General features: G+C 37.2%; 45 protein-coding genes and 2 pseudogenes (1 of these 47 running past the window's edge). 11 read left to right on the forward strand and 36 right to left on the reverse strand.

Annotation, left to right across the window (positions count from 1 at the left end):
• The coding region (locus AC1Z3T_RS02780) for a 4Fe-4S dicluster domain-containing protein (protein ID WP_483396455.1) at positions 1-187 on the forward strand (187 nt) is incomplete at its 5' end.
• A gap of 145 nt (positions 188-332) precedes the next feature.
• Here the strand turns inward: AC1Z3T_RS02780 and AC1Z3T_RS02785 are convergent.
• The 7 genes from AC1Z3T_RS02785 to AC1Z3T_RS02815 form a co-directional block, all read right to left on the reverse strand.
• Positions 333-1,505: a hypothetical protein gene (locus AC1Z3T_RS02785; RefSeq protein WP_100885246.1), complete on the reverse strand. Its 1,173-nt coding sequence runs from the start codon at positions 1,503-1,505 to the stop codon at positions 333-335.
• Between the two features lie 113 nt (positions 1,506-1,618).
• Positions 1,619-3,100: an alanine/glycine:cation symporter family protein gene (locus AC1Z3T_RS02790; RefSeq protein ID WP_100885247.1), complete on the reverse strand. Its 1,482-nt coding sequence runs from the start codon at positions 3,098-3,100 to the stop codon at positions 1,619-1,621.
• Positions 3,101-3,729: 629 nt separating this feature from the next.
• Entirely contained in the window at positions 3,730-4,443 is a 714-nt protein-coding gene (locus AC1Z3T_RS02795; protein ID WP_042088799.1) for a GntR family transcriptional regulator, read from the reverse strand.
• Between the two features lie 34 nt (positions 4,444-4,477).
• Positions 4,478-5,503, reverse strand: coding sequence for a proline racemase family protein (locus tag AC1Z3T_RS02800; protein ID WP_100885248.1), 1,026 nt, complete (start codon positions 5,501-5,503; stop codon positions 4,478-4,480).
• Between the two features lie 11 nt (positions 5,504-5,514).
• The gene (locus AC1Z3T_RS02805) at positions 5,515-6,993 is read right to left on the reverse strand and encodes an aldehyde dehydrogenase family protein (RefSeq protein WP_100885249.1); all 1,479 of its coding nucleotides are present in this window, start codon (positions 6,991-6,993) and stop codon (positions 5,515-5,517) included.
• 21 nt (positions 6,994-7,014) lie between these two features.
• Complete coding sequence (locus tag AC1Z3T_RS02810; RefSeq protein WP_100885250.1) at positions 7,015-8,268, reverse strand: NAD(P)/FAD-dependent oxidoreductase; 1,254 nt, start codon at positions 8,266-8,268, stop codon at positions 7,015-7,017.
• A gap of 125 nt (positions 8,269-8,393) precedes the next feature.
• Positions 8,394-9,266, reverse strand: coding sequence for a dihydrodipicolinate synthase family protein (locus AC1Z3T_RS02815; protein ID WP_100885251.1), 873 nt, complete (start codon positions 9,264-9,266; stop codon positions 8,394-8,396).
• Positions 9,267-9,660: 394 nt separating this feature from the next.
• Here AC1Z3T_RS02815 and AC1Z3T_RS02820 point away from each other — a divergent pair, with 394 nt between their 5' ends.
• From AC1Z3T_RS02820 to AC1Z3T_RS02830, 3 genes are all read left to right on the forward strand, one after another.
• A complete protein-coding gene (locus AC1Z3T_RS02820) occupies positions 9,661-10,416 on the forward strand; it encodes an SDR family NAD(P)-dependent oxidoreductase (protein WP_100885252.1) in 756 nt (251 codons plus the stop codon).
• 9 nt (positions 10,417-10,425) lie between these two features.
• The gene (locus AC1Z3T_RS02825; RefSeq protein WP_100885253.1) at positions 10,426-11,187 is read left to right on the forward strand and encodes an SDR family NAD(P)-dependent oxidoreductase; all 762 of its coding nucleotides are present in this window, start codon (positions 10,426-10,428) and stop codon (positions 11,185-11,187) included.
• 589 nt (positions 11,188-11,776) lie between these two features.
• The gene (locus AC1Z3T_RS02830; protein ID WP_483396456.1) at positions 11,777-13,960 is read left to right on the forward strand and encodes a TonB-dependent siderophore receptor; all 2,184 of its coding nucleotides are present in this window, start codon (positions 11,777-11,779) and stop codon (positions 13,958-13,960) included.
• Positions 13,961-14,116: 156 nt separating this feature from the next.
• On the opposite strand, the gene AC1Z3T_RS02835 is transcribed toward AC1Z3T_RS02830, so the two are convergent.
• From AC1Z3T_RS02835 to AC1Z3T_RS02850, 4 genes and pseudogenes are all read right to left on the reverse strand, one after another.
• The gene (locus AC1Z3T_RS02835; protein ID WP_228153711.1) at positions 14,117-15,007 is read right to left on the reverse strand and encodes a LysR family transcriptional regulator; all 891 of its coding nucleotides are present in this window, start codon (positions 15,005-15,007) and stop codon (positions 14,117-14,119) included.
• Positions 15,008-15,060: 53 nt separating this feature from the next.
• Positions 15,061-16,421 (reverse strand): annotated as a pseudogene (locus AC1Z3T_RS02840) (aromatic acid/H+ symport family MFS transporter).
• A gap of 46 nt (positions 16,422-16,467) precedes the next feature.
• Positions 16,468-17,754, reverse strand: coding sequence for a salicylate 1-monooxygenase (salA, locus tag AC1Z3T_RS02845; protein WP_100885256.1), 1,287 nt, complete (start codon positions 17,752-17,754; stop codon positions 16,468-16,470).
• Between the two features lie 350 nt (positions 17,755-18,104).
• The gene (locus AC1Z3T_RS02850) at positions 18,105-20,297 is read right to left on the reverse strand and encodes a TonB-dependent siderophore receptor (protein WP_100885257.1); all 2,193 of its coding nucleotides are present in this window, start codon (positions 20,295-20,297) and stop codon (positions 18,105-18,107) included.
• Between the two features lie 849 nt (positions 20,298-21,146).
• On the opposite strand from AC1Z3T_RS02850, the gene AC1Z3T_RS02855 reads away from it, so the two are divergent.
• A complete protein-coding gene (locus AC1Z3T_RS02855; RefSeq protein ID WP_227560787.1) occupies positions 21,147-22,022 on the forward strand; it encodes a DUF6685 family protein in 876 nt (291 codons plus the stop codon).
• Positions 22,023-22,091: 69 nt separating this feature from the next.
• Here the strand turns inward: AC1Z3T_RS02855 and AC1Z3T_RS02860 are convergent, their stop codons facing one another.
• Positions 22,092-22,895 (reverse strand): helix-turn-helix transcriptional regulator, encoded by an 804-nt coding sequence (locus tag AC1Z3T_RS02860; protein WP_100885258.1) that lies wholly within the window; start codon positions 22,893-22,895, stop codon positions 22,092-22,094.
• 77 nt (positions 22,896-22,972) lie between these two features.
• The gene (locus AC1Z3T_RS02865) at positions 22,973-23,515 is read right to left on the reverse strand and encodes a YbhB/YbcL family Raf kinase inhibitor-like protein (protein WP_004830722.1); all 543 of its coding nucleotides are present in this window, start codon (positions 23,513-23,515) and stop codon (positions 22,973-22,975) included.
• A gap of 342 nt (positions 23,516-23,857) precedes the next feature.
• Here AC1Z3T_RS02865 and AC1Z3T_RS02870 point away from each other — a divergent pair.
• Positions 23,858-24,037 (forward strand): annotated as a pseudogene (locus AC1Z3T_RS02870) (alpha/beta hydrolase); the annotation flags it as partial.
• A gap of 149 nt (positions 24,038-24,186) precedes the next feature.
• Here the strand turns inward: AC1Z3T_RS02870 and AC1Z3T_RS02875 are convergent.
• From AC1Z3T_RS02875 to AC1Z3T_RS02910, 8 genes are all read right to left on the reverse strand, one after another.
• Entirely contained in the window at positions 24,187-25,428 is a 1,242-nt protein-coding gene (locus tag AC1Z3T_RS02875; RefSeq protein WP_100885259.1) for an acetamidase/formamidase family protein, read from the reverse strand.
• A gap of 220 nt (positions 25,429-25,648) precedes the next feature.
• Positions 25,649-26,986: an MFS transporter gene (locus AC1Z3T_RS02880; protein WP_009586912.1), complete on the reverse strand. Its 1,338-nt coding sequence runs from the start codon at positions 26,984-26,986 to the stop codon at positions 25,649-25,651.
• A gap of 149 nt (positions 26,987-27,135) precedes the next feature.
• Positions 27,136-28,161, reverse strand: coding sequence for an enoyl-CoA hydratase/isomerase family protein (locus AC1Z3T_RS02885; RefSeq protein ID WP_419319571.1), 1,026 nt, complete (start codon positions 28,159-28,161; stop codon positions 27,136-27,138).
• Between the two features lie 15 nt (positions 28,162-28,176).
• Entirely contained in the window at positions 28,177-28,950 is a 774-nt protein-coding gene (locus AC1Z3T_RS02890) for an enoyl-CoA hydratase (protein ID WP_100885261.1), read from the reverse strand.
• A gap of 45 nt (positions 28,951-28,995) precedes the next feature.
• A complete protein-coding gene (locus AC1Z3T_RS02895; RefSeq protein WP_100885262.1) occupies positions 28,996-30,123 on the reverse strand; it encodes an acyl-CoA dehydrogenase family protein in 1,128 nt (375 codons plus the stop codon).
• Positions 30,124-30,186: 63 nt separating this feature from the next.
• Positions 30,187-31,848 (reverse strand): AMP-binding protein, encoded by a 1,662-nt coding sequence (locus AC1Z3T_RS02900; RefSeq protein WP_100885263.1) that lies wholly within the window; start codon positions 31,846-31,848, stop codon positions 30,187-30,189.
• Positions 31,849-31,942: 94 nt separating this feature from the next.
• Positions 31,943-32,833 (reverse strand): 3-hydroxyisobutyrate dehydrogenase, encoded by an 891-nt coding sequence (gene mmsB / locus AC1Z3T_RS02905; protein WP_100885264.1) that lies wholly within the window; start codon positions 32,831-32,833, stop codon positions 31,943-31,945.
• A 15-nt stretch (positions 32,834-32,848) separates the two neighbouring features.
• Positions 32,849-34,366, reverse strand: coding sequence for a CoA-acylating methylmalonate-semialdehyde dehydrogenase (locus tag AC1Z3T_RS02910; protein WP_100885265.1), 1,518 nt, complete (start codon positions 34,364-34,366; stop codon positions 32,849-32,851).
• A 166-nt stretch (positions 34,367-34,532) separates the two neighbouring features.
• Here AC1Z3T_RS02910 and AC1Z3T_RS02915 point away from each other — a divergent pair, with 166 nt between their 5' ends.
• Positions 34,533-35,414, forward strand: coding sequence for a LysR family transcriptional regulator (locus tag AC1Z3T_RS02915; protein ID WP_100885266.1), 882 nt, complete (start codon positions 34,533-34,535; stop codon positions 35,412-35,414).
• A 175-nt stretch (positions 35,415-35,589) separates the two neighbouring features.
• On the opposite strand, the gene AC1Z3T_RS02920 is transcribed toward AC1Z3T_RS02915, so the two are convergent.
• From AC1Z3T_RS02920 to AC1Z3T_RS02935, 4 genes are all read right to left on the reverse strand, one after another.
• Positions 35,590-37,494 (reverse strand): lipase family alpha/beta hydrolase, encoded by a 1,905-nt coding sequence (locus AC1Z3T_RS02920; protein ID WP_100885267.1) that lies wholly within the window; start codon positions 37,492-37,494, stop codon positions 35,590-35,592.
• A 2-nt stretch (positions 37,495-37,496) separates the two neighbouring features.
• Positions 37,497-38,504, reverse strand: coding sequence for a T6SS immunity protein Tli4 family protein (locus AC1Z3T_RS02925; RefSeq protein WP_100885268.1), 1,008 nt, complete (start codon positions 38,502-38,504; stop codon positions 37,497-37,499).
• A 53-nt stretch (positions 38,505-38,557) separates the two neighbouring features.
• A complete protein-coding gene (locus AC1Z3T_RS02930; RefSeq protein ID WP_100885269.1) occupies positions 38,558-39,559 on the reverse strand; it encodes a T6SS immunity protein Tli4 family protein in 1,002 nt (333 codons plus the stop codon).
• A gap of 262 nt (positions 39,560-39,821) precedes the next feature.
• Positions 39,822-42,026: an OsmC domain/YcaO domain-containing protein gene (locus tag AC1Z3T_RS02935; RefSeq protein WP_100885270.1), complete on the reverse strand. Its 2,205-nt coding sequence runs from the start codon at positions 42,024-42,026 to the stop codon at positions 39,822-39,824.
• Positions 42,027-42,650: 624 nt separating this feature from the next.
• Between AC1Z3T_RS02935 and yddG the strand changes: the two genes are divergently transcribed.
• Positions 42,651-43,577 (forward strand): aromatic amino acid DMT transporter YddG, encoded by a 927-nt coding sequence (gene yddG, locus AC1Z3T_RS02940; protein ID WP_100885271.1) that lies wholly within the window; start codon positions 42,651-42,653, stop codon positions 43,575-43,577.
• 193 nt (positions 43,578-43,770) lie between these two features.
• Here yddG and AC1Z3T_RS02945 read toward each other — a convergent pair whose 3' ends face one another.
• Complete coding sequence (locus tag AC1Z3T_RS02945; RefSeq protein WP_046760710.1) at positions 43,771-44,826, reverse strand: aromatic ring-hydroxylating oxygenase subunit alpha; 1,056 nt, start codon at positions 44,824-44,826, stop codon at positions 43,771-43,773.
• Positions 44,827-45,115: 289 nt separating this feature from the next.
• Between AC1Z3T_RS02945 and AC1Z3T_RS02950 the strand changes: the two genes are divergently transcribed.
• The gene (locus AC1Z3T_RS02950) at positions 45,116-46,048 is read left to right on the forward strand and encodes a LysR family transcriptional regulator (protein WP_100885272.1); all 933 of its coding nucleotides are present in this window, start codon (positions 45,116-45,118) and stop codon (positions 46,046-46,048) included.
• Positions 46,049-46,221: 173 nt separating this feature from the next.
• Here AC1Z3T_RS02950 and hpxO read toward each other — a convergent pair whose 3' ends face one another.
• Positions 46,222-47,379 (reverse strand): FAD-dependent urate hydroxylase HpxO, encoded by a 1,158-nt coding sequence (gene hpxO, locus AC1Z3T_RS02955; RefSeq protein ID WP_009586874.1) that lies wholly within the window; start codon positions 47,377-47,379, stop codon positions 46,222-46,224.
• 212 nt (positions 47,380-47,591) lie between these two features.
• On the opposite strand from hpxO, the gene alc reads away from it, so the two are divergent.
• Positions 47,592-48,599, forward strand: a complete 1,008-nt coding sequence (alc, locus tag AC1Z3T_RS02960) for an allantoicase (RefSeq protein WP_100885273.1) — start codon at positions 47,592-47,594, stop codon at positions 48,597-48,599.
• A gap of 4 nt (positions 48,600-48,603) precedes the next feature.
• Positions 48,604-49,098, forward strand: coding sequence for an ureidoglycolate lyase (locus AC1Z3T_RS02965; protein ID WP_026040376.1), 495 nt, complete (start codon positions 48,604-48,606; stop codon positions 49,096-49,098).
• Positions 49,099-49,247: 149 nt separating this feature from the next.
• Here AC1Z3T_RS02965 and AC1Z3T_RS02970 read toward each other — a convergent pair whose 3' ends face one another.
• The 9 genes from AC1Z3T_RS02970 to tssI all read right to left on the reverse strand — a co-directional run.
• The gene (locus AC1Z3T_RS02970) at positions 49,248-49,970 is read right to left on the reverse strand and encodes an outer membrane protein OmpK (protein ID WP_100886292.1); all 723 of its coding nucleotides are present in this window, start codon (positions 49,968-49,970) and stop codon (positions 49,248-49,250) included.
• A gap of 145 nt (positions 49,971-50,115) precedes the next feature.
• Entirely contained in the window at positions 50,116-50,436 is a 321-nt protein-coding gene (gene uraH, locus AC1Z3T_RS02975; RefSeq protein WP_005031656.1) for a hydroxyisourate hydrolase, read from the reverse strand.
• A gap of 24 nt (positions 50,437-50,460) precedes the next feature.
• Complete coding sequence (gene uraD, locus AC1Z3T_RS02980; protein WP_005031658.1) at positions 50,461-50,967, reverse strand: 2-oxo-4-hydroxy-4-carboxy-5-ureidoimidazoline decarboxylase; 507 nt, start codon at positions 50,965-50,967, stop codon at positions 50,461-50,463.
• Positions 50,968-51,033: 66 nt separating this feature from the next.
• Positions 51,034-52,017, reverse strand: a complete 984-nt coding sequence (gene puuE, locus AC1Z3T_RS02985; protein WP_100885274.1) for an allantoinase PuuE — start codon at positions 52,015-52,017, stop codon at positions 51,034-51,036.
• Positions 52,018-52,097: 80 nt separating this feature from the next.
• On the reverse strand, positions 52,098-53,144 hold the full coding sequence (locus AC1Z3T_RS02990; protein WP_483396457.1) for a hypothetical protein: 1,047 nt from the start codon (positions 53,142-53,144) through the stop codon (positions 52,098-52,100).
• A gap of 26 nt (positions 53,145-53,170) precedes the next feature.
• Complete coding sequence (locus AC1Z3T_RS02995; RefSeq protein WP_058967666.1) at positions 53,171-53,752, reverse strand: histidine phosphatase family protein; 582 nt, start codon at positions 53,750-53,752, stop codon at positions 53,171-53,173.
• 80 nt (positions 53,753-53,832) lie between these two features.
• Positions 53,833-54,426 carry a lysozyme gene (locus AC1Z3T_RS03000; protein ID WP_004830691.1) on the reverse strand — a complete coding sequence of 198 codons (594 nt, stop codon included), beginning with the start codon at positions 54,424-54,426 and terminating at the stop codon, positions 53,833-53,835.
• A 138-nt stretch (positions 54,427-54,564) separates the two neighbouring features.
• Entirely contained in the window at positions 54,565-55,380 is an 816-nt protein-coding gene (locus AC1Z3T_RS03005; protein ID WP_004830690.1) for a DUF7738 domain-containing protein, read from the reverse strand.
• A protein-coding gene (tssI, locus tag AC1Z3T_RS03010) for a type VI secretion system tip protein TssI/VgrG (protein ID WP_483396458.1) crosses the window boundary here: on the reverse strand, positions 55,380-57,671 show its final stretch. The gene runs 2,922 nt beyond the window's last position; the window shows 2,292 of its 5,214 coding nt (coding positions 2,923-5,214); its start codon lies off the right edge, out of view — the gene reads right to left on this strand; it ends in the stop codon at positions 55,380-55,382. Before tssI ends, AC1Z3T_RS03005 begins: the two co-directional genes overlap by 1 nt.

Here is a 57,671-nt window from a genome sequence, read left to right on the forward strand (position 1 = left end):
ACCTGCTCAGCGTTACTGCCCTGCTGGTGTGTATGAAATCATGGAAAATGATGATGGTTCTAAGCGCTTCCAGATTAATGCAGCAAACTGCGTTCACTGTAAGACGTGTGATATTAAAGACCCTTCTCAGAACATCACATGGGTAACACCGGAAGGTGGTGGTGGACCAAACTATCCAAATATGTAATTGGGATGGCTGGTCTAGAGCTTTAGGGTTCTTTTATCCCAATTTGTTGAGTGCATAAGCGCTTCATTTTTAATTATTTAGGTAAGCTTAGTTCCCGAGGGAGCTAAGCTTGAAATGAATCTAATTCGAATTGAGTCCTCGTTTTTTAAAAATTATAGAACAATAAAATATTTAACAAACCTCTCCATCCGAGATCATCTCCTTGAGCAAAAGAATTTGGATTGCCACCAATAAATGGATCATTTTTACTTAATAAATATTCAGCTGCTACAGAAAAATGACCTTTATCTGCTTGGATACCAAAGATATTTCTGTTCGATCTTTCAAATTCACGAGGTTGTTTTTGCAGTGCACTATAAGTGAGATAAGGTGTGAGTGACCAACCATAAAGCACATCTTTCATCGGATAATTTACATCAAAAGTATAGAAACTTGCTTCATTGGCTAAATTGTAGGAACTATCAAAAGACCCGACCACTGCATAATCTCTCCCTAAACTGTCCAGATGAGTCACCTTGTTTCTACCGAGAGTTAATGTGACATTGGCATTTTTATAATTGATTTTACTAAACGCAGACCATGCATTGCGGTGTCCAGTCTGTGAATCATTTTTATTTTCAATGTCAGAATACCAATACGAAGATCCTAATTTTAAATTTAGAGCAGGTTGATTCGATAAAGGAATTTCTTTTATCAAACGTGCAAGAAGCATGTTTTTTTCTTTTACATAGGGCTGATTTTTCTGATCTGGTTTAACATAATTCGCTGAATAATGGGCTGAATCTAAACTTTTACCTGTATAATTCCCTGCATCACGGGTAAAAAATGCCCCGTCAAATTTGGTTGTCGAATTGATATTTGAAGAATAGCGAATACCAAGATTATGCACATCTTCTAAGCCTGCATTAATGACCATTCCTCCAAACCAACTGGTTGACCACCCCCGACCCGGACCAAATGGAATTTCCTGAATACCAAAGGTTATCGTATTGTCTTCACTTAACTTATAGCCGAGATTTGCATCTACTAGAGACGAGAAATCACATAATCTGTCGAATTGATAACAACGATATTCTAGCGCGCCGAAAATATTTTTAGCCTCATATTTGATGGCTAATTTTGCGGCATCAAATTTCAAATTATGTTCACGATCATCTGTGTAATCTTTATCCATGATGTTTGCTCTCAGCCATCCTGAAATAGTCACTTCGCCCAAATCCGAATGTGCATCGCCAAAACGTAAATTCTCAGCGAAAAGGTCGAGTGAAAATGTAGATAAAGCACCACCAAGAAAAATATAAATTTTCCATTTTAACATTTTAAAAATCCTTTAATATCAGTGCTAGGCTCTAAATATATTGCTTTTAAATGAACATAGCGTTTGATTGAAACTGTTTTTGTTTTTCGCCTATGCAATGCATCGCGACTTTTTTATTGCTTTTGATTTGCAGCCAAAGATGTTGCCTGAGCTTTTTTCAAATCTGCGTATTCTTCCCAATAGGTCGCATTTTTAATGTCGACTTTTCTTGGGTCAAAGACAGGGTCTTTTCCTGACTTACGTTGAATATCATAGTCTTTTAATACTTTAAGCAATGGCTTAGTTAATAAGATCAAAGCAATTAGATTTACATATGCCATACTTCCGAAAGTAATATCGCCCAACGCCCACATCGTTTCAGTGCTTGCAATACTGCCCATAAATAGGGCTGCTAAACTTGCAATTTTTGCAATGGTTTTAAAGATCGGATATTTATTCTGACGATCAAAATATGCAATACCAGACTCAGCGACATAGTAATATGTCATCAGTGTTGTAAAGGCAAAAACTAAAATCGCTAAAGAAATTAACCACGCTCCCCCTTGCTGAAAGACTGTCTGTAATGCCAGAGAAGTCCATTCTGCACCAGCAGGAATCCCTGGAACATATTCGACTAAGGGGGCGCTACTGCCTGGAGGGAAAACGTTATACATTCCTGTAATGAGGATCATTAAACCTGAACTGGTTAAAATCAATGCTGTCTCGAAGAAAATTGAAAATGCCTGAATTAGACCTTGTTTGACTGGATGAGAGGTCATGGCAGCAGCAGATGCAAAAGTAGATTCACCCGCGCCAGCTGCACTTGCAAAGACAGCGCGACGAACTCCCCAATTTACAGCTTGTCCAATAATGGCGCCAAATACAGCATCCATACCCAGTGCGCTTTTTATGATTAAAACAAAAGTTTCAGGAATTTTGTCATAGTGAAAAATCAAAAGAATAACGGTTGCCAATACATACATTGCAGACATTGTTGGGACAATCTTCTCAGCAGCGCGAGCTATGCGTTTGACACCACCCCAAATGATTAAGCCAATGCCTAAAGTGACAACAATTCCTGAAACATAAGGTGGTATTTGAAAGGTAGCTTTAAATGTCGTCGCAATGGTATTCATTTGAATACCAGGCATCATCAATGTATAAGAGATAATAAGTACCCCAGCTGCAACAGCTGCGAATGGTTTAAGCTTTAAGCCACGATCTATATAAAAATGCACACCACCATAGTATTGATCACCTTCTTTGAATTTGTAGAGCTGGGCAATGGTCGATTCACAAAATGCTAATGCACCAGCAAGAAAGCCCATCACAATCATCCAAAAGATTGCGCCAGGACCGCCCATGCCAACTGCTAAGGCAACGCCTGCAATATTACCAACACCAATACGACCGGCTAATGCCATAAAAAGTGCTTGTCGTGGGGAAATTCCTGAATGATCTTCTTTCTTCTCACGAATCACATGAAACATTTCACGAAAATATCGGAATTGCACTCCTCGTGTGATCAGCGTGAAATATAGCCCTACGCCGAGTGCGAGATATACCAATGTATTACTCCATAGATAGCCTACTATGGTATTTATCAGTTGTTCCATAACTGTTACCTCATCCTTTCTATTTTTTATAAATTAAATAGGTTTTGTTTTTTCAAGATGCAGAAATCCCTACATAATTTATGTATATTGATTTGTTTTACAGGTCGTGATATTGATGTTTTTTGAATATCTGACGTGTAAATCGCTAAATGTTTATAATCAGTGTTCTATTGCGAATTAATTTATTGTATTGCGTGTTTTTTAATTCTGTTTGCAAAATGAATATTCAAATCAGCGTATGTTAGACTTTCATGTCCTTACATTCAGAATTTCCTTTGTTACGACCATCTAAATACAATAAATTCTGTTTCATAGTTATTCCTTTCAAGATTGATACAAGCATTCAATAAACACATTATTTGGACTAAATCCATGGCTTGAAACTCAGCATAGATTTAGCGGCTTTAGATGCTTATACACAGTTTATTTTATAGTCAAAATAAATATTGTGTACAATATTGCATACATTAAAAATATATTCATATCTCTACATTGTCAACAATAAAAGTCACAAAACGACCAATAAATCTTTTAAATAAGATGATGATTTAAAAATAAAAAAAGCCCAAAAAATCATAAAAATGACTTTCTAAGGCTTATTAAAAAATAAACTCAAAATTGTATTTTGTTTAATTTGATACACTAATTTGATCGATTAAATTTTCTTTCATATGCTCCATAAAACGATCTCTAAATAATAAAGTATGGTGATGTGCTTCCTGTTCTGCTTTGTCCATATCTTTATTGGTAATTGCTGCAATTAGCTCTATATGATCTCTTTCCAAATGACTGTAATTTTCTGATTTGGCTAAATGATCAAAGTGTAGATAAAACAGCCTTTGTCCTTCTTCCAATAAACGCTCATAATATTCTATTAAAAATGGATTTCTCCCAGCACGAGCAATGTCCATATGAAGTTGCTTATTTTGTTCAAGCATGAGGCGATAGTCACCATCACGAGCAGCCTGAACATAAATTGCGTCAGTTTGTTTAATGTTTTCAATATCTTCGATCGTACAATTTGCTGCTGCCAATCGAGATACTGCGCGTTGTAATAAATCTAAGGCGCTGATGTATTTAGAAAAGTCCTGAAGGTTGAATGGTCGAACTATGGTGGTTCGATTCGCCAACGTCATGGCTAAACCTTCAGCAACTAAACGCGCCAGCGCATCACGTACAGGTGAACGGGAAACTGCAAAGCGTTCAGCCAAAGAAATTTCATCCAACTGAGTATTTGGTTTCAACTGTAAAGTTAAAATCTCCTCGCGGAGTTGATCATAAACATATTTCCCGTTGTGCCTTTTTTTCGATCCATCCGTTTCTTTTTTTACTACACTATTCATAGGCTCGATCTTACCCAATTTTAAATTCAACCTATTATATAATACCTTGCCCCCATGTATCACTTACCATAAAACCTTCTGCTAAAGGATCTGTTGGATCAACAGCCAATTGATGAAAGCCAAATAGCCATGCGCGACCTGTAACGTTTGGGATAATGGCTGGATATTCCCCAATTGTAGTATTTCTGACATATTTCACTTTAAACTGTCCACCAATAATGGATTGTGAAATTAATTCATCACCCAGTCGCACAAGCCCTCTTTTCACCATCGTTGCTAAATTAGCGGAGCTACCTGTACCACAGGGTGAACGATCAACTCTTCCAGGGGGTAAAGTTGTACAGGTCTGAACAGTTTTCTCATCTAAGCGATTTCGGAACATCACATAGGTAATTTCATTGATATCCGGATATATCGGATGTTGCACTTTAAAATTGTTATTCATCAACTTTCTCAGTGTTATGCCCAATAGCGCAAGTTTGTGCGCATTTTCAGGAGAAATCGTCAAATTGACTTGATCAACATCAATGAGCGCATAATAAACACCACCAAAAGCAATATCGAATTGAATTTTTCCCAACCCATCAACCTCGATTTCAGCATCCAATTGTTCAACGAATGCTGGCATCATCTCTAAGCTAACGCTTTCACAGCGCCCATTTTTACAAGAAGCCTTTGCAGTCACAAGTCCAGCAGCAGTATCTAAAACAACAGAGGTAATTGGTTCTTGCATACTGATGATACCCATTTCCAATAATGCGGTCGTGACACAAATACAGTTACTCCCAGACATAGGATGTGTTTTGTCTGCTTGAAAAATCGCAAAAGCAGCATCTGCATGAGCGACTGTGGGTGGGAGTAATAAATTGACTGAAATCTGTAAACATCCACGCGGTTCTTGAATGACAAAACGTCTTAAGCTGTCATCCACTTCATTGAGATAGTTTACTTTTTCTGCCATTGTTAGACCCGGAATATTGAGTACACCACCCGTAATCACTTTCCCTACTTCGCCTTCACAATGCACATCGACAAGTTGTATCATTTTTTGCCAACGCATAATTCATTTCCTTATTCAATATACCAAGCCCACGGTTCAGTGCTGTCATAGCGTGTAATTTGTTTCACTTCTAAATAGTTTTCTAATCCCCAGACACCAAGTTCACGTCCGATCCCACTTTGTTTATAGCCACCCCAAGGTGCTTCGCTAAATGTGGGTTGAGAACAGTTGATCCAAACGATGCCAGCTCTGAGTTTTCGTGCGACGCGATCACAACGAAGCAAATCTTTCGACATGACGGCGCCAGCTAAGCCAAATATCGAATCATTTGCAGATCGAATCGCTTCGTCCTCAGTAAGAAATGAACGAATGCAAACCACTGGACCAAAAATCTCTTGTGTCCATAAAGCATGATTTTCAGGTACATCAATAAAAATAGTAGGTTCGATGAAATAACCGCTTGAATGTGAATCAGGTCTTTTCCCTCCAGTTAAGAGATGAATGTTATCGTCTACTCCTTGCTGAATGGCATCTATAACATGTTGATATTGCTTCTTATTGACCAATGGTCCTAGTTTGATTCCTGTTTCAAAGCCATTGCCAATCTTTATCTTTTTAGTTTCCACTACTAAACGTTTTAATAATTTTGGATAAATTTCATCTTGAACTAAAACACGAGAGGTCGCTGAACAGACTTGTCCTTGATTCCAAAAAATACCAAACATGATCCATTCTACAGCTGCCTCTATATCACTATCTTCAAAAACAATAAATGCAGATTTTCCACCCAGTTCTAAACTTATATTTTTAATATTTGTAGCAGCAGTACGCATAATTTGCTTGCCCACTGGCACGCTTCCCGTAAAGGCAATCTTATCAATTTTGGGGTGTTCCGTGAGGTATGGACCAATTTCATGCCCATAGCCCGTTAATATATTGAGAACTCCTTTCGGCAATCCTACTTTTTCAACAATACGACCAAGTTCAATTGCTGTGAGTGATGTCACTTCAGAGGGTTTTAAAATCACAGTACAGCCTGCTGCCAATGCTGGAGCAATTTTCCACGCTGCCATCAATAATGGATAATTCCATGGAATGATTGCGCACACTACACCTACAGGTTCTTTGACCGTTACACAACTAAAACGCTCATCACTCAGCGCTATTTCTGTTTGTGCATGCTCATCAAATTGCTCTGCTAAATTTGCATAAAACTCAAAACAGCCTGCTGCGTCAGCGATGTCCCACTCTGCTTCTGGATAAGGTTTACCATTATCTCTGACTTCAAGTGTCGCGATTCTTTTTAAATCTTGGTGTATTTCTTGGGCGATTAATCTCAGATATTGTGCTCTTTGTTTGCCAGACAATTGTGACCAATCAGTGTGATCAAATGCTTCTCTTGCAGCTTTTACAGCCAGTTCAGCGTCACTTATTGAAGCACGAGCAATCCGTGCAATTTCCTCTTCAGTACTTGGATCTATACTGCTAAAAGTTTCGCCCTTGAGCGGTTTAACCCATTGCCCATTGATAAAAAGTTGATCGTAATACATATCTTTTTTCCTAAAGTTCAATTATGAAAATCGGGTTGCTTTAAATGGTTCTAAGTTAAAGGTTGATGACTGTTGTAATAATAAGTCTGTCACTAAACGCCCTGTTGTTGCCGCTAATGTTAAACCCAATTGACCATGACCAAAAGCCAAAGCAACATTTGAAAAACGTGGACTGATATCAATGATGGGTTTGGTGTCAGGCAAAAAAGGTCGATAGCCAACACCATATTCAACGCCCTCTAAACCTAATTCAGGGACAAGCTGTTTTGCCTTATTTAAAATAATCTCAGCACGTTTCATATTTGGTTTAGATCCACTCGCTGCAAATTCAATGGTTCCACCAATTTGTAAGCCTCTGGTCATTGGAGAAAAGCAAAAACCACCAGAGGCATAAATAATCGAGTGCTTAATTTCTACTTTTGGTTGTGGTAATACCACTTGATAACCAGCAATACCGAGCAGTGGCGGATTTACACCCAATTGTCTGGAAAACACGCGAGAACCAACTCCAGCAGCGATGACAACATAGTCAGTATCTAAAATTTGTGTATTACTGAGGTTAACTTGCTTGATTAGATGATTATTTTCTTTTAATTCAGTCGCTTCAGCTTGAATTCTTTGACCTCCTTTGGCAATAAAGCAATTGCTTAGCGCAACAATAAATCCTTTGGTATCTTTAACAGCAGTCCAGTCATTAAACAAAAGTCCATGTTTAAACTTTCCAGCAAAAGTAGGCTCCAAATCTGTAATTTCTTTTTCGTTTAAAATTTGATGTTTAAAACCAAAATGTTGTCTCAGTTCCAAATATTCTTTTTCATGTTCAATGTCTTGTACATCATCAAAAAACTCAAGCACTGGTCGATGACCTAATAGATTTTGATCAGCACAATCCTTTAAAAGCACAGCATAATCGTCATAAACATGCTGAGTCAATGATGCGAGTGAACTGGCAATTTCTTCAATTCTAGATGTTCGAGCACAGCTTAAAAATTGTAAAAACCAAGGGATAATTTGTGGAAACGCAGATGGGCTAAGTGCAAGAGGACCTTGTTGGTCAAGTAACCAGTACGGAATTTTTTTCAAAATACCTTTTTTTGAAAGTGGAATAATTTCACTGACTGCCATTTGCCCACAGCTCCATTTGGCTGTACTTTCGCCTGCCTCAGATGGATCGATAACCGTCACATTAAGCCCTTTCTTTTGTAAAAAAAGTGCGCAGCATATGCCTACGATTCCACCACCAATCACCACTGCTGTTTTGGTATTTTCTTTCATAGATCACATTCCATTGATGAGTATGAAACTTCTTATATATCCAGAAGCTATAAGTATTTCATTTTTTTATTTGAAGTACATTCCAATACTATTTTGATTGAAGCTATTCGATTTGGTTTAGAGATTTATTTTATCTGATCAAATGCGTGTTTAAATTCCGCCTTTTCAGTATCTGTTAATGGTAATAATGGCATTCGGGCATTTCCCACTTCAAATCCAGCCAGCTCACAACCATATTTTACTTTTTGAATAAATTTTCCTGATTCCATGAGGGACATAATCGGGAACAATTGTCGCATAACATCTTGAGCTCCACGAATATCACCAGTGTTGTATTTATTCATCATTGTCGTGACTTTATCAGGAAAACAATTTGCTGGACCACAAATCCAACTCGAAGCACCCCACAAGAAAAAGTCTAAAGCTTGGTCATCAGAACCACATGAAAGTTGATAGTGATCTTTATATTTTTCACCAATTTCAATCGCACGTAGCAAATTACCACTACTTTCTTTAATACCTATAACACGTGGATGGTCTTTAAATGCCTCTAGTACCAGATAACCAATCTCTACATTGGTCCGTATCGGATAGTTATATAAAATCAAATTAATTTGAGGGAAAGTCTCTAAAATTGTATTGTAATGGGCAATCAATTCTTCTTGTGATGGTAAAGCATAATATGGCGGTGCAATCAGTAAGTTGGTATATCCCATCTCCACTGCCTGTTGAACCTGTTCTAATACTTCACGTGTACATGAGCCATTCGCGCCTGCGATCAGAACACCTTTATCTTTTACGGTTTCTTTGACAACTTTTAAGATTTGACGACGTTCATGATTAGTCAGTGCATAATACTCACCTGTTGAGCCTAGTATGACAAAACCTTGCACCCCTGCATCTAATTGATATTCGAGCATATCAACCAAGATTTTATAATTGACTTGGTTGGTTTCATCAAATGGGGTGATCAGTGCAGGAAGGATACCTTTTAGCATATTAAAATTCTCCAATAAAAATATTTTCGTCCCATTCATTCAAATTTTCACTGAACAATAATTCTATATATCAATGGTTAAGTTGAAATTATTGCTGAATGATTTTAAACCACAATTAATTGTGTACAATATTGCATACATAAAACATTATATTTAATTATTTGAGATGTCAATGCTTAGAAAAAACTCAAAGACAAAGAAAATATTTAATATTTTTCATATATTTATACTTATTTTTATTATCATTTTAGAAAATATCTGTCTTTTATTTTTTAAATTTTTTTAGCATGACTAAAAATTTCGATGGATTGACAGTTGAGTAAAGTCAATATACATTGCATGCAATAATGTATACATAATTATAATTTATTGGTGCTTATCAAGGAAAAAAGAAATGACCCAGTTTAATCATAAGACAGTGCTTGTGACTGGTGCAGGTGGAGGTATAGGCTCTGCGACTGCACAGCGTTTCGCACAAATGGGTGCAACAGTGATTGTGGCAGATATTATTAATACGGCTGCTGAGAAAACTGCTCAAGCAATCAATCTTCAAGGAGGAAAAGCTGAAGTTGTAGCTTTTGATTTAACCTCAAAAGATGCTTGCCAACAAGCCATTGAAAAAATTGAAAAACGTTACCAACATATTGATATATTGGTGAATAATGCTGGTGTCATGCGTAGAGGTGAATTACTTCATCTCAGCGAAAAGGATTGGCTTTTAAGTCTGGATGTTAATCTCAACGCCTTATTTTATTTATGCCAAGCAGCATTACCTAAAATGATCGCATCTGGTGGGGGATCTATTGTGAATACTGCATCCCAATGGGGAGTCACCCCTGCTTCTGGTCATATTGCTTATAATGTCAGTAAAGCTGCGGTAGTTGCTTTTACCAAAAGTCTTGCACGAGATTATGCGCCACAAAAAATACGTGTTAATGCGGTTTGTCCTGGTGAAATACATACACCTATGCTGGAAAAAGGGATTGCAGAGAAAGGTAAAACGATTAGCGATTTGGAAAAGTTAATCCCATTCGGTCGTATAGGTCGATCAGAAGAAGTCGCTGCATTAATCACCTTTCTCGCATCTTCTGATGCCGAATTCATTTGTGGTGCATGTGTTGAAATCACTGGTGCTCAAGCTGTGACATAGGATAAAACCATGAACAAGAATTTAGGATTAATTCAAGATTTGCAAGATAAGGTCATTTTTGTCACTGGAAGTTCACGCGGCATTGGTTTGGAGACTGCACGACTTTTATTACAAAGAGGTGCAAAAGTTATTATGCATGCACGTAGTTCTGTGATGTTTTTTAACGATATGGCAAATCAATTTGGCAATAATGTGTCTTGGGTTACTGGCGATTTGAGTAATTTGAATTGTATAGAACAAATTTGGCAAAACGTTCTTGAATGTTATGGACATGTTGATGTTTTAGTCAACAATGCAGGAGCTTGGCTAGCCTCAGAGATTACGACGACAAAAACATGGCAAGAAGGTTGGGCAAATAATATTGCTATCAATCTTACAGCGCCAGCAGCGTTATGCAGGCTGGCATTGCTGCATTTTAAGCTACGTCATGGAGGGATCATTATAAATATAACCAGTCGTTCAGCCCATCGTGGAGATGATGCAAATCATTTAGCTTATGGTGCGGCAAAAGGTGGTTTACTGGCTTTAACAAAAGGAATTGCGCGTGGCTACGGGCATCACAATATTCTTGCTTATGCGATTGCACCTGGATGGGTTGCAACGGATTTAGCTAAAGGGGAAATTGAAGATACTGTGCTAAAAAATTTGCCCTTAGGTGAAATTACGCCTGCGAGTGATGTTGCCGAAATGATTGCTTTCCTTGCAACAGGACGCTCCCGTCATAGTACTGGTGCGACAATTGACATCACAGGTGCAGATTATGTCCGTTAAAAATTTAATAGAATAAGCGAACATAAATTCAATAAAATTAATTGTGTATCTAATTCGTAGATGAGTTTATTCAGCCTTATAAACTTATTGATAAGGCTGAACTAAGATCATCAACTGAATTAAACTGACCGAGAGTAATACCATGTTTGTGTTAAAACCTTATTACAGTTCATCATTGGCTCTTTACACGATATGAACAGACCAAATCACCTAATTAAATCCATGTTAAAAATAAGACTGTGTAGGGATATTACAATATTTTCAATCATTTAGTGTTTATTTTTTAACAAAAATTCTGCTTTTTCATTTATAAATATAAAAAAATAAATTCGTTATTTGCCCCATTCAAGACAGAATGAAACAAACTGAATATCTTTGATAAAAGCGTGACTTATCAATAAATAACTGACTTTATAATTCACATATAAATAATAAGGATAATGATTCATATAATTTAATGAGAATCATTATTGATAATTAATATTTCACATGTTAACTTTTGTAACGCTTTAATCTGAGTCATAGAGCTTGAAGCAAAAGGAAGACAGAAAATCTGATCGCGCGCATTTTTTATTATGGAATTAATCTTATGTACAACCCCTCTCCCATGCGACATGCATTCAAAGTACATCCTCTTGTACTTTCTATGGCTTTAACTATTCCGACACTTGTTTATGCTGAAGAAAATACCGAAACAGCCGCTTTACCGACCATCAAGGTAGAAGCAGAAAGCCTGCACCCTTCGGTCACAGAAGGCACTCAAAGTTATACTGCAAAAAGTACAAGTACAGCCACTAAATTGAATTTGTCGCTTCGTGAAACACCTCAATCAGTCAAAGTCTTAACACGAGAATACTTAGATGACCGAAATATCGATTCATTTCAGGATTTAATGAATACAATTACAGGTGTCTCCACTTCTCGTACCGATGAACGTCAATCCGTTTATGCACGTGGCTTTCAGGTGGATTACTACTTAATCGACGGGATGCCGAGTACCACTAACTTAGGGGCTGGTGACCTTGATTTGAATATTTACGATCGCGTTGAAGTGATTAAAGGGGCAAATGGACTGACTACAGGTGCTGGTAACCCTGCAATGGGGCTCAATATGGTACGTAAACATGCCAATGCCAAAGAGTTGACAGGTAATCTGAGTACATCATTTGGATCTTGGGATTCATGGAGTAGTTCTGCGGACATTTCAACTCCGCTCAATGAAGATGGCTCACTGCGTGGACGTATGTTTGTCAAACATTCAGATGAAAAGTCATTTATGGATGATTATGAAAAAGAACGTAATGTATTTTACGGTGCGATTGATTATGACTTAACTGATAAAACCAGTATGTCACTGGGAGCAACCTATCAAGAGTTACAACGCGATGGGATTCGCTGGGGAGGTACTCCAGCATTTTATACGGATGGAAGTCGCACTAACTTTGACCGAAGCTTAACGGTAAGTGCGCCTTGGACTTTTTGGGATGTTAATACCACGGCTGTATTTGCCAATTTAAAGCAAAATTTATTCAACGATGTGAATTTAAATGTGGCGTATACCTTCCGTAAAGAAGACGCAAATACCCAGCTGCTTTATACGGGTGGAAAAGTCGATAAAGCAACCAATACCAGCCCTTTAAAAAATTCAGATGGTAGTGACAATGTTTCAGTCTATGGCTCTGAAACAAGAAATGAAGAAAACAATATTGATCTTTTCATCAATGCACCTTTTACATTGTTCAATCGCCCACAAGAAATTATTATCGGTGGCTCATGGAACAAAAATGAAAAAACCAAGGATATTTTTGGTGGCTCAAATGTCAATAAAGAGATAGAAAAATATTTAGGTGGACCACTTAATTATAACAATATGGCACAGCCCCTACTCCGATCAGTAGTATTAAATGGAGTCAATGTACTGAATGAAACCACCCAAAGCTCAGCATATATTTCTGGTAAATTTCAAATTCTTGATCCTTTAAAAGTGATTGCAGGGACGCGTTTATCAAATTGGAAATATGAATCTGCAAATGGTGTAGGCAACCGTGAATTTAACAATGAGGTAACACCTTATATTGGTGCTATTTATGATTTTGCCAAAGATCACTCTGTTTATGTCAGCTATACAGACATTTTTAAACCACAAAGCCGTAAAGATGTGAATGATCAATACTTAGACCCAGCACAAGGTAAGAACTACGAAGCTGGTTTAAAAAGTGAATGGTTTGGGGGGCGTCTAAATACCGCTTTATCACTATTTCGAATTCAACAATCGAATTTTGCTGAAGCAATAACAGGACAATTTATTGTACGTAATGGTCAGCTTACAAATGAACAAGCTTATCGTGGTGTAGATGGCGTTGAAAGCAAAGGTTTTGAGTTCGAAGCAGATGGTGAAATTAATGATCATTGGGGAATAAACTTTGGTATTGCTAATTTTGAAGCAAAAGATGCCAAAGGCGTCAAAGTAAACACTACAAATTCACGAACGACATCTAATCTATTTGTAAAATATAAATTAGATCAGTGGAGCGCTGGACTTGGCTTAAATTACAAAAGCAAATACTACACTGGCACTGGAAGCACACGTATAGATCAAGATGCTTTTGTACTTGCGGGTGCAATGCTGGGCTATCAAGTCGATAAAAATATTAAACTTCAGTTGAATGTTGAAAATATTTTTGACAAAAAATATTATGAAGGTATTGGTGCTAATTCTATGAACTGGGGAACACCAAGAAATGCAACGCTGAGTATTCGTTATAATTTCTAATCCCACTCATATTTAATTTTCTTTTTAAAAACCTTCTAATCGTTTAGAGGGTTTTTTATCATTTTAAATGACTTAATAGTTATGTATGGACTCTTTAAAAGCCACTATAAATCAATTTATTGAAAACCCCATTCAGTAAATCATCTGATCTGTGCTTTAGAGTGATTGAAAAAGTTGTTGTAGCGTTTGAATAAACCAAGTTCGCGCATCCAAATCATCTCGATGATTGTACCAATTTACGCTGACATTAAAGGGTTTGACTGAAAATGGTAATTCAAAACTATTAACATCACTATTTCGCTCATACACTTTTGCAGCACGTGAAGGCAAAGTCACCAATAATTCAGAACTGTTTACCACATCTTGCAATACACTAAAATGAGGGAGTTCTAGCATAATTTTTCTTTTTAACCCCAATTCTTTAAGCTTTTGATCAATTTCAATATGCCCTGTCGAAGATTTAATAGCCGCATGTTTTTCTTGTAAATATTGTTCTAAACTCAGTTGCTCTCTAACCCGTGGATGGTTTTTGTCAGCAATGCACATATAGCGTTCTTCAAATAAGTTGCGAGATTCTATTTTTGGCATGACGGTATAGCTGCTATTAAATACAGCCGCATCTAAAAAACCCTCAACTAGCCATTCCTCGACTTTATCAGACTGAATTTCTTCAATTTCTATTTTAATAAATGGTGCTTCTTGTGCCAGATGTTGAATCAATGATGGTAAAAGGCAAAATTCTCCTAAGTCTGATAGCCCTAAACGAAAGGCTCGCGTTGATGTTTTGGGATCAAATCGTTGTGAAGCGATAATTGCCATTTCAATATCAGAAATCGCCTGCCTAAAACTGGGATATAAACTTTGCGCAAGTTTGGTGGGTTTTACGCCAAATTTATCTCGCTCAAAGAGTGGATCGTTTAAAGATTTTCGTAAACGGTTCAAATTATAGGTGACTGAAGGCTGACTCAAATTCAGTCGTTCTGCCGCATGACTGATATTTTTAGTTTCAAAAATAATGACAAACACTTTGATAAGACTTAGATCAATCAATTTTAATCTCTCGATTCAATGAGGAAGGTTTTACCTTCCCCAATCTAGCTTTAGACTTGTACTGTTTTAACCGCTAATTTTGTGTTTTTCAAACGCAGATGAATCATTGAAATACTCACCACAGCAATCATACATGGGATTGAAAGCGCGATGAAATTATAATGAATCGGTAAATTTAAGCTTAATAACCAACCACATAAGATGGGTCCTAAAATCGCCCCCAAACGCCCTACACCCAATGCCATTCCTAAGCCCGTTGCACGGATATTTGATGAATAAAATTGTGACATATAAGCCAATAATAATATTTGCCCACCAATGGAAGCTGCACCAGCAACAGCGATACAAAAATAAAGAATAATCGTTGGTAAGTGAAAACTGAGTAATATAAATGCAGCAGCCCCACTTAAAAATAGCGTACATAATACTTTGACCAAATTGAATCGATCCGCTAAATAGCCTCCGCAGATTGCGCCAAGCATTCCGCCGATGTTTAAGGCGAGCAGAAAAACCAAACTGGTCGACAGATCATAACCTGCTTCTAGCATTAATTTCGGTAACCAGTTGCCTAATGCATAGACCAGGACTAATGCCATAAATACACTTAACCAAAATAAAAGTGTAATCATTGCTCTATTGTCTGCAAATAAATCCTTGATTGGAGATTGAGAGGAAGATTGATTGTTTTGATCGAGACAAATTTTTGTTTGAGCTGTGTAATTAATATCGCTATTAATTTGTTTAAGAATGTCTGCTGCTTTTTCAGTTTTGTTTCTGCGAACCAAATAATCAATTGACTCAGGTAATAACAGCCAAATGATAGGTATCAATAACAGCGGTATCCCCCCAAGAATAAACATAATTTTCCAACCAAATTGAGGGACCAACCACATTCCCAATAAAGCTGAACACATTCCACCAACTGCATAACCACTAAACATGAGCGATACTAAAGTTGAGCGTAATTTTTTTGGTGCATATTCGGTCATGAGTGCAATGATGTTTGGCATCACGCCACCCAAGCCCAAACCTGCCAAAAATCGAAAGATTCCAAAACTTTGCGGATCACTTGCATAGCCACAAAGTAAAGTAAAACCACTGAATAAACAGATGCATAAAATGATTAATTTTTTACGGCTAAAGCCATAGCGCTCTAATTTATCACTCAAACTTCCAAAAAGAATCGCTCCAAACATCATGCCAAATAAGGCAACACTACCTAAAAATCATGCTGTGATACTGTCAATTTTCCATTCTGCCATCAGCTTAGGCAGCGCCACCCCATAAATCACTAAATCACTAAATCATAACCATCAAAAATAATGATCAATGCGCTAAGTAAAATCACTCGCCAATGAATCGCCTTTAATTTGGCATGATCAATGACTTCATTTGCATTTATCGTTTGCATAATAGACCTCCCTGGTCAGATTATTCTGTTTTATCTCTTTTTTTATTTAGCTATATATTTCACTTTGCTGTAATTGATTGGTCAATGCAGCTTGGGCTTGTTGAATATCTTGCTCAAGAGAATGCTGCCATAGCCAATCAAAACGATGTGTTAAATGCTGTCCGATAGATTCAAAATCTGAATATGTTGATGAATAAAGCTCGTATATTTCACCTGACTCACGTGACGTGTTTTGAACTTTGACTGCACGTTCTAAGCGTATTTGCTGATATATTTCAGAAACAAACTGAATAGATTCACATGTTAGTTCAGGGTTTTCTAATAATTTTGCAAGGATTAAGGCATCTTCTAGACCTTGCCCAGCTCCTGCACCTTGATGTGGTAACATCGCATGCGCAGCATCACCTATCAAAATCACATTATTGGTACTATTTTTATAAGTCCCTAAAGGCTGAATTTCATGTAAAGCCCAGATTGTTGGCGAGTCAATCAGTTCCAATAAGGCTTTACAGCTTTCACTCCAGTCTGAAAAATCAGCCAACATTTGTTGTTTTGAAACAGCCATTGTCCAAGGTATATTTTCAGCCAATACCGTTTGTGTACGATCTGACTTAAATGCCACAATATTGATTTCCTCACCCTGTCGAATTGGGAAGGTCAAAATGTGTTTATCTTTACCTAAAAACATTTGCGGAACATCTGCGATTTCCACATCGTGCCCTAATTTTTCAATCGCTTGTTTATAGTCTTGATACTTAATGATTCCCCGATATGCCCAAGTTCCAGAAAATTGAGGTTCACTGCGTGGCAATTGATGTGAATCCAGTACATGATTTCGGACAACGGAACGAATACCATCACAACCAATTACATAATCAAAGGTTGCTTCTTGACCATCAATGAAGCACACCGTCACTTGATCTTCATCTGCTTCAATATTTTGTACACGTTTGTTGAAGTGTACATTTGATAACGGAACTAAAGGAATTAAGCTATCGAGAAAATCTGCACGATGTACTGAAGACTGTCCAACAGATGGAGCAAGAGATGCTGATAGATATTCGTCGGTATAGCCATTCCGCCATTGGAACCAAATATCGGTATAGGGCGCTTTGACCTGATCTGCAATAGATTGATATTCTTGGCTTAAACCTAACAATTGGATTGCTTTTACCGCATTTGCACCAAAAGAGATTCCTGCACCAATTTCTGAAAATTCAGCAGCAGACTCAAATAAATGTACATCTAAGTTTGTATTTTTAACCAATTGGGTCATGAGTGCTAGTCCAGCAATACCTCCACCAATGACTGCAACTCTAATTTTTTTGTCCATTTTAGCATTCCTTACTAAATTACTTAGAATTCTATAATTGGTTATTTTTTAAGATAAATCCAATTTATATTTTTTGGTTCGTACTATCTATTTTTTTGATATTTAGTTCACGCTCTGCTTTTAAATCTGCTTTTGTTTTTTATTAATTGTTAATAAAATCAATTTTTAAAAAAATTTCATTGGATCATGATGAAAGGCTAATAATTTTGAAAAATTGCCGAATAATTTAATTTAAGCGCTTAACGCGAAACAATAAGATTTTGCATTTCTGACCTGTATCACTCATTTTGAGTGATATAGGTCAATCTGATGATCAGTTTAAATAAATACAAATTAGGAAAAGACACATCCTAGAAATTTACAGTCCAAGCAAGTTGCGCTGTCCGTGGTGCGCCAAGAAATAAATAATCATCGCCTAAGAAATTTCCGGCATCTCTCCAATACTGTTTATTGAAAAGATTGTCGATATTGAATCGAAGTGTATTGTCATAGCCATAAGCTCTGAAATTATAAGCTGTGCCTAGATTAAATACGGTATAACTCGGCACTTTGACTGTACCCGTTTTATTGGCATATTTACTGCTGCTGTATTGCATGCCTGCCAATAAGCGTAACCCATCTATTTGAGCCACTTGATAAGAGAGATAGTTTGCAAAACGAACTGATGGTATATTTTGTGTCTGATGCCCTTGATATTCAGTAACTTGGATGTCCTTTAAACGTGAACGTGTCAGTGCCAAAGTCGAGACCAAATCCAGATTTTGACTTAAACGCCCTTGCAAACCTAACTCTAATCCAAGGTTATGCTGTTGACCTTCAGCAATAAAATCTCGTTCAGTATTGGTATATTGATTGTCCTGTTTTAAATCAAACACTGCTGCCGTAAACAGCAAATCTTGCCACTGTTGTTTAACACCTAACTCATACTGAGTGGAATGTACAGGAGCTAAAGTTTGACTTGGATTGTTGGCAAACCACGGAGCTTGTCCACCATCACTTATGCCTTTGGCATAAGAAGCATAAATGTTGGTATGTTCCCAAGGTTGATACATCAGCGCAAATTGGGGTAAGAAACGATTAAAATTGGTGTCTCGAATCTTATTTGACTCGACATTGTAGGCTCCCTCATTGAGATGAATCAGTTTGCCCCCCAAAGAGACTGACCATTCTGGATTAAAAGCAATTAAATCAATGATATTCAATGCTGTTTGTTGACTATCTAATGATTTATAGTGTTTACCCAAATGCTTATCTGTGGGGATATAGCTTTGCGGGTCCTCACCTATATTTCCTGTAGACTCAGCCCCTTCAACTACAGGTAAATTAATTGCATCATATTGTGTATGACGTTTAGCAGTTTGAGATAATTCTAAACTTAACTGATGCTGCAAAAAACCAGTGCTGAATGCCCCATTCAATCCGATTTTAAATTGGTTGGTTAAGTAGCTATCATCTGGACTGCGAAAATCATAAATATCGTAGTTGCCATTTTGATCAAAGCTATTCCCTAAGCCCGTCGTTTGACAAATACTGCTATAACATCCCCAAGGAAATGCAGCGTAATCATCTATCACCACACGACTTTGTGATGCTGTAAAATTTGCCTTCCAGTGATCATTGAACTGAAATAAATATTTTAAACTGGCATTTAAACTGTCGTTGGTTACAGGTTTACTCCAGCTTTGATAAGCAAGTAAACGATCCCATTTCACATTTTGGGGAAGTGTCGTTCCATCCAGTAACTGATATCCAGCCACTGAACGTTGACGTTGTCGCTGTGATTCTAGATCAAATTCTAACTTTGAACGTTCAGAAATATCCCAATCTAGCGCCATAGAACCAAACAAGCGCTTACCATCGGCATGTTCAACGTAGGAATGAATATCTTCTGTCGCAAGATTGATGCGATAACCAAACTGTTGCGTGTCTCCAAACAATCCACCTAAATCCGTTGCTACGCGAAAACCACCATAACGGTCGGTTTCTAATGTCATTGAACGAATATCTTCAGGTCGTTTGGTGACATAATTGATCACACCACCCGGTGTTGACATTCCACTTTGAACGGCACTGATGCCCTTTAAAATCTCGACCTGAGCTTTATTCTCAAGCGCAATATTTTGTTCGCCACGGACTAAGTTGCCATTCAGTAAATAGCTTGATCCAAGATTTAACCCAAAACCACGCATCATGAAATTAGAATAATAACCAATAGGTGCATATCCATCGCCAATAGCTGCATCGTTCTTAACCACATCAGACAGTGTTTTTGCATGCTGATCTGCTAAACGATCAGCAGTGATGGTATGGATTGAAGCTGGAATTTCAGCAATATTAGACTGACTAAAACCTGATAAATTGATCTTGGGTTGATAATAAACCGTTTGTGCTGCTTCGGTTTGAACGTCGACTTTAATGGTTTTAAGCTGTTGTGTATTTTTTTCCGTTTCTGCATGTAGCAGTACTGGACTCAGTGCCAAACATGAAAATGAACCAACTGCCAGCAACGCTTTTTGTAAACGAGAAAATGGATACCTTTTCACTGTAATTGCCTAACCCCAAGATAATTTTACAAGCTAAATTTTAGCGCATGAGTATTCACAATTTTTTCTCATTGAACAAGCATTTCTATGCCATATTTAAGAATAATTCATGCTTTTCTTATGCAAGAAATCCATAATTTATTTATGTATATTACGATAAGCCATCTTTCTGTTTGCGTTATTTTTCAGCAGTTTTTTATTAAGTACTTTAGACCTTTTACGAAAGTCATTTTAGAAATAAGGGACATGTCACTAAGCGACTAAACGCTTGAAGTCAATATCATTGAATTTTGTTATTTTTTATATTTCATAAAACTATTAGACCTCTTACGTTAGTCAAAATTTGAGCAGCTGTGATCTTTGTTATATAGTCAATCTGTTGAAAAATTCATACAGTAGAATATCATTTCTGTTTATCAATAAAATTAAAGCGATCAATATATTGTTTGATGATATAAAGCTTGCATTGCCACGCTTAAGCTCTAAAGTTTAAATTGTTTTGCGTAGGCGATACTCTACTTTTCAGAGATGAAAAGTAACAAAAATCTTCCGTTGAGCGAGGGGTACATCCTAATACCCCCGCTGAACATGGCGACATCCATGTCGCCTCGTGATAGCAAGACTGTTTATGATTCAAAAGCACAAAATAAATGAATCATCCAAATCCGTTGTATGAATAATCAGGTGGTTTGACTATATAAGGTATTGCATATAGCTAAATGACCCAAAAACCTACTTTCGCAAGAGGTCTATTAAAAATAGTTTATACTTTCGCAAGAAATATAGTGTTTTTAATTTGATTTTAATTTATCTTAAACAACAATAAAATTTATATTTTAGAATAAATTAATGATAAACTATATTCGAACGTTTTATATTGAGTCTAAAATTAAAAAAACAGTAGATTTGGAGCTAAACAAATACAATTACTTTAATTTAATAAAAAAATTTAAAAATGAAAATTTTATTAGCGCAAAAGAATTACTAAGATTAGATGTTTTATTGGATTCATATACATATTCAGTAAAATTAAGACCTCTAGATGGCAATCTTACAAACAGTAGAACAGAACTAGAAAAATATCTGAAACTTCTTGTAAAAAAAGATGTTGAAAGAAAATATATTAATTTAAGAGATGTCGGTTTTTTATCATGCTCACGAGATGAAGATCTTTTTTCAGATTATACTAATATTTCTAGTTGGTGGCTTGCAACATTGTTTAAAGGAAAGAAAAGCTTATCAGATGAAAAACGAGAAAAATATCTAAAATTTAATCAAGAACAGATATCAGAAACTATTATAGACAAGGAAAACCCATCACCTGATAGTTTTACAGATAATCATCAGGATTTTTATAAATTTCAATGGCATAATAAGATTATGGCTAATAATGGTGGTGGCTCTCACCGTTTAGGACGCGTTATAACTCTATGTAATGAGTTTGATCATAATGAATTTTATGAGACTAATCTTCATAGCTTTTATATAGATAATTTAATTTTAGATACATTATTTGAAAAATATTGCCTTTTTATAGTTTTTAAAGATGAATCAATTATTCATTTTATAAACTTTATTTACTCAAAAAAAATTGAAGCATATACGCTTGATTTAGAAAATTTTAAAATTTTAATAATTAAAAAGGATAATACTTCTTCAAGCATATGTTCGATTTTAAATAATCAGCAGAATATTAAAGAATTTCTGGAGGAATTTATGATCTGAATAGTCATTAAAAAAAGCGAGATATACCTAATTTTTTATTTAAGCTGATTGATGCAAAAGTTTGTGTAATCACTTCATTATGGATTTTCGAATTTCTCGTGGTGTCATTCCAAATAAAACTTTGAATTGTTCTGTAAATCTTGATTGGGATTGATAACCACATTGATTAGCAATGTGACCAATATTCAATTGAGTCGTTTGCAACAAATGTAATCCATGACTTAAACGTGTTCTACTCCGAATATCTTGAATATTCTCACCTTCATTTTTTAATTTACGTCTCAAGGTCGAACTACTCATAAAAAGATCTGCTGCAATTAACTCAGCAGTCCAATCCAAAGTTAGATTGTTTGCAATCATGCGATGTATTTTTTCACTGAACCGATGGGTTTGATTGATATTGGAAACATCGCGATATCCAAGATGATAAATAATGCTCAACAGTTCTTTTTTTCTATATTTCATTACTCCTACTGAGGACATTATTGCGAGTTGCATATATTGTAAAAGTGCAGTTTTAAGGATTGTATTGATATCCCCCTGTAGATATTCAACAGGCTGCTGAGGGTTCATTGGCAAGTCAGTAAAATCCTCTTGCTCAAAATCGATCAGCACAGCAAAATATTCCTCTTGATGGGGTATATTTCTCATATCTATACGTGAGCTATTCGATAAAAATACAAAAGTTCCTGATTGGCATGTGAACAATTCCGATGTTCCAAGTTGTTTTTCACCATTTAAAATAAAGATAAGCAATGGCTTTATAATTGGTACGTTACTAATCATTTGTTCTTTATGGGAACAATAAATTGAAAAAGGTAAATATTGCTGTTGATTGATCGCTGTTTTAGCTATAGCAATGAGGTCATTCATGATTGAATATTTGGAATGTAATCATGATTTTAATTACATTCCACTCCGTTCAAATTAGATTATTTATTTAACAGCCCCTATCTTTGATAAAGAGCTTCGATTGTACTTGATGCAAGACTATGCGCTTTAACCATGTAGCCAGTTAATGCACCTGATGCACCTTTGGGTAGATCTAGCTTCTCAGAAAGTGCGTAGACCGTAAATTGATAACGATGAATCCCATGACCTTTTGGTGGGCAAGCTCCGCCAAATCCAGTTTGTCCAAAATCATTTGTTAAATTTATGACTCCTTTAGATTCTAATTTTCCATGACCTGATGGAATCGAAGTGACTTCGATGGGTATATTGACTGCTTGCCAATGCCACCATCCACTGCCTGAGGGAGCATCTGGGTCATAAACCATAATCGCATAAGCTTTGGTTGCTTTTGGCGCCCCACTCCAAGACAGCTGTGGAGATTTGTTTTCACCTGAACACCCAAAGCCTTGGTATTCATGTTTCTTTTTCATGATTTCTCCCTGCGTGATGTCTGTACTTTTGAGCTTGAACTCATCCGCATAGGTAAAGCCTGAAAAAATACTGAGCAACGGAAATATAAATTTCACAATGTTTTTATTCATTAAGTTTATCCTGTCTAAATACAGCATCTTAATGTTTTTAATAAAATTTAATTCTCTCTAAGTTGCCATTTTTTCGCCTAAATCAATCATTCTTAATTATATTGGAAAATATATTGAAAAATATGTCGATAAATAGCTGATATGACATGATTACAATCAAAAATGTACTCATCGATGATGCTCTAAATGACTGCTAATCTAGCAATACTATAAACCCATCTTCATACTGATATTATGATGGATTCTAAAAATCAAACTAAAACTTTGTTTTTAAAAAAATTATTTTAATACCAGATATTGATTTAAATTTTGTAGGGTAAAATTGGTGACGGATAAGTTGCCGCAACTATTTTTGCATGTGAATATGACCCAGTCAGGGATGATGCTGAGCGTTATGCCGAAAGATTAAAAAATGCAGGTATTGATGTGAAATTACATCTGTTAACTGGAATGATTCATGGAGCAATTCATATGACTGCAATCACCCCAGAAGCCCGAAAAATATATCAAAAAATTGAGTGAGCTATAGACTAAGGCTGAACCTATACGACAAAGGCTTAAGCAAATTGAAAAGGTCAATCTCTCAATATTTTTGTTTTAAATGTTTCATACAACCCAAACAGCCTGTTATTCATCGAACAGGCTGTTTTGAACGATATAGCTATATCAATTTAAGGTGTTGTTACTTTACTTGCGTCTTCAGCAAACTCTCTAAAATCAGCTTTTCGAATTTTAGCGTGAATACCTTTGGTTTTATCGACGACTTGAGACACTTCAAAATCAGTTGCAGCACTTAAGTAAGCATAAGCAATTGCTTCATCAATGCCATATTCTTTATTTAAGAAACGAATTGCTTCTCGTGTAGACTTTTTCATCGCTTCGTCAAGGTCAGGGTCTAAACCGGGTGTGATCCAAAACTCAGCATTTTCTGCTAAGGGTTGCATAATCTCTTGCCCCGGAATCTTATCCTTACCTGCTTTTAACAAAGTAAACTTTAAGGTCGCACGAGCAGAAGCCTCTAAAGCAGTTAAAGCGACTTCACCATCACCTTGCGCAAAATGACTATCGCCTGTGTAAAACAAAGCCCCTGCAACCTGAACAGGATAGTAAGCTGTAGACCCAGCGCCTAATTCATTAATATCAATATTACCACCATACATTGCAGGTGGGACTGAATGAACGGGTTCTGAAGTATTCGGTGCTACACCCATGATGCCCATGAACGGGCTCAACGGGAATCGAATTGACTTACCTGATTCCGTTTTTAATACGCCTTCATATTCACCTTTGGCATTTTTTTCGATGGGGGTAAATACTGAAACATTGCCATAGCGTTCAGGATGTTCGGCTGAAGCATCCGCCTGTTGTGGTTTTTTAGGAAACTCCCCAACCAAAGCACCTTTGCCATGACGATTCGAAATCACCCCATAAGGCACACGAGGTTCAACTTTAATCACTTCGACTTTTAAAATATCACCAGGTTGTGCACCTTGAATTGCAATTGGACCAGTCACGATGTGTGGTCCATCTTTATGAAAATCATGCTTTAGATGAGATTTAGTAATAGTTTTTGCTTCATCTAAAATATATTCATCTAGAACACCCTTAGACTTAAAGAATTTTTCTGCATCTCTTCCTTGATCTTCAAGCAAGCCTTCATGTGAAACCGTATCGAATGTCACGGTACTTCCAGATGGCACCGAAAGTACAGGTTTAGCATCTTTATTTGGTAGGTATCCCCACGTTATCGTATTCAAAGTCGAAGGAACATAATAGTTACCTTTATATTCACCTTCTTTAAGCTGAACGGGTTTAGTGGAAAGCTGTTTAAGAACATTAAAATTATCTGCTTGAGCGACTGAAGAACCGAGAGTGGCAAAAATAAATAAAGACAAAACCGTGTGCTTAAACATATAACAGCCCCTTAATCATTGAAAAATAGAAATATTGTGTATATGAAGTACAGCAAGTTTCATGCCACAACAAAAAATGACAGGATTTAGAGGTTTTTAATTAAAAATATGCTGTTTAAAGCCATAGTTATGAACCAATAATGGGCATTTTTAATTATTGGTAAAAAAACAGCAACATGAATTTAGCGTAAGCTGTGCATGTTGCTGAGTATTTTAAATTTTATGAGGATTTAATTTCTTTTTGTGCAAAAGACTTTGCTTTGTTTGGAAATACATCAGGCTTTAAGAATGATGATGCAATGATGGCAATCACAGCAAAACTGACGATATAAGTGATGACCAAATGTGTGCTACCACCACCGATACTTAAAAGTTTTGTCGCAATCAAAGGAGCTAAACCTCCACCTAATACACCCGCAAACTGTACAGAGATCGAAATACCGCTATAACGAATTTCAGCAGGGAATTGACGCGCAAAAAGCTGAGATTGTGGTGCATACATAATTGGGAATACAACGCCAATTGCCAATACAATCGCAGTCCAAACCAGCACAGGATCTTTGGTATTCAACATGGCAAAGAATGGATAGCTATACAGTGCTAAGACACATAGACCAAACCTAAACATATTCCGTTGACCCACTTTGTCTGATAAATGTCCGCACAATGGGGTCATGACCATAATCACCCCTGCACCACAAATCGTCGCAAATAATATTTCTTGTCGTGCGATACCCAACTGTGTCGTGGTGTATGCCAAGGTAAAGGTTGAAGCAAGATAGAACCATGCATTTTCAGCCGCACGTGACAATATAATAGTCAATAATTCCTTAGGATGATTTTTAAATACTTGCAATGCAGGAACTTTAATTTCTTCAGCCTGTTGTTTAACCTGCTCGAAATCTGGAGATTCTGGAACTTTAACTCGGATATACCAACCTACGCCCAATAACACAATACTGGCTAAAAACGGTATTCTCCAACCCCAGCTAAATAGTGCTTCTTCGGGTAACATCGAAACCAGACCTAAAGCAATTGAAGCCAGCATTAGACCACCACCAGTACTGGCTTGTGGTAAGCTCCCCCAAAAACCCTTATTACCTTCAGGTGCATGCTCGACAGCCATCAGCACTGCTCCGCCCCATTCTCCACCCATTGCCATGCCTTGGATAAAGCGCAAGATAATTAAGCAAATGGTTGCCCAATATCCAATCGACTCGAATGTAGGTAACAGCCCAATCATGACGGTAGGAATACCCATTAACATTAAGGTCACCAACAACATTGATTTACGACCAATTTTGTCACCAAAATGTCCAAATACGATCCCACCCAATGGTCGTCCAATAAAACCAACAGCGTAGGTTGCAAATGCCGCAAGAACACCTGTCAAAGGGTCTAAGTTTGGAAAGAATAACTTATTAAAAATCAGTGCTGCTGCTGCACCATAGATAAAAAAGTCATACCATTCAATGGTCGTCCCCACCATACTTGAAATACCTGCTAAGCGGTGTGATGACTTTTTATTATTCGGATTTGTTCCTTGTACATCCTTCATTGCTCTATTCCTTCTTAACCGTTTTTTACATCCATTGAGATATATTCCATATATCTTGTATGATCCTTGGATTCACTTAAAAAATTTCTCTGATTCTCCCTTCATTTATTTGAATGAACATATTGTTTTAGCATCAGTGTGCTTTATGTCTAACCCAGTTCAGCCAATATTTTTTCTAAAACAGGATTGCTTTTTTGCCACTTTGGTTGCTTATCTTTATCAATGATTAGGGCACGAACGCCTTCTAAAATATCACCATGCTCAAACCAAATATCCTGCAAATCTCGTTCAAGTTGCATGCATTGCTGTAAAGAAAGCCCTCGACCTAAATATTGCAGTCTTAAACTGGTCTGCTTGGCCAATAAGGAACGTTGCTGCAAGGTATTTAAAACTTGAGTTGCCCATGCTTGATGTTGTTGATCTGATTCATTGGCAAGGCTTTGTTCAATTTCATCTAAGTTCTCAAAACCAAAATGCTTACGAATATTGTCCACCCATCCACTGAGTTCACTTTCTACAGGTCGAGTGATAAATTTTGAAATGATCTGATCAATATGATCTTTGCTTAAATAATCTGTTTGGCTTAAAGCTTCTTCTAGTGCAGGAAACTGTTGACTGGGAACATGGTAATCTATCAAATCTAGATATAAGGCATCACTACTCGTGATCTGGTCACCTGTAGTCGCCAGATAAACGCCAATATCATCCAGCCGTGATAAGAAATGTGTGGCTGCGACATCTGGAAAGAAGCCAATCGCTGTTTCAGGCATCGCAAAACGTGACTTTTCACTGCTGACAATAATATGGCATGCCTGAGCCAAGCCAAAACCACCACCCAAAACATAGCCATCAAGTAATACCACAACCGTTTTTTGTGAGGCACGTATACAGTTCAGCATGGCATATTCAGCAATGAAGTACCCCTTATGACCTGCTGTGCCATTTTTAAAATGATCATAGAGGTAACGAATATCACCACCTGCACAAAAAGCTTTTGGACTGTTGGATTTAATCAATATCGCCTGAATAGTTGTATCATCTTGCCAAGTTTCGATTTGCTGATGAATACCATTGATCATATCCAAGGTCAGCGCATTCAGACTCGATATACGATTTAATACAATGATGCCTAGAGCACCTTTTTGTTCAATGATTAAATGATTTTCGTGGTCCATGATTTAATCCTTTTATTATTGATTTTTAAATTGCGCTTGGCGCTTTTCTACAAAGGCTTGCATACCTTCTTTTTGATCCAAAGTCGCAAATATTGAATGGAAACTACGACGCTCAAAACGTAAACCTTCGGCTAAACTTACTTCAAAAGCACGGTTAATCGACTCTTTGATCATCATTGTCGCCACTAAAGATTTTTCAGCGATCTTTTCAGCTGCTTGTAAGGTTTCAGCTAAAAGTTGATCTTTAGGGAAAACACGGGCGACTAAACCACTGTGTTCAGCTTCAATTGCCTCCATTTGTCGAGCAGTCAGACACATTTCCATCGCTTTGGCTTTACCCACCGCCAAAGTTAAGCGCTGTGTTCCGCCTATACCGGGAATAACCCCAAGCGTTACTTCAGGTAAACCAAACTTGGCATTGTCAGCACAGTAGATAAAATCACACATCAACGCCAATTCACATCCACCACCTAATGCGTAGCCACTGACTGCGGCAATTAAAGGTTTACGGCGCTGAGCAATTCGATCGGCAAGGTTAAAGAAATCATCAAAATAGATATTGGGAAAGTTTAATCCTGCCATTTCTTTAATATCAGCACCTGCTGCAAAGGCTTTTTCTGAGCCAGCCAGCACCATACAGCCAATATTTTGATCTTTTTCTAAATCGTCCAAAGCTAAATTCAATTCATCAATCAACATAGAATTCAATGCATTTAATGCCTTGGGACGGTTAAGCGTAATCAAACCTACGCCGTTTTGCTTTTCCAATAAAATCGTTTCAAATTGCATATTTCAATTCCTAATCTGTAGCTACGCTGTGTCTTGTGGTACGACTTATAAACTACGTGCAATGACCAAACGCTGGATGTCACTGGTACCTTCATAAATTTGACAAATACGAGCATCACGATAAATACGCTCAATAGGAAAATCTTTTAAATAACCGTAACCACCAAATACTTGTAAGGCTGAAGAACAAACTCGTTCAGCCATTTCTGATGAAAACAGTTTTGCCATAGATGCTTCGTTCAAACAGGGTTTACCAGCCTCTTTCAACCGTGCAGCATGGTGAACCAACTGTCGTGCAGCTTCAATTTCTGTCGCCATACTGGCTAAACGAAATGCAATCGCTTGATGTTCAAAAATAGCTTTCCCAAAGGTAATACGTTCTTTGGCATACTTGCTCGCTTCTTCTAACGCTGCACGGGCTAAACCTACTGCTTGGGCTGCGATCCCAATACGTCCGCCTTCAAGATTAGACAAGGCAATCTTTAAGCCTTCGCCCTCTTTACCCAACATCAAGCTTTGGTGTACACGAACATCTGTCAATGCAATTTGGCAAGTATCTGAGGCATGTAAACCCAGTTTTTCTTCTGTACGAATGACTTCATAGCCGGGTGTTTCACGCGGTACAATAAAGGCACTGATCCCTTTTTTACCTGCTTGAGGATCAGTTACTGCAAAGACAATAATGACACCTGCATTATGTCCAGACGTAATGAACTGTTTCGCACCGTTAATTACCCAATCATCACCATCTTTCACTGCGCGTGTTTTCAGTGCTGCGGCATCAGACCCAGTATGCGGTTCAGTCAAAGCAAATGCGCCAATCATTTCCCCTTGCGCTAAGGGTATTAAGTATTTTTGTTTTTGTTCATCCGTACCAAATTTAGCGATCGGCACACAACCCACAGAATTATGTACACTCATGATGGTTGAAGTTGCACCATCTGCTGCTGCAATTTCTTCTAATGCAAGCACATAAGCCAAATTTCCTGTATCAGAACCACCCCATTGTTCAGAAATTAACATCCCCATAAAACCCAATTGTCCCATTTGAGACAATGCTGTTTTTGGAAATACACTGTGTTTATCCCATTCTGCTGCATACGGTTTAATTTGTTCTTGAGCGAAATTTTTCGCCATATCCTGAATCAATAATTGTTCTTCAGTAAATTGCATTTTTCATTCCTTGATCTGTTACATCACCTGCATAAAGCCTGCTCAGCTTATGCAGGATTTATACTAACCTGCATTCTTTTCTAATTGTTGTTTGGCAATCTCTTGATTACGCAATAAAAACCGTTGGATTTTGCCACTAGGTGTTTTTGGAAGCTCTGTCACAAACTCCACTTGTCTTGGATAAGCATGTGCCGATAAGCGCTTTTTAACAAATTGCCCCAGTTGTTCTGCCAAACTGTCAGAAGCAATTTGATGCTCTGCTAAAATCACAAAAGCTTTGACGATTTCAGTTCTTTCCGCATCAGGAACACCGATTACAGCTGCTTCAATGACCGCATCGTGTTCAAGTAAAGCACTTTCTACATCAAAAGGACCAATTCGATAGCCTGAGGTGGTAATCACATCATCACTACGCCCAACAAAACTCATGCTGCCATCTGCATGCAGTTCAGCAGTATCACCGGTTAAATAGTAATGTTTTACAAAAGGTGATTTACGGCTTTCTTGATAGCCACCGAACCACATCATCGGTGATTGCTGGATATCCACTGCTAAAATTCCAGGTGTATCTGCTGGAAGCTCGTTGCCTTGTTCATCAAGCACAGCAACACGGTATCCTGGACTTGCAAAACCAGCAGCACCAGCACGCACCTCATGCTCCAAACCATGATGGTTACACACCACCATGCCAACCTCAGTTTGTCCATAATGATCGAAAATAGGTGCATCGAGTGCCTGTTTAAACCAGCGGAAAACTTCAGGATTTAGAGGTTCACCGGCACTACTGACTACACGAAATTTACCTTTCAGTTGCGCCATTTGGGCAGGATCTGCAGCCATCATCATACGATAAGCGGTCGGTGCGCCTGCCAAATTGGTTATTTTATAATCCTCAATAATTTGACATAAACTTTCGATGCTAAAACCACCTTCATAAAATAAAGTTGCATGCCCCAACAGCAATGGTCCCGTAATGCCATAGTACAGACCATATGCCCAACCCGGGTCAGCAATATTCCAAAAGTTATCTTCTTCACGTAAGCCAATGGCATCTTTCATGTAATTACCGAAAGCAATTAAGGCTTTCAGTGGTACTTCTAAGGGTTTCGCAGGTCCAGTGGTTCCCGAGGTAAACATCAACAAAAATGGAGCTTGAATATTTTGCCTGACCAAATCACAGTGTTCAGACTGTTGTTCGACCTTTTGCCAAAAATCTAAATCGCCATCCATAACACCATGACCATGCTGATCAGCAACCGTCATTATTTGTGGACATTGTGCGATTTCATCCAATTTGCTTCGATTCGCTGTATCAGTTACGACCAATTTACTTTTTGCCAATTGAAGACGATGTTCAATGGCTTTGGGACCAAATGCAGTAAAAAGTGGCTGATAAACTGCACCAATTCGCCAAGCTCCCAAAATCACAACCAGCAATTCTGGTGTTCTTGGTAGTAAACCCGAAATACGATCGCCTGTTTGGATACCTTGTGATTTTAAAAAGTTAGCAAACTGACTCGACCACTTTTTCAGTTGACTAAACGTATACTGTTGTTTGCGTCCATCTTTGCCTTGCCAATATAAGGCAATTTTTTCGCTATCAGCATCTGCATGTCGATCGCAGCATTCATAACATGCGTTCAGTTGCTCGACTGAACCCGATAACATTGCTTTTACTGCACCGTCTAAATTAAATGAATTAGCAACTTGATGATAATTCGACATATTATTTACTCCAGTCTGGATTTATTGTTATTCATGACACGAGTGAATCTATAGCTTTCACCATCCTTTGATGGTGAAATGGCTGATATTTGGATTAAGCTTCTTTCGCTAAGTATTGTTGGATAATGCTAGAAAAATCGAGCTGGGCATTTCCTTGCATACACAGTTGCTGATACAACTGCTGAACCAAACCACCTAAAAGAACAGGTTGTTTGACTTGCCCTGCTGCTTCAATGGCTAGACCAAGATCTTTCAGCATCAATTGCGTGGCAAAACCATCACTATAGCCACGTTCAGCAGGTGCATTTGCAGAAATACCCGGCCAAGGGTTACACACTTCCGAACTCCAGCAACGACCACTTGAGCTATTGATCACCCCTGCTAAAGCTTGTGGATCAATACCGAGTTTTGCGCCAAGTGCCATGCCTTCAGCAACGGCTACCATCGAAATGCCTAAAATAAGATTATTGCAAATTTTCGCAATTTGACCTGCACCCACTTCGCCACAGTGCACGATATTTTTGCCCATTGGTTTGAGTACAGATTGAACTTGTTCAAAGGTATTTAAGTCTGTACCGACCATAAATGTCAGAGTTCCTGCTTGTGCACCAATCGTACCACCTGATACTGGTGCATCGCATACTTGAATCCCTTGCTCTGCGCCTACGACTGCAATGTCTTTGATGGTTTGTGGATCAATGGTACTGCTGTCTATGCATAAACTACCTTTTTTGAGTACTGCAAGTACGCCATTTTCACCCAAATAAACCTCTTTTACATGTTTTGCAGCTGGGAGCATAGTAATCACCACATCGGCTTGTTCAGCAGCAGCTTGTGGGTTGGCATGTGCAATGCCTCCTGCTTCAGTAAAATGAGCAATGGCAACTTCACTCAAATCAAAGCCATGTACCTTTAAACCAGCTTTGAGGAGATTATGAGCCATCTTACTGCCCATATTACCTAGACCAATAAATGCAATATTCATCCTTGAACTCCTCGATTAACGCAAGCTAATGGTGGTATTCACTTCACCTTTTTCTTGTGTATCTTCAAACCAACGGCTCGTGATGGTTTTGGTTTGCGTATAGAACTGTACGGCTTGTTTGCCATAAGGTCCTAAGTCTCCGAGTTTTGAACCTCGTGAACCTGTAAAGCTAAAGAACGGAACAGGTACAGGAATTGGAATATTAATGCCGACTTGTCCTATATCAATGTTGTTTTGGAAAGTGCGGGCAATCGCACCGCTTTGAGTGAACAAACCTACGCCATTTCCAAATGGATTTGCATTGACCAACTCCATAGCTTGTTCAAGCGTATCAACATGAATAATGGCAAGCACAGGTCCAAAAATTTCTTCTGTATAAATGCGCATATCGGTTGTAACTTGGTTGAAAATAGTTGCTCCCACAAAATTACCATGTTCATAGCCAGCCACTTTTACATCGCGACCATCAAGCAATAATTGAGCGCCTTGTTCAACACCACTATTGATTAAATCTATAACACGGGCTTTGGCACGTGGAGAAATAACAGGACCAATATCGGTTTGAGGTTCATGCCCTGCATTGACTTTTAAGGTCTTGGCTTTTTCGACTAATTCATCAACCCAGTTTTTGGTTTCACCCACCATCACCGCAACAGAAAGTGCCATGCATCGTTGCCCAGCAGCACCAAAAGCAGCACCCACCAAGGCATTTAAGGTTTGTTCTTTATTGGCATCTGGCATCACCACAACATGGTTTTTTGCCCCCATCATAGATTGCACACGTTTAGCATGTTGACCTGCTAAGTTATAGACATGTGTGCCCACAGCAGTTGAACCGACAAAAGAAATTGCTTTAATATCTTGATGTGTACATAGACGATCCACCACTTCTTTACCGCCATGAACAACATTCAATACACCTGCTGGAACGCCTGCTTGTACAGCCAACTCAACCAACATCATGGTCGATAATGGATCTTGCTCAGAAGGTTTAAGAACAAAGGTGTTACCGCACACGATTGCCATTGGAAACATCCATAAAGGAATCATGGCAGGAAAGTTGAATGGAGTGATACCTGCACATACGCCCAGTGGTTGTTGCAAGGTATAGGTGTCTACACCACGTGCCACACCTTCGATATATTCGCCCATTTGTAAAGTGCCAATTGAACAAGCATGTTCAACCACTTCTAAACCACGTTGAATATCACCTTCTGCGTCTGCCAAAGTTTTGCCTTGTTCAGCAGTCAACACACGGGCAATATCTTTCATGTTGTCACGGATTAAATCCTGTAACTTGAGCATAATGCGCATGCGTGCTTGGATTGGTGTTAAACGCCAAGTTTTAAAAGCTTCCTGTGCAGCCGCAATTGCCGCATCCACTTCATTCAAAGTCGCCATAGGTACACGACCCAGAACTTCCTGTGTTGCAGGATTTAAAATATCTTGCCATTCGGTTGTATTGGATTCGGTAAATTTTCCATTAATTAATAATTTAGCCGTCGTCGAATGAATATTTGACATCGTGTTCATAACCTCTCCATAGGCACTATTTTTTTGTTGTTACTTTCTTAGAAAATAGCCAAAAGCAGTATTTTCATCAGCTCTGTTTCAATTCAAACTAACAAAGAAAATATAGATGACCAATAGAAATTAACGCACAATGAATGTGCAAATATGCACAAGGACATCTTGAACAATGAAAGTAGATTGGGATCACTTACAGTTTTTTTTGGTGCTGGCTCGCGCAAAAACGCTTACCAATACTGCACGGATCATTGGGGTTGAACACAGCACAGTATCTCGACGAATACAGGCTTTAGAGCTTGCTTTAGGTACACCATTATTTAGAAGAGAAGCAACGGGCTATGAACTTACACAGGAAGGTTTAGCTCTTGTACCTCGTGTCGAACAGATGGAACAAGCCTTTTTGCAAATTGAAAAACCGAACTTACCTTTGCAGGGACATGTGCGAATTGGCACACCGGAGGGCTTTGGTACTGCTTTTTTAGCTCAGTTATTGGCAGAATTATCCAAGCAATATCCACTGCTCACTATTGATCTCATCCCTGTGCCTAAAATGATTAAACTTTCGCATCGTGAAGCTGATATTGTAATTTCAATTGATCGTCCTAAATCTGGTCCGTATATTATTACCCGCTTAACGGATTATTGCCTTAAAATTTATGGCAGTAAAACCTATTTAGAATGCACCCAACCTATTAAAAAACTTGAAGATTTAAAAAATCATAAATTTGTGAATTATATTGATGATTTAATTTACAGTCCTGAACTGTATTGTTTAGAACGTTTACCTTTACAACTGAATGCTAATTTTCGAAGTAGCAGTATTTTAGCCCAACAGATCGCTGTCAGTGCTGGTGCTGGATTGGCAATTTTGCCCAAATTTTTAGCGGACAATAAACCTGAACTTGAACAGGTTTTAGCAGAAGAAGTTCGCTTTATTCATACCTTTTGGATGCTGACTTTGGTTGATTTACAGCACGAACCCCGTATTAAATTGGTCTGGGATTTTTTAAGAGCACAGGCGGACAAATATCAGAATTTAGTGATGGATTAAAACTGTAAGTTTGAGTTATTTAAAATCTAAACTCTGAATATTGTTGCTTACATCTGCTTCAATTTCCCTCGTTGAGCAAAGCACTGTTGTACGCTTATTATCTAACTATTTTAAGCAGATTGACGCTTCATAGTTTTATAAAAAATGTGCCCTATTTAAACCAATATAAATAGGTTTATTTACTCTCAGTCTTCGATTCACACGCCTCTGCTAATGAGGCTTTGTGAATAATGTAAACGATATTGGCGATACAATATAGAGTATTTAACTGTACATCCGCATTGTCAAAACTACTGGCATGTTCATAACCATTAATTATAAAAGTTCCTTTCAGTGCCTGCTCATTTGTTCGGACATCCTCTCCAGATTGATAACACACTGTACCATCACCTTTTGAAGTGGGTTTTAGATCTAAATAAAATGTCGCTTTATTGGTTTTAGAAATTTTAAATTTTTCATCCAATAAAACTTGTCTTACGCCGTCTTTTTTATACGCATTATTATTTAAATTGTGTGTTTTTGAACCCTCTATGATTAAATCAGCATCGTCTTCTTGAAGATTGCCTTGATCTTCCACTTTGACGTTACTTCTATCTTGTATATTTGGAAACTCAATATGCTCTTGCTTACCATATAAATCCATTAATTCAATCAGTTCCTGTTCACTGCTGATATTTAATTCTTCCTTGCAACGCCATACGACTTGACCGAATGCTTTAAAACTTTCATCAGCACCATAGTTTGCATATGTATTGGTATGATAAGTATCCATAATATGCTCATGTAATTTTTTTACTATATCCACATTTAGTTTATAAACATCAAATATACTCTCCAATCTTTGTTCTTGAACTTCTACTGAAAGTAATCCAGCAGGATCGATAAAATCTGGATTCATCATTGCCCACCAGCTGTCTTTTCTTTTGTAAATTTCAGTATACGGATTAGCCGTTCGAGGTAATGACGCGGTAATTTCACCGTTGGGAGTTTTAGCCTTGATGAATATCCATGCTTTAGGATTTTTTGGAAAATCTTTAGCATTTACATAATTTGAAAAGGGTAATAACTCCAAGCCTCCAGGCGCGCTTGCTAAAGTCGCTGTTAAGCGTTCAGAGGTATCTCCAAACATAAATTTGGTGATCCAGGCTTTTAAGCTATTCATCAGCCCCGTAGATGCTTTCCAACCATCCCAACCAACAGTGAGGCGTTGATAGACTGCAGGCGCTCCCGTGGCAGGCATCGCACCATGCACCACACCCGCGATCTTATCTTTAACTTTATCGTTTTGAATCAAGGCACGTGTTACCAAACCGCCCATAGAATGGCTAACGATAATAAATTTTTTAAATTCTGATGTCGGGAATTCTTTTTTAACTTGTTTTAAAACTTCATGATTAAGTCGATCCGCAATTTTGTCCGCGGACTGCATATTGCTCTCTAGCCAATTATAGCCACAGGCAAATACTGGAAACTCGTAATCAGCCAGTGTTTCATGTTGTTCCAAACTTAATAATTCGATGACTTTGGCGCTTGACCAGTTGTTGAGTATTTTTTCTGTTGTCGCATTTCCAGGTTTTACAATTTTCTCCCATTCCGCAGTACCTTTAAACTGGTCTTTTTGTTGATCTTTCAATTTCTTAAATGCTCGATTTAAATGACTTTCTAAATAAATCAATACATTTGCATAACCAAGATTGATCACCGAGCCCCAGCCTCGTGCCAGTGCGATTTCTTTGGTAATGTGAGGAATGAGTTTTTTACTTAATTTGACCTCACCATCAAACCCCACTTCAGTCGTTTTAGGATTCAGTGCTATTTGCCGTTCCTTGGCATCTCTTTTACTGTATTCGATGATCGTGGAAAGTGAGACTTTGGGATACCAGACTTTATTCTTCTTTGTATCTTTGATATTTGACCCCATAATACCTGGGATAAAAATAATGGGTACTACATATTTTGCTGGTACAATTATTTCACACTCCGTTTTCACACTGCTTGGGGTGGTCTGTGAAACATAAGAAATACTGCCTGATTCATAAAGAATTTCATAGGCTTCGTGTGTATACACATTATTTGACATGATTATTCTCCGAATTTACGGATTGTTTTTAAAATTGATTCATATAATTTTATTGCATCAAATTGTTTTAAACTGCTAGTTTCACTATACGGAGTTGAATATCCAGTATCTACTTCAAAACCAATCAAAGGGTCTTTATTATCTCTTGCAGTTCCAGTATGTTCCCATAAAGCACTGATCCCATCCTTCCCTTTCATTTTCTCTATAGAAATCCATTCTTGACCTATTAAGTACATTGTATTTTTTTCACCTTTTCGAATATTATCTTTATCTATTTGGCGCTGGCTTTGTCCAACCTGTCTTAATTTATTCTCAATTCTTGGAATCAGTGGTGCTGTATCTCTTGAGTTTGTTTCTGCATCAAATCTTAAAACGACAGTCGGATAGTCTTTAAAATCGAAAGCCAATGTTTGTTTACTATGTCTAAATTTTTTATCATTGTCTTGAATAAAACCCTGATAAATACATTGACCGTTTTCTTGTGGAATTTCATGTTCGGGACGATAACGTAAATTTTTAATCAAATGCTGCATTGCTTCATTACTTCCTTCAGTCCATTTCGGTAAGTCACTATGTCTACCTTCAATTAAAAACAAAGTTCTTCGGTCAAGTACAAAACCAAAGACCGAAAAAGGATCACCTTGATCTTTGGATGTTTTACCCTTGAGGGTTTTGGTAAGTCGTCCTGCTATTTTCTGTATTGGAGGATCTTCAGTAAGAAACCAGTCTCCTTCAGAATATTCTTTTTTTACTTTTTCAATGGCAACATTCAAGTCTTGAGGAGTGGCATTTTCCTGTACCTTAATAATAAAAGAATCATATTGGTCGTATCGTTGCAGTGGATTTGCTTCAGCAGGAATTTCAACCACATAACGCCCAATACAATAGGTTTTGGTTTTTTCTAAATTAATCATATTATTTCCAGTATTTTTTATTTGTGATTTTGCAGATGTACAGCTTGTGTTGAATACACAGATCATGAGTAACAAAGACACATATATTTTATTCATTGGTATTCTCTTTATAGTGAAATAGGATCAAATATTATTTGCCAAGTTCACCTTTAAAATTTTTGGATTGTTTTTAAAATCGATTCATATAGTTTTAATGCATCAAATTGTTCCATACTGCTGCTTTCTGTATAGGGAGAAGAACGGGCAGTATCTACTTCAAAACCAATCAAAGGGTCTTTATTATCTCTTGCAGTTCCGGTATGTTCCCATAAAGCACTGATTCCATTCTTGCCTTTCATTTTCTCTACAGAAATCCATTCTTGACCTATTAAATACGGCGTATTTTTTTCACCTTTTCGAATATTATCTTTATCTATTTGGCGTTGGCTTTGTCCAACCTGTCTTAATTTATTCTCAATTCTTGGAATCAGTTGTGCTGTATCTCTTGAGTTTGTTTCTGCATCAAATCTTAAAACGACAGTCGGAAAGCCCTTAAATCTAAAACCTATTTTTTGTTTACTATGTCTAAATTTTTTATCATTATCTTGAATAAAACCCTGATAAATACATTGACCGTTTTCTTGTGGAATTTCATGTTCGGGACGATAACGTAAATTTTTAATCAAATGCTGCATTGCTTCATTACTTTTTTCAGTCCACATCGGTAAGTCACTATGTCCACCTTCAATTAAAAACAAGGTTCTTCGGTCAAGTACAAAGCCAAACACATCATAAGGAATTATTTTTTTATCAGCTAATTTCCCCTTAAAAATCTTAGTTAGTCGACCATTAAATACTTGTTCTTTTGGATCTTCAAAAATTTTTCTGTCTCCTTTTGAGTAATCATTTCTCCACTTTTGAACAGCTGTATTAAAATCTTGAGGATTGGCATTTTCCTGTACCTTAATAATAAAAGAATCATATTGGTCGTATCGTTGCAGTGGATTTGCTTCAGCAGGAATTTCAACTACATAACGCCCAATACAATAGGTTTTGGTTTTTTCTAAATTAATCATATTATTTCCAGTATTTTTTAATTCTGATTTTGCAAAGGTAAAATTTATAGCAAGCATACAAAACGTAAACATGACATAACAACGTAACTTACTCATGGATGCTCCCTTTTTAGCTAAACGCGCTCCTGTGTAAGCTTGACAATTCGACATAGTAAAAAGATGATTTAACTATTATTATGAAGCGCTTATTTTTAATTTAGGAAAACTTAACACAAAATATATATTTTCTCAAATATAAATGATCATTATTTTCATTTAAACTTTGACTATATAAAAAAATTAAAATAATACATTGATTTAAAATAAAAAAACCCAAGTCAAATCTTGGGTTTTATTAAAATGTTTAGACTCGCATAATTTAATATGTATGAGCAACTGCTTGAGCACGTGCCTTATGCAATTTTTTATAACTGTCAATCAAACGTAAATGACGATCTAAACCCTCTAGCTTCATGCTGGTTTCTGTTAAACCATAAAAACGAATGCTTCCCTCTAGAGAGCCAATCACTGCATCCATACGCTCATCACCAAACATACGGCGGAAATTCGCTTCATAGTCATCCAGATCCATCTCGTCATCCAGTTCGACTTCGAGCATGACATTCATACACTGATAGAACAAACCACGTTCAACGGTATTGGTGTTGTATTGAAGGAACTGTTCCACCAAGTCTTTGGCTTCTTCAAACTGCTGTAAAGCAAGATAAATTAACAGTTTTAACTCAAGAATAGTGAGTTGTCCCCACACTGTATTATCATCAAACTCAATACCAATTAACGTCACGATATCGGTATAGTCATCAACCTCAACTTCTTCAAGACGCTCAACCAAAGCTTCAAGCTGATCATCATCCAAACGATGTAAATTTAAGATATCTTCACGGAACAACAAGGCTTTATTGGTATTGTCCCAAATTAAGTCTTCGACCAAATAAATTTCAGAATAATCTGGCACGATAATACGGCATGCAGTTGCACCTAAATGCTCATAGACCGCCATATAAACTTCTTTACCCATTTGTTCAAGAATGCCCATCATGGTTGCAACATCATCAGCATTGGCATTTTCACCTGCACTGCTAAAATCCCACTCGACAAACTCATGGTCAGCTTGGGCACTAAAGAAACGCCAAGACACCACACCACTTGAATCAATAAAATGTTCAACAAAGTTATTCGGTTCAGTCACGGCATTACTGCTAAAGGTCGGCTTAGGTAAATCATTTAAACCTTCAAAGCTTCGACCTTGTAATAACTCAGTCAAGCTACGCTCCAAAGCCACTTCAAGCTTAGGATGCGCACCAAACGATGCAAATACGCCTCCTGTACGCGGATTCATTAAGGTGACACACATCACTGGAAATTCACCACCCAACGATGCATCTTTAACTAAGACTGGGAAGCCCTGTTCTTCTAGACCTTTAATACCCTCAACAATACGCGGATACTTGGCTAAAACATCTTCAGGTACATCAGGAAGAGTAATTTCACCTTCCAGAATTTCTCGTTTAACTGCACGTTCAAAAATCTCAGATAAACATTGGACTTGCGCTTCGGCTAAGGTATTTCCAGCACTCATTCCATTACTTAAATATAAGTTTTCAATCAAATTTGAAGGAAAATAAACCACTTCCTGATCAGACTGACGTACAAAAGGCAACGAGCAAATCCCGCGTGCTGTATTGCCTGAGTTGGTGTCATAGAGATGCGTACCTAACAATTCATTGTCTGGGTTATAGATCTCTAAAGTATATTCATCCAGAATTTCTTTAGGGAGTTCACCATTTGGACCTGGTTGAAACCATTTTTCATCTGGATAATGCACAAACTCAGCATTGGCAATCTCTTCCCCCCAAAACTGATCGTTGTAGAAGAAATTACAGTTTAAACGTTCAATAAATTCGCCCAAAGCAGATGCCAAAGCGCTTTCTTTGGTTGCACCTTTACCATTGGTAAAACACATAGGTGACTGTGCATCCCGAATGTGTAATGACCACACATTGGGAACAATATTTCGCCAAGAGGAAATTTCTATTTTCATGCCCAAACCTGCCAGAATCTCTGACATATTGGCAATGGTTTCCTCTAAAGGTAAATCTTTACCTTCAATATAAGTTGAACTTTCTTTTGCTAAGTTTGGCATCAGCAAAGCTTGCGCATCAGCATCAATGCTTTCAACTTCTTCAATGACAAATTCAGGACCTGTTTGAATGACTTTTTTAACTGTACAACGGTCAATCGAACGTAAAATCCCTTGGCGATCTTTGTCTGAAATATCAGCAGGAAGTTCGATTTGGATTTTAAAAATTTGTTTATAACGATTTTCTGGATCAACAATATTGTTTTGAGATAAACGAATGTTATCAGTCGGGATATTTCGTGCAGCACAATAAACTTTAACAAAATAAGCTGCACATAACGCAGATGATGCCAGAAAATAATCAAAAGGACCCGGTGCAGAACCATCACCCTTATAGCGAATTGGCTGATCAGCAATAACGGTAAAATCATCGAACTTCGCTTCTTGTCGAAGATTATCGAGATAATTAACCTTGATTTCCATGTGGGCACCTAAAGAATCTTATGTGTGAACACGGACACATAAATTTAAATATTGAAAATAAGTCAAATAACACACAACAAATTGACTTAAAAAGAAACTAACATCAACGAATATTAGTCAGAATGGGTGCTATTATAGAATTATTTTATTAAATTGATAATGCTTGTCTGGCGTTAATCGAAAATCTATCTAAATCATCCTGTGTGAGCATCAAATATTTATCTGCTCAATACTGCATAGATCAGTTGAATTTTTTATTGAATAAGAAACCAATAAGTGATTTTTTCCAAAAATATTTTTTGTAATTTCCATCTGAAAGCTAGACCTAGTGTGCCTTTTCATCGAATGTTTAAGTTATAATTACTTACATTATTTTACCTTTCATAAAATTCTGTATTAATAAGGGTCTGTTGAGTAATCGTCTATGTTTGTGACTACGCCTGTTGTTTAGGTGATATTCACACTGAATACGGAATCTAGTCATGCTATATGCTGAGGTGCATTGTTTAGCAAGCTAACAACGTTGTGACAAAAATACCACTCTCCCCGCTGTGGCTTGCGTTGTAAATAAACAACGAAAGCCTTTTATGAAAAATCAACAGCCCCTAAAATTTGAAGTTTGCTATGTCAAAAAATCTCGCTACACTGATTGGTTTCAGTGCAATTTTGCAGTGGTCATCCATCGTAGGTTTACTGAAAAAAATCAGTTTTAGTATGGGCGCAGATTTAGCAGTACTACTTATGTATAGCTTAAGCACATGTATTTTATTGCTCTTCTTTAAAATTCCAAATTTAAAACTTATTTCAAAGAAATATTTAATCTTTTCAACTTTGCTCTTTGTGATTTATGAGTTGTGTTTTTCTTATGCAATCGCTCTAGCACAAACGGCTCAACAAGCGATCGAAGTCAGTTTAGTAAATTATCTTTGGCCTGGCTTAACGGTTGCCATGTTGATTCTATTTAAAGAAATCAAATTTAATATTTTTGTTGTGGTTGGTTTAGCTGTTAGTCTAAGTGGCATTGTCATGATTCAAGCTGGACAAGGCGCATTAAACTGGACAAATATTTTATCCAATATTCAAGCCAATCCAACCAGCTATATTCTTGCTTTCCTTGGTGCATCGTTGTGGTCGTTATATTGTGTTATTACCAAAAAATACAGTGATGGACACAATCCGATTTCATTCTTTTTTGTGGCGATCAGTTGTGTACTATGGGCAAAATATTTATGGTCACATGAGTTTAGCTTTAATGTAATCCAGCATTTTGAACTGTCTACCTTTGCGCTGTTAGCGATGGTGTCTTTTGTGATGGCAATGGGTTATGCTGCATGGAATATTGGAATTATCAAAGGCAATATTACCATTTTGGTGACCTTGTCTTATTTTAGTCCAGTTATTTCAACCGTGATTTCCATGACGATTTTACAAACCCGTTTACCTACAGAATTTTGGTATGGTGTGATTTTAGTGACAGCAGGTTCGCTGGTATGCTGGGTTTCAACCAACTGGCAACAACTTAAAGATAAATTCCTCGCAATCCTTAATTAAAATATTTTTAAATTTTTTGATTTAATAATGCATACCAATTTAGCAGAACCAAATGGTTTATAAGATTATTTCTATAATTGGAAGAAAGTTTAATAAACTGACACCTAAGCTGAAAGATTTTATAAAAGATGCTTTAAAGATTTATAAGGCATTAAAAAAGCACCCGAAGGTGCAAAGCACAAAACATTAAAAATTAAATAATATAGCGTTTACTTAAGCCCCACTCAGCGAGAATCCGACGGTACATGGTAGAAGAGCGGTCTGCTTCAAAGTGGGCTTCCATTGAAATATCTAATGGAAGTTCTTCAGGTTTTTGACTTTCGATCATGTCCTGATCTTCTGCAAAAATCTGAGCGTTGAAATCATAAACCGCCTGTAAATCTCCTGTTGTGTCGAAGTTACGCGTGAGTGGGACAAATAAACGGGTTTTGTTAGATGAAACAGGACAACATGCATTTAAAATTTTTAATACACCTTGTCGTGGAAATTCAACTTTTAACACCGCCGAAAATGGTGGATAAACATCAAAAATACGTTTCCACAAAAATCCTTCTGGTGCTAAATGTTGTAAGCCATGCGGATAATTACTCACACCGCTGACATATTCAGTATGTAAACCATAAAATGTTCGTTCAGTGGTGTATTTAGGAACGATCGGATTATTTGCATCTGCAAAAGATTGGTGATGCACCCATGCAAAATGTGCAACATCAATAAAACCTTCCAGTTGACGACCACTAGAGCCTGCAATATCAACAAATGGAGGCAATATTGCTTGATGCTCTGGATCATCCCATGTATCTAAAACAGGAAAATTTGCTAGCTGTTCATCACGGCTAAATAAACTGGTCCAGACCAAACCATACTTTAAAACCACAGGAAATTTTGTCAGGCTAAAACGCTCAGAAATTTTACTGAGTTCAGGCTGTGCTGGAATCTTGGTACATTGTCCTTTGGTGTTGTAATGCAAGCCATGATATGGGCAAATAATCTCCTCACCCTCTACCCAGCCTTTTGTTAATGGTACGCCACGGTGAGGACAAATATCACGAACCAATTGAATTGCACCACTTTCTGTTTGGTAGAGTGCCATTTTCACATCTAACAGCTGGACTTGTTGCGGTTGCATTGTGACGTCTTGAATACGTGCCACTGGATACCAGTGTTGAGCAAGTATCTCCCAGTCTTTAGGTTCAAATGTACTACATTGCGGTTGGCTAAATAGTTGAAGAACTGGAATGGCATTCATACTAAACTCACAAATTTTATATTTAACTTCATTCACCTATGACATGATGCAGTCCTGAATTTCAGTTAAGTGCTTAAGGCATACTTTAAAATTACAAATTTAGTTAAATTCTGTCTATTAGAAAGTTTAATGTCGATCATTCTAAAAATTAGAACACATTCAAAGAATATTATTTTTATTTTAGAACGAAAAATTGGCATAGAAATCGCTTAGCTTTTCACTGACCTTGTTATTTGCTTAACTGAAAGAATGAGCAAAATGTCATCCGTATCACCATGGACAGCGTTATATGCCAATAAATATGACTTTTTCTCGATTCTCTGATTATTTTATCGCTGTTGCAAAAACAGGGAGTTTAAGAAAAGCTGCGGATCAGCTGTATATTTCTGTTTCTGCAATACACCGTCAAATTGCTTTAGCTGAAGAAGAATTTGGAATCGATCTATTTGAACGCTTACCCAATGGCTTAAAGCTCACTCTTGCTGGAGAATTACTCTATGCAGATTTAATCAAATGGCAGAAAGAATTCCAACTTACCCGTAATCGTTTTGATGAAATACAAGGGCTTTCACGCGGAACCATTGACTGTGGGCTGATTACTGCGCTCAGTGATGGTTTTGTTCTCGATTCTATTCAATATATGTATGAGAACTATCCTTGGATCAATTTTAACTTTCATATTCAAGACAGTGAAAAAGTTTCAAATATGATTATGGACGCTGAGATTGATTTTGGCATTTTGTTGAATCCTAAAGGACATCACCAACTTGAGGTTTTTGCATTTGTTGAAATTCCAATCGGGTTTGTTTTACCTAAAGATCATCCACTCACTAAAACTGAAAAAATCCATTTATCAGATACCTTAAATGATCAACATTTAATTCCAAGTGCACCATTAATCATTCAGGATTATGTGCAAACACTGTATAAACATTATCAACTTGTACCGCAACACCAGTTAGAATGTAATGACATCCGAATGATAATGTCATTAATTCAGAAAAATTTAGGTATAGGTCTACTTTCTTATATCGATGTCTATCCTTATTTAGAACGAGATGAACTTTGCTTTAAACCGATTCGTGAAAAAGGTTTGTACCCACTAACACTAGCCTTATGTGTTGCACCAAAGCGACAGCTTTCTCGTGTTTCACAAGTCATGATTAAGCATTTGATTGAACAAATAGAGCGATTTAAGCTCAAATTGATTGATTATCAATAAGCGCTGTAGGGGATGAATCTGATATACATTTTCTTATAAGATACGCAGCAGTCTGAAGCACATCTTGTCGCATATTGAAGTTAACGTCCTTGTCAGCACTCAATAAAAGTTGATAAACATCTAAGATGTCATTAACCCAAATCAACTTTGAATTAAACCGATATAACCATATATCAATCCAAAGGATTACCGACAATATTATTAATAATGCCACGCATGATATGAGGACCTTGTTCGCGACGCAAATCTGCATACCATTCTTTGGTTACAGTCTCATCTTTCATATGCGTGACATCACAACGTTTTCGCGCGCGCAATACCAATTCATTGGCACGCTCATTGCGTTTATTTTGATAACGTTTTAATGCATCTTCTAAACCTAAAGTATTGATCTGCAATGCTCTTGCCAAATAGATCGCATCCTCCATGGCTTGACAACCTCCTTGACCAATATCAGGAGTGGTACTGTGTGCAGCATCGCCCATGATCACTACACGCCCTTTATAAAATTGGGTAAAAGGTTCAATATCATGAATTTCTACACGATTGGTGGTTTCTACATCTATTGCCTCAATTAGGTTTTGTACAGGGGCACACCAATGCTGAAAATATTGCTTAAATAAAGTTTTATATTGGCTTTTGTTATTGTCTAAACCTACAGGCAATGGAACATCAAAGAAAAAGTAAAAGCGATTTTCAGCAATCGGCATCAACGAAACTCGTTTTCCATCACCAACAAATGTTGTCCATTGATCTGCTTGTGCCAATTGATCAGAAATTTCAACCAAACCATTCCAGTTGACATATCCCGCATAGCGTCGTTCAACCTGCTCACCCAAAACATACTGGCGTGTCAAGGAATGTGTGCCATCAGCACCAATCACCAGTGCTGTAGTAATTTCAGTTCCATCTGCAAATGTAACCTGAACATGTTGATCGATTTGTTTTAACGCCACCATTTTTTTTCCAAGGTGAATATCGTCTCGACCAAATTCATCCATCAACATATTTTGTAAATCTGCACGCGAGACTGGATACGGACGTTGTCCAACCTCTTCAATTAATGGCAATAAACTAAATTGCGTCATTTTATCGCCAGTTAAACCATCGAAATAGGCTAAATGATCCATTTGACCACCAAGTTTGGCAATTTGTTCCGTTAATCCCAAGTAATTTAAGCACTTCACACCATTTGACCATAACGAAATTGCTGCACCTACAGCCCTGATCTGCTCAGTTTGTTCGTAGATGGTGACCGTATGACCGAATTTTTTTAGTGCAATACCAGCGGTTAGTCCTCCCATACCTGCACCAATAATTGTAATCTCCATCTATTTCTCCTCTGATTGTTTTCTCGCACTGTTGCCTAAAATGCTAAAAACGTGCCATTTATATAAAAATCCATACATTTTCAGAGAAGAATTGGCATAGGCTGTGCATGATAAGTGCCATAAGATATTGTTTTTATGAGTGCTTATAAAATATTTGTCACTGATAACAACGCTTCTATTAATGTGAATAGTAATATGAATGGTAAATAAATATGGCAACTTTACTTGCACCAAGTTTTGAACTTCCTGCACATTTACAGCGATATACAAATTTGGCAGATCCCCGAATTGGGGCAAAAGTACTTGAATGTTCAGATGATTTTTTTGCTGAGGCTTCACGAATGTTGCAATTCGATGCGCCTGTTTTTGTCGAAGATAAATTTGATAACCACGGTAAGTGGATGGATGGTTGGGAAACCCGCCGTAAACGTCATTCAGGTTATGATTGGGCAATTATTGAATTGGGAGTTGCAGGTAAAATCAGTGCCTTTGACATAGATACTACTTTTTTTACCGGCAACTACCCTGCATCGGCTGCTATAGAGGCATGTTATGCACCAAATGGGAACCTGAATGATGCACTGTGGCACCCCATTTTAGCCAACTCTATACTTGGACCTAGCCAACATCATCTCTTCAATGTGAAAAGTGAAGATATTTTTACACATGTTCGATTAAATATTTTCCCAGATGGCGGCATTGCACGTTTTAGGGTTTATGGTGAAGTGAGTATTCAGATTCAAGACCAAACACAAACTTTAGATTTATTGGCATTGGAAAATGGTGGGCGGGTAATAGCTTATAGTGATGCCCATTTTGGACACCCTCGTAATTTGATCAATCCAGGACGCGGAATTAATATGGGAGATGGCTGGGAAACAAAACGCCGTCGAACCCCTGGCTTTGATTGGTGTGTTTTAGCACTCGGCAAAAATGGTTTGATTGAAAAAATTGAAATCGATACTGCACATTTTAAAGGCAATTACCCTGCTCAAGTCTCCATTCAAGCCACTTATATTGAAAATGCGACAGACCCGCAATTAATTCCACAAAGTATGTTTTGGTCGTATTTATTACATCCCCAAGATATGCAAATGGATCATATCCATCTATACATCGATGAAATTTTAAAACATGAAAAAATTTCTCATATCCGCGTCAACATGATTCCAGATGGGGGCATCAGTCGGATTCGTCTATGGGGGAAAATCATTGACTGATCTCATGAACTATATCCAAATTCAGCCACTCAGCAAAGATGCTTTTGCACCTTTTGGTGACGTGATTTCCTGTGAAGGCAATGATTTTTTTCCGATCAATAATGCGCTAACCGAACGTTATCATGCCTTAGCTTTAGCACAAACCAATACAGGACAAGTCGGTTTAAGTATTTTTCGGAATATTCAAAAAACAACTGTTCCCTGTACAATCAAAATGCTTGAACGCCATCCTCAAGGTTCACAAGCCTTTATTCCGATGCATGGTCAATCTTTTTTAATTGTCGTTGCAGCACAACTTGACCAAAATACGCCTGATCTAGCGCACATTTATGCATTTATCAGTAATGGAAAACAAGCCATTAATTATCATAAAGGAACTTGGCATCATCCATTATTGACGCTCGAAGCACCGAGTGATTTTGTCGTGGTCGATCGTATTGGAGAAGGTCATAATTGTGATATCTTTCCATTCGAAGAAAATATTGTGTTAACTTTTTAATCATCGGCTTATTGCTAAACCATTGGGTTCAGTAATAAGCCAAAGTAACATAGATTCATACGACACAAACGCTATAAAACCATAATTTAATTATCATAAAGACCAGTATCCTCGATTCCTTTTCTCAGGCTTTCAATGCATTTAAATCATTAAAAATGATACTTAATCAATGCACTGACATTATTTTCATCTTTGCCTGAGATACCATATTTATTATTCCAAACAGAATATTCAACACCTAAATATAATTTAGTATTGGGTGAAATATGTTTGCCCGCATTCCATTTCCATTGTGTGGTCCAGTTTAACTCACTGGCATGGTCATCTTCAGCAGTTGACCAATCCAGAAAACCATCAATCAAGAAATCTTCAGATGCAATTGTAAATGGCACACCAAAAACGAAAGTCAATTGATAGTCATCATCTGTATTTTTATAATTATCCGCCTTATAAAAATTTAATTGGGCATATTGAAAATATGGAATCGCCAAATCTACACCGATCCCATATAAGTAATTATTAAAACCTTCTCCACCTTCCCAAGTAGTTGCAATCAAAACATCTTTAATTGGACCAGCCTCTAACTTTCGCCCTGAAATCGCCCCTAAGCTCAAGCGTGGTGAAACTTCAAAATAGGTTTCATTACCAGAAACGTCATTATTGGTGCGGTCAGCAAATGCAAAAAAATCACCATATTTCAATTTTGCCGCGTACTCAAAAGTAATTGTAGACTGATCATCTTCTCGAGCAATTAGTTCATAGTTTTTACCGTATAACCCTGTAATACTAAAATCTTGCCAGATTGGAGCAGCTTGTGTGCCAAAAGCAGTACATAGCAAAGTTGTGAACGCAGCAAACTGTGTCAATTTCATTTTATAAATTCCCCACAAGAAACAAAGATAAACACCACAATAGATAAGCAAAAATAAAGCCAATATTTTTATAATTGGTAAAAAACACATAAAAAAAGCTCAAATAAATGAGCCTTAAGTCCTTGATAAAATTTATTTTTATATTTCAACTTCCACGATATGTAGAATATGCAAAAGGACTGATTAATAAAGGAATATGATAATGCTGATTAATATCGTTTACAGAAAAGTCAATCACAACTTTAGGAAAAAAAGTATTTAAATCAAAGCGATTAAAATAATCTGCAGTATAAAATACTAAACGATATTGCCCCGTTTGTATTTCACTTAAATTAAAATCTGCAACACGCCCGTCATTGTTCGTTTTAGACTCAGCAATCAACTGCTCCTGTGCATCAAATAATTTGATCACAACATCTGTTGCAGGTTTTCCCAAATGTGTATCTAAAATATGGCTACTAATCATCGGATTTCCTTTATGACTCAAATTCTAATGTTCAGACAATGCCTGCGTTAAACGTAAAATTGCGATTTCACTCAACTGTTGTTTCACGATACGTTGTTCTGTTTCAACATCATTCAATAAACGGTATTTCAATGCCTGTAAGATTTCACTGTGATCCAAACCTAATGCACGAATCAAAAACAGAAATCCAAACTTTTTTTCATAGGACAAATTGCCTTTTAATAAAGCATCTTCTACTTCGCTGCTGTGTTTTATTGCAGATTGTTCACGATTGGAAAATTCACGTTCTTGTTCAGTCAGATTCGCTTTAGCTTTTTTTTCACCAATTCGAGGATGATTGTTTAACGCTGTTAAAATCTCATCCCAAGTCCAAGTTAATGCCTGTTTTTTGGCATAATCCAAAAGGTCATCTAAACTTGTAAATGGACGTGTAGAAACAATATCTTGTGTCCAACGTGGAATCTGTACACAATGATTAAGCATTGCTTGAGCTTGTTGTTTTGAAATTTGATTAAATTCATTTAAATTCACAAGTTATACCTATCATTCAAAATGACTAAAGACTGAAGCGCTTTTTTAAAGCTTTTCTGCTCATTTTTAACATTGCGTTGATGCCTCTTGCGCTGGATGATATTTAAACCAATGTTCTGCAATATCTCCACGCCGACATACCCAAACATTGTCATGTGACTGAACATAATCCAAAAAACGTTGGAGTGCTTTAAAACGTCCCGGGCGCCCTAATATACGACAGTGCATGCCAATCGAAAGCATTTTTGGCGCTGTTTCGCCTTCCGTATAAAGCACATCAAAAGCATCTTTAAGATATTGATAAAACTGTTCTCCGCTATTAAAACCTGCTGGTGCACAGAATTTCATATCATTACTTTCTAAGGTATAAGGAATAATTAAATGAGGTCGGCTTTCACCATGTGCATTGGTTAAATTTGTCCAAAATGGCAAATCATCACCATAGTAATCACAGTCATATTTAATCTGAGGGAATTCTGCCAATAATTGCCGTGTGTTGGGGCTATCTCTACCTGTATACCAACCAATGGGAGCTTGTCCAAATAATGCTTCAAGCACACTGATCGCCTGATCCATATGTTGACGTTCTGTGTCTATATCGACATTTTGGTAGTTGAGCCATCGTTGCCCATGTGAAACCACATCATAATTGGCATTTTTAATCGCATTGACAACATAGGGATTGCGCGCCAATGCCATCCCGACTCCAAATATGGTCATGGGTAACTTTCGTTTTTGAAATTCATGATGAATGCGCCAAAAACCTGCCCGAGAACCATACTCGTACATTGAATCCATAGACATATGTTTATCTGGAAAGCTTGCAGCACCGACAATATCGGACAGGAACTGTTCAGAGCCAGCATCCCCATGTTCAATATGGTTTTCAGCGCCTTCTTCGTAGTTCAGGACAAACTGTACTGCCAGTCGAGCTTGGTTGGGCCATTCCACTTTAGGAACTGAACCGTGATAGCCAATCAAATCCCGTGAATAAGAAGCATTTTGAATTTGATCAATAAGTGCTTGACCACGTAAATAAGTTTTATTCACTGCAACTGCCTTAAACTTTTTCAATCATCATTTTTTAGTGTGAATGATTAAGCAGTTTTTATGCCAATTTCCGTGATGTGCTATTGCATGGGTTGAGAACTTAACTGCAAATGCTTTTTATCTCCACTAAAAATATATTGGTGTTTCCCAACTTGAAAACTGTAATTGCTCTGCTGATTTTCAGCCAATTGATTCGGTACAATTTTTGAGTTATTTTCAGTGAATTCTTTGACTAAAAATTGATAAATTTTCTCAGCCATTTGTGGATCTAATAATTTATTCACGATTCTATTTTGAAGATATTGATCTAAGCGCTGAGTAAATATTTCAATCAAATCTTTATCACCTGAATTAAAAATAGTTTTAAATTCATTCAATGTAGCAACATGCTTATCGAGTATTTTTAATCCTGTTGTTTGTATGGCATTCACTTCAAATTGATCTGTACGCTCAAAAACCGCATTTAGGCTTTTTTTAGCATCTGTAAAATTTGGATCCTGATCAGAATATTGCCGATAAATCTCATCAAAAAGCTGCTGATATTTATATGAAATCGAAGCATAATCAGACAATCTAAAATATTGCTTTTGATTTAAATACACTAAATCATCTGAACATTTCTTGCCACATTGTGCTTTCTGTTGTTTGCTTATTGCACTTGTTTGGAGATACTGCTTATAAAGATGATCGGCATCATCAAGGTATTGTGGATTGTGCGTCCATTTGTATTTCACCAAACTTGCTTCGCCTGCGGCAAGATAAGTTTCATATCTCACCACTTTTCTATCCTTAGCTAAGTCTTTCTCCCATAAATCACGATATTGGTTCAAGATCTTAACGCCAGCAATGGTAAAGTCAGAAGCAGCTAAGGCACAATTTTTATTGTCTAGATAACCTAAAAAATCAGAAACAAAAATAACATCCATCTGATAAACATCTATTTTTTCTGAGTTATCACTTTTTAAAAATTCACCCAACACTTTAAGAGGCAAATAATCAATTCCCTTACATTGTGTTTGCAGTGGTTGGGCAAGTTGAGTTAAATCCGCCTTTAAGGTCACAATATCTGCATATGTGGACAGCGATATACCCCCCAGTAATCCCAATAAAGCTATTTTTCTCATCATAGGTTTCATGATGTTCTTCTCATATTTTATTTGTAAATAAAAAACTCGGCATTGCCTAATTGATTATTGAGTAAATCATAGCGAAATTCACGCATCAATGTTGAGCTCAATGCTTGCTTCTGTGCCATCATGATTTTTAACAGTTGTAGAAACTGACCGTGACTAAAGACCAGCAAATGTTGATCGGTGTAATGCGATTTAAGTGCATCTAAATGTTGCATAAAATCTGTCACGCGGTGATAAAAATTGGCAAAAGATTCAGCATCATCACTTGTGATTAGATTAACATCGGCACGACTCCAATAGTCATCTACCCATGGTTTACGTTCTTCTAAAGTGGTGTTTCTACAACGTCGATCTGATAAATATGAAAATTCTTGAATATTCAAAACTTCAGGCGTAATTTGATCCCGAAGTAAAACAGGTTCGGCAGTCAGTCGTGTTCGCAAAAAAGGTGAAATATAGATTTGCTTGGCTTTTGGTAGAGTATTCGCCAGATTTTGAGCCTGTTGATGTCCATATTCTGTCAAAGGAATACTGGCATGCGATTCTACTCTTCCATTAACGTTTCCTAAGCTTTGCGCATGGCGAATTAAATAAATACTCATTTAAACTTTGCTCTACTTTGTTTTATTATAAAAAGTACTTCATATTTTTTGATGTTCAGCATTTAAGCAAAAACATTCAATCAATGTTTTAAAAATAACGCTTTCTCGACCGCTCTACGGTTGACTAAACCTTGTACAGTTTTCCCACCTGCTTTAATCCATACATCGAATTGCTGAGCTGCACCAAGATATTCCAATGCATTTAATCGTTTCAATAAAGTCGAATTTTGAAAAGCATTGATTCCAATGTTATACGCCAATGAAACCAGTGCATCAAACTGATTTTGACTTAATGGCACTTGAACAGCACGACTCACGGCTTGTTCAAAACGATTCAGGTCAAATTGCATATAGCTTTTAGCTTGTTCAATGCTACATTGATCAGCATATTGAACAGATTTTCCATTCGGATAACGGGTTGTGCCATAACCAATTGTAGTTACACCGACTCCATCATCATAAGCTTTCAACTTTAAGCCCTCAAAGCTACAAATCAGATCAACACCTTTGGAACTTATACGAGTGATTTTATCTTCGGCAAAACCAATCACATTGGTATCAGAGTCAATAGCAATACCGATATTTGTATTCGAGTAATCAGCCTTAGATTTATTCGATTTATACTGTGCTTTGTTAAATAAGACTTGAAACCATTTGAACCAAAAGTGAGACATGGAGAATACTCTGAAAATTGATGAGATATATCTTTGGTCTACATTCTATACAGAGCTTTGTGCTGAAATATAGTGATGTTTGGTTGTCATGTTTTTGAGATAGAAATCCTTAACAAATACACAGTAAAAAGAATCCATTTATTTCGCTTGTTGTTTCTTTTCATCATCTAATTCTTCTTGTGTGCAGTAACTCGGAACAACAGACATTGTTTTTACATCCATATAGCTTCCACAAATCTCTCGCCCATTTTCATCCTTACTACGACCTAATTGTTTCTTTTGTTCTTCAGTCATCGAATCTAAATAATTATAAAAATACATATGATCAATGACTTCAGGATCATCAAAACTGGTACTTAATTCAATCCCAAAAAGTTCACCTGGCTGATTGTCCTTACACCTCGCGGTGTAGCTATAACTTACACGGGTTTCAGAGGAAAATTTATCCCTGATCTGCTTATGCATAGGGTAAGCACCGACCAAAACACCATCGACCGATATCGCATCTTTAAAAATACTTCTAACTTGTTTTGTATCTGGTTTTTTTAATTCTTCTGCTATTTCTGCCTCAGTTTCTTTGCGAATATCATGTGCAGGGCGCGCTAAACGAAATCTAAAACTTGCGATTTGTTTATCCGCAATTCTTTCAACTAAACGAACACCGATATCATCATAGATATAGAGATTAATTCGATTAATTGGATCTACAGTTTCGACTACCCGATAGTTTTTGCCTAAGGCTTGAAGCCAAGGCTCTACCCCTGAGTTCATATACAAGTTTGTGCCATTATAATTAATTGCACAACCCTCTACTTTAAACTGATGCTGTGAGTTTAATTTTTTTATAAAACCATCTGTATCATCATCTTGCTTAGTAGTGGATTGCCCATTACTACAACTGATACACATTAAAAGCGGTAAAAATACTGCTAATTTTTTTTGAACCAAATCCATTATCTTTTTCCACCATTCATCATATCCAAGCCTTTTAAGACAGTTTTACTTGCTTCTTCAATTTCAGCTTGGGGCGCTTTGGTACCCATCTCAGCTTGGACCTTTTTAGCCCCTTGATGAGCACCTTGTCTTGCGCCATCCCAGCCTTTTTGAAGCATCCCATCACTGGCTTGTTTGACCTGATCTGGATGTTGTCTTGCCCATTGTTTAACGATTTCATCCATCCAGTTGCAACGACTCGGATGTCTAAAATAACTTTTTGCAGCATCTAAAACCGCCTGTTTGTTTGATGCTGTGGGTTTTTCCGACCAATCACGCCATTTTGTGCCCACATCTCTTACCGCAACGATGGCTAACTTTGCAGCCAATAAGTGTAATGATTTTCCTGTACTATCTTTTCCGATTTGAGTATGACTTGGGTTATCACCATGAATAATAGGGTTCATGCCTTGTTTAACACTGACGATACCCTCGGCATTTTTTAAAACGGTACTGGCAGTCCATTTCAGCAAAAATGGAATCATGGATTTGATCAAAGTGTATAATAACGTGGCTTGGCTCTTAAACTCAGTCAACGTTTTTGTCGCTTTTTTCGCTAAATCGATATAGCCTGCTTCATATAAAGCGCACAGTTCATCTCTTAACTCTAGGTAGCGAAACCAAATTTTAGTTAAATACTTGTCTTTGCCTGCCGAGTCGATAGTGAGAATAAATTCCTGAATCACCAAGTCAGTCAGACTCCGCTCACCAGAGACGATACCTTTATATTCACTCAATTCTTTAATAGGGTCCAATAACTCACCCAGTGTCCCACCCACACTCGCAAAAGTATCCCAACCATCAAAAGTTCCGGTCACCAACGGAATTTTATCATAGCTACTAAAGTCATTTTTTCTTAACACACCATGCCTTACATCCGTATGACCATGTTTAATCAGTGCAATCTCTACAAAATTACTGTGTGAAAAAAAATCTTCCAACACATGAAAAGCATTCCCCAAATGCCTCAAAGGTATATCATCATCTTTCTGCTGTTGCATACTTTGCTCTAATTGCCCCAACATATACTCGAGTGCTGTTGGAAATGCTGAATCTGTGGCATCCTTCGGCGTATTGTCGGCAATATAATTTTTTAAATTAAATTGTGCAGATTTCTGATCATTGTTGGTTTTAAAGGTTTTATCATTCGGTTTAGGGTTAAAATCTTTGTCAATATCGGTATAGATCTCTACCCCAAACGGATTATCGATATGTTCCTCAAAACGATACACCCCCAATATATTCACTCCATCTTTTCCTGTTAAATCACGATATAATCGATGGGGTAATGACGATTCCATTTTGTATGAGAATAATGCTAACGCTTTATAACGTCTTTGATTTTTTTTACTCAGCTTTTCATACGGGATTTTCTTTAACATGTCCTGCATTTGTTTTCGATATTTGGTAGCATGGTCACTGGGTGGTTGTTTTAATTTCAGCAGATCACTAGCAACATCTTTATCAAAAAAATGATCATAGGCCAATATTGCCAATAGATTGCTGATCAAACGTCGTGTCGGACGTATGGTGATAATTTTGCCTTTACCATTGACAGGTACATCTATTTTTTTATTTAACACCGTGCCACAAAGCAGCTGTGAATGATCTCTTAACCAGTTTCCAGCATATATTGCTGCGACAGATTGTTTATCAAATATTTCACCTTGAGGATTATCTTCACCAATCGCTTCTTTTTCAATTGCTTGATGCCCATATTCAATACGCTTGCCTTTATTGTCCTCTTTCTTAACATATTCGCCTTTTTGAGTATTGATCGTTCCTCTATTGGCTTGCTTTGAAAATTTACCATCACCAGCCCCAAAGTATTCATATTGCACATCAACCACTTCATCCATTTGAGCAACAAAGTCTGCATGCATTCTTGCCGCTCTTTTGCCTGCGGTCGGGGTGATTTTTAACTTTCCTGAAAATTTTTCAGAAGTAATGGTTGCAAACTCAAATTCAGTATTTGCTCCCTTGTCTTTTCCTTCAGTCAGTTGTCCTAAATTATAAGCATAAACTGCACCCTCATCTCGTGCTGCATCAGGAGCGAGTTTGTCTATTTTTACTGGGATTTTTAAAATATCCCCAATATAAATAATATTCGGGTCTGTAATCGCATTAAGTGAACATAGCACCTCTACCGTAGTCTTAAAACTTTCTGCTATTCCAGCCAGTGTATTGCCTTTCTCAATGATATAGAGATTATAACTGTCCTCTAAGGAATACTGTCCACTTATACGTAAATG

It is taken from the genome of Acinetobacter sp. B-6 (genome assembly GCF_056930735.1).

Bases quoted from the DNA above. Each gene is read 5' to 3' on its own strand.
- AC1Z3T_RS02790 (WP_100885247.1), bottom strand. From the start codon at position 3,100: ATGGAACAACTGATAAATACCATAGTAGGCTATCTATGGAGTAATACA.
- AC1Z3T_RS02935 (WP_100885270.1), bottom strand. From the start codon at position 42,026: ATGGAAATCAAGGTTAATTATCTCGATAATCTTCGACAAGAAGCGAAG.
- AC1Z3T_RS02810 (WP_100885250.1), bottom strand. From the start codon at position 8,268: ATGAAAGAAAATACCAAAACAGCAGTGGTGATTGGTGGTGGAATCGTA.
- AC1Z3T_RS02970 (WP_100886292.1), bottom strand. From the start codon at position 49,970: ATGAAATTGACACAGTTTGCTGCGTTCACAACTTTGCTATGTACTGCT.
- mmsB (WP_100885264.1), bottom strand. From the start codon at position 32,833: ATGAATATTGCATTTATTGGTCTAGGTAATATGGGCAGTAAGATGGCT.
- AC1Z3T_RS02820 (WP_100885252.1), top strand. From the start codon at position 9,661: ATGACCCAGTTTAATCATAAGACAGTGCTTGTGACTGGTGCAGGTGGA.
- AC1Z3T_RS02800 (WP_100885248.1), bottom strand. From the start codon at position 5,503: ATGCGTTGGCAAAAAATGATACAACTTGTCGATGTGCATTGTGAAGGC.
- AC1Z3T_RS02875 (WP_100885259.1), bottom strand. From the start codon at position 25,428: ATGTTTAAGCACACGGTTTTGTCTTTATTTATTTTTGCCACTCTCGGT.
- AC1Z3T_RS02920 (WP_100885267.1), bottom strand. From the start codon at position 37,494: ATGTCAAATAATGTGTATACACACGAAGCCTATGAAATTCTTTATGAA.
- alc (WP_100885273.1), top strand. From the start codon at position 47,592: ATGGCAACTTTACTTGCACCAAGTTTTGAACTTCCTGCACATTTACAG.
- AC1Z3T_RS02930 (WP_100885269.1), bottom strand. From the start codon at position 39,559: ATGAGTAAGTTACGTTGTTATGTCATGTTTACGTTTTGTATGCTTGCT.
- AC1Z3T_RS03005 (WP_004830690.1), bottom strand. From the start codon at position 55,380: ATGGATTTGGTTCAAAAAAAATTAGCAGTATTTTTACCGCTTTTAATG.
- AC1Z3T_RS02945 (WP_046760710.1), bottom strand. From the start codon at position 44,826: ATGAATGCCATTCCAGTTCTTCAACTATTTAGCCAACCGCAATGTAGT.
- AC1Z3T_RS02900 (WP_100885263.1), bottom strand. From the start codon at position 31,848: ATGTCGAATTATCATCAAGTTGCTAATTCATTTAATTTAGACGGTGCA.
- AC1Z3T_RS02895 (WP_100885262.1), bottom strand. From the start codon at position 30,123: ATGCAATTTACTGAAGAACAATTATTGATTCAGGATATGGCGAAAAAT.
- AC1Z3T_RS02915 (WP_100885266.1), top strand. From the start codon at position 34,533: ATGAAAGTAGATTGGGATCACTTACAGTTTTTTTTGGTGCTGGCTCGC.
- AC1Z3T_RS02995 (WP_058967666.1), bottom strand. From the start codon at position 53,752: ATGAGTATTTATTTAATTCGCCATGCGCAAAGCTTAGGAAACGTTAAT.
- hpxO (WP_009586874.1), bottom strand. From the start codon at position 47,379: ATGGAGATTACAATTATTGGTGCAGGTATGGGAGGACTAACCGCTGGT.
- AC1Z3T_RS02880 (WP_009586912.1), bottom strand. From the start codon at position 26,986: ATGAAGGATGTACAAGGAACAAATCCGAATAATAAAAAGTCATCACAC.
- uraH (WP_005031656.1), bottom strand. From the start codon at position 50,436: ATGATTAGTAGCCATATTTTAGATACACATTTGGGAAAACCTGCAACA.
- AC1Z3T_RS02855 (WP_227560787.1), top strand. From the start codon at position 21,147: ATGATAAACTATATTCGAACGTTTTATATTGAGTCTAAAATTAAAAAA.
- AC1Z3T_RS02815 (WP_100885251.1), bottom strand. From the start codon at position 9,266: ATGCTAAAAGGTATCCTTCCTGCACTGATCACCCCATTTGATGAAACC.
- yddG (WP_100885271.1), top strand. From the start codon at position 42,651: ATGTCAAAAAATCTCGCTACACTGATTGGTTTCAGTGCAATTTTGCAG.
- AC1Z3T_RS02885 (WP_419319571.1), bottom strand. From the start codon at position 28,161: ATGGACCACGAAAATCATTTAATCATTGAACAAAAAGGTGCTCTAGGC.
- AC1Z3T_RS02825 (WP_100885253.1), top strand. From the start codon at position 10,426: ATGAACAAGAATTTAGGATTAATTCAAGATTTGCAAGATAAGGTCATT.
- AC1Z3T_RS02910 (WP_100885265.1), bottom strand. From the start codon at position 34,366: ATGAACACGATGTCAAATATTCATTCGACGACGGCTAAATTATTAATT.
- AC1Z3T_RS02925 (WP_100885268.1), bottom strand. From the start codon at position 38,504: ATGAATAAAATATATGTGTCTTTGTTACTCATGATCTGTGTATTCAAC.
- AC1Z3T_RS02785 (WP_100885246.1), bottom strand. From the start codon at position 1,505: ATGTTAAAATGGAAAATTTATATTTTTCTTGGTGGTGCTTTATCTACA.
- AC1Z3T_RS02950 (WP_100885272.1), top strand. From the start codon at position 45,116: ATGCCAATAAATATGACTTTTTCTCGATTCTCTGATTATTTTATCGCT.
- AC1Z3T_RS02795 (WP_042088799.1), bottom strand. From the start codon at position 4,443: ATGAATAGTGTAGTAAAAAAAGAAACGGATGGATCGAAAAAAAGGCAC.
- AC1Z3T_RS02860 (WP_100885258.1), bottom strand. From the start codon at position 22,895: ATGAATGACCTCATTGCTATAGCTAAAACAGCGATCAATCAACAGCAA.
- AC1Z3T_RS02830 (WP_483396456.1), top strand. From the start codon at position 11,777: ATGTACAACCCCTCTCCCATGCGACATGCATTCAAAGTACATCCTCTT.
- AC1Z3T_RS02805 (WP_100885249.1), bottom strand. From the start codon at position 6,993: ATGTATTACGATCAACTTTTTATCAATGGGCAATGGGTTAAACCGCTC.
- salA (WP_100885256.1), bottom strand. From the start codon at position 17,754: ATGGACAAAAAAATTAGAGTTGCAGTCATTGGTGGAGGTATTGCTGGA.
- AC1Z3T_RS02965 (WP_026040376.1), top strand. From the start codon at position 48,604: ATGAACTATATCCAAATTCAGCCACTCAGCAAAGATGCTTTTGCACCT.
- AC1Z3T_RS03000 (WP_004830691.1), bottom strand. From the start codon at position 54,426: ATGTCTCACTTTTGGTTCAAATGGTTTCAAGTCTTATTTAACAAAGCA.
- AC1Z3T_RS02865 (WP_004830722.1), bottom strand. From the start codon at position 23,515: ATGAATAAAAACATTGTGAAATTTATATTTCCGTTGCTCAGTATTTTT.
- AC1Z3T_RS02890 (WP_100885261.1), bottom strand. From the start codon at position 28,950: ATGCAATTTGAAACGATTTTATTGGAAAAGCAAAACGGCGTAGGTTTG.
- AC1Z3T_RS02990 (WP_483396457.1), bottom strand. From the start codon at position 53,144: ATGATGAGAAAAATAGCTTTATTGGGATTACTGGGGGGTATATCGCTG.